Origin of the sequence: Geminisphaera colitermitum TAV2, from assembly GCF_000171235.2 — a bacterium.
Taxonomy (GTDB): Bacteria; Verrucomicrobiota; Verrucomicrobiia; order Opitutales; family Opitutaceae; genus Geminisphaera; species Geminisphaera colitermitum.
In genome coordinates, this window is the sequence record NZ_ABEA03000085.1 from 1 (window position 1) to 57671 (window position 57671).

Genomic DNA, 57671 nt, shown 5'->3' on the forward strand with positions numbered 1-57671 from the left:
CCCCCCCCCCCCCCCCCCGTCTCACCCGTGCGCCGGCCCCATCGGCGGGCGCGCGCCAAACAACGCCGTGCCCACCCGCACACACGTGCTGCCCGCCGCGATTGCCGCCTCCAGGTCCCCGCTCATCCCCATTGAAAGCTCGCGCAATGGCATGCCCGAGCGCGCCACCAGCGAATCCCGCAGCCCCCGCAGCGTGTCAAACGTCCGCCGAGCCACATCCGGGTCTTCGCTCAACGGCGCAATTGTCATTAAACCATCAATACGCAAATGAGGCATGGTCAGCGCCACATCAAGCAGACGCGGCGCGGCCTCCAGTTCCACTCCGAATTTCGCCTCGTCGCGCCCCGCATTGACCTGCAACAACACCGCCAGCGTCCGCCCCAGCGCCTCCGCCACGCGGTCCAGTTGCACCAGCAGCTTCTCGCTATCCACACTTTGGATACGCTCAAAATGCGCCGCCGCGAGCCGCGCCTTGTTCGACTGCAAGTGCCCGATCAGCTCCCAGCGAACCGGCGCCGTCGAATGCGCCCGTTTCTCAACCCCCTCCTGTACCCGATTTTCACCTACCGATCGCAGGCCGTAGCGAGCCGCGTATTCCACCGCCTCGACCGGATGCGTCTTGGTCACCGCCAGCAACTCCACTTCGGACGCATGGCGTCCCGCGCGGGCGCAAGCCGCCGCTATCTGGGCCTTCACCTGATCCGCTTGAGAAACAAATTGTTCGTAGGAAATCATCGAGGCTGATGTTGTCCGGCGAACCCGGCATGAAAAGCCCCGGCGATGTTTTTTTATTCGTCATCCTCTTAAGCCTCCACCTCGAAGAACCATGTCATACTGATAATCAATAGGTTACGAACCCAGAATCTATCTGATCAAATAATGCATCCTTCGTCTCGCAAATGCAGGCAACTTGAATGAAGTAGAGTTCATCATGCGTATTTAACATTTTGCTACTTAATAAGCGTGTGTTATAGTCCGCGTCCGATTCTTTCTAACACCAATGCAAATCGAGAATTTCAAAATCTTCGCCGATCTCGTCGAAACCAAGAGCTTTTCCAAGGCGGCCAAGATTAACAACATCACGCAATCCGCCGTCAGCCAGCAGGCACGCGCGATGGAACGTCACTTCAAAGCACTGCTTATCGATCGCAGTCAGAAACAATTCCAGCTCACCCGTGAGGGGCAGTGCGTTTACGACTCAGCCAAGGAACTCCTCCACTGCTACGACCGCCTCTCCTCCGACCTCCAAGAGCTCAAACGCGTCATCAGCGGCACCATCCGCATCTCCACCATTTACTCGATCGGACTCCACGAACTGCCTCCCTTCATCAAACGCTTCCTGCACGACTACCCCGCCGTTAATATCCGCGTGGAGTACCGTCGCTCCAATCTCGTTTACGACGACATCCTGCACAACTCGGTGGACTTCGGCCTCGTCGCCTTCCCGCAAAAACAGCGCGCCATCGAAATCATCCCCTTCCGCAACGACCGCCTCGTCCTCATCACCCACCCCAACCACCCGCTCGCCGGCACGGGAGAAGTTGAAGTGAAGGAACTGGCCACGCAGCGATTCATCGGCTTCGACCCCGACATCCCCACACGCAAGGCCATCGACACCATCTTCCGCGACCATCGGGTGGACATCGAACCCGTGATGGAATTCGACAACATTGAGACCGTGAAACGGGCCGTCGAAATTGACCACGGAGTTGCCATCGTGCCCCTCGCCACCGTCACTCAGGAAGCCCGCCAGGGCACGCTCGCCACGCTCGACATCAAGGGCAAAGAATTCTCCCGCCCCCTCGCCATTCTCCACCGAAAAGGCCGCGTGCTCACGCCTGCGATGAAAAAATTTGTCGAAACCCTCGGAATGGATCTCAGCACCACCCCTGAACAAGCATAAGCACACGAGCGCTCACCCACTGACCGGTCCCGCACCAAAAATACGGAGAGGAAGCTAATCCCACGCCAGGCCGCCTCTCAATCAGCACCAGCAAATTTCGATTCACCGAATTCCGTTCACTGGCAGCTCCCTCTCCCGCTCAAAAATACAGACATGAGCGCGATAGAACCAGTCGCTCCGCATGAAAGAAATTTTCCTCGTTGTCTATGCCTGCACCCTCGGCGGGCTCCTGTTTTTCGCGCTGCATCGGATAAAAATGCTCTGGCTTTACGCTCGATACAGCCGCCGCCAGACACCGCCGCCTCCCCTCAACGGACCTCTTCCGCGAGTGTGCATCCAGCTTCCACTCTACAACGAGTCACTCGTTGTTGAAGCTCTGCTGGACAAAGTCAGCGCCATCCGCTGGGGCAACGGTGGCGACGAGACGCTCGAAATTCAGATTCTCGATGATTCCACGGACGAAACCACCGCCATCATCGAACGCTGGATGGCCGCCAACCCGGTGCGCGTTGCCACCGCCCATATCAGCCACATCCGCCGCCCCAATCGCCACGGCTACAAGGCCGGCGCCCTGTCCTACGGCATGACGCTCACGGAGGCGGAGTTTTTCGCCATCTTCGATGCCGATTTCCGGCCCGAACCCGATTTTTTGGAGCAACTCATGCCTCACTTTGCCGACACGAAAATCGGCGTGGTCCAGGCGCGCTGGGAATTCGCCAACCGTAAATCCAGCCTGCTCACCCGATTCCAAGGCGTGTTTCTTGACGCTCATTTCGTCGTCGAACAAGAGGCGCGTTACGCCGCCGGCCTGTTTTTTAACTTCAACGGCACTGCGGGCATCTGGCGCCGTCGTGCCCTCGATGAAGCGGGCGGCTGGACGGATGACACCGTCACCGAAGACCTCGACGTCAGCTATCGCGCGCAGTTGCGCGGCTGGAAATTCATTTACCGGGCCGATTATGCCGTGCCCTCTGAACTTCCCGAAAGCATGACCGCCTTCAAATCGCAACAACGCCGCTGGACCAAGGGCGGGATGCAAGTCATGCGAAAACAAATCGCCACCATCGCGTGCAGCGGTGCGCCGTCGCGCAGCAAGCAGGAGGCGATTCTCCACCTGCTGGTCGGGTTTGTGCATCCACTGCTCGTGCTGTTCGCCATCAGCTTCGTTCCTTATCTGATTCTGGCCGGGCAGCGTCCCACGGGACTCTGGGTGTTTTTCAGCCCAGTAATGGCGCTCCTCATTGGCGCGGGCAGCGTGGCATTTTACATTACCGCGCAGTATTTCCGCCATCGTGAATGGCGGGAAGGCGTGCTGTGGTTGCTCACCTCGCCGATTTTCATGGCCTTCGGCCTGGCGATGAGCGTCACCGGCACGGTGGCTGTAATCGAGGGCCTTTGTCAGCGTGGCGGCGAATTCGTCCGCACGCCCAAGGGCGGTCGCGCCGTCAACCTCGGCAGCATCGTCGGAAAAATGCGCACGCGCACTCTCTTCTTCGCAATTACCCTCATGGAACTCGCACTCGGCTCCCTGATGATTTTCGGCGCGTGGTATTTTGAGAACATCGACCGCGATATGCTGGCTGTGTTGCTCTGTGTAAAAGCCACCGGCTTTTTTGGCCTGGCCTTCTTCACCGCCCGCGACGTCTTCCCGCGTTTGCACGCCGCCCCCGCCAAATAAATCCCAACAAAAAGTTGAAGGGGGGGAGGGGGGGGGACCCCACGAAACACACGAAAAAGCACGAAAGGGGAATCATCATGACTACTACAAATTACATTCTCTGTCTTTGCCGATTCTCTGTGTCTTCGTGTCTCTGTAGTTAATTTTAATTCTTCTTCGTTCCCTTCGTTGCCCTCTGTTCAACGTTAACTCAGTCAATTCCGTTTCGGCGCTCGCCGTGTTCACGGAAACCCGTTTGTTCATTCCCCTTTGAACCCGTGAACCTGACCCGACCAGCCGAATGGATGAGTGTCTTCAAGGTCACCACGCGCGAGCGCTGGGACTGGTGGACCCCCTGCGCCCTCATCCTGCTCAGCGCCATCGGCGTCGCCTTCATCTACAGCGCCCAGTTCTCCACCTCCTTGCACGACTGGAAGAAACAACTCGTGTGGCTCGCCGCCGGTGCCGTTACCTACACCGCCGTGTCGCTCATCGACTACCGGTTCTGGATGAATATCGCCCACCTCTTCTACATCGCGTGCATGATCCCCCTCGTGATCGTGCTATTCGCCGGAGAAGAACGCTTTGGCGCACAACGCTGGCTCGACTTCGGCTTCTTCGCCTTCCAGCCCTCCGAAACCGCCAAGGCCGGCACCCTCCTCATCACCGCCAGCATCCTCGCCCGTTCGCAAATCGGCACGCTGCGCGAATCTTTGCGCACACTGGGCAAGTTGGCACTTGCGGTCGGTTTGCCCATATTCCTTATCCTACAACAACCCGACCTCAAATCCGCCATCGTCCTGCCGCCCATGGTATTCTCCATGCTCTACATCGCCCAACTTTCCACCCGCTTCTTCATGGCGGTGCTGGGAGCATTCGCGGTCGTCGTCGGCATCGTGGCGTGGGACGCGCACGGCTACATGAAGTTCATGGACGACAACCAGTTGTCCTACGTAAACCTCAAAGCCAACCCCCTCTCCTACGAATCGCGCACCTGGTTCCCCCTGCACGATTACCAGCGCAACCGCATCGTCGCCTTCATCGCCCCCGAAAAAATCGACCCCCAAGGCACCGGCGTCAGTTGGAACCAGCGCCAAGCCCTCATCTCCGCCGGCTCGGGAGGACTCACCGGTACCGGCTGGACCCAGGGCACCCAAGCCCAACTCGGTTACCTCCCGCGCGCCGTCGCGCACAACGACTTTATCGCCTCGGTCATCGCCGAGGAAAAAGGATTTCTGGGAAGCCTCACGGTTCTCGGCCTGTTTGCAGTGGTGTTGTTCAACGGCATACGCATCGCCGTCCTCGCAAGGGACCGCATGGGATCACTCATCGCCATCGGCGTGACGGTCCTGTTCGCGGTGCATGTGTTTGTGAACATCGCCATGACCATCGGGCTGGTGCCCATCACGGGCATACCACTTCCCTACATCAGCTACGGTGGTTCCTTTGTGCTCAGTTGCTGTTTGCTGCAAGGACTGGTCCAGAGCGTCTATCGATTCAGAAAGGACTTTGCGTGAAACCAAACCTCTCCGAATCCATCCACGACCTCTCGACCGGAATTTCCTGCGCCACAACCTCCGCGCATTGGGACCGCTCCAACCCACAGGACAACACCCAACATGAGCGACCAACCACAACGCACGCCTGACCGCGAGCCCTACGACAACGACGACGACACACCACCGGCCAACACCGATCCCCAAGCCGCCCTCGACGAACAACTCACCCACCCGCCCTCCCCCGAGGAAGAAATCCCCGTGGACCGTGGCGAACTCAAAGCCAGCGCGCAGGAACGCTCCAAACAGCGCCCCCTGCTCCAGAAAATCCTCTCGGTTTTCAAAAAGGAGAAAACCTCCTACCGCGAACTCATCATCAACTCCGAACCCCTCGAAAAACGCGTCGCCCTCCTCATCGACGGCGTCCTCGACAAATTCGAAATCGAACGCGCCAACGCCGACCGCATGGTAGGCGGCATTTACAAAGGCCGCATCAAAAACCTCGATCCCGGCCTCAAAGCCGCCTTCGTGGACATCGGCTATTCCAAAAACGCCTTCCTCCACTACTGGGACATGCTCCCCGCCGCCACCGACTCCTCCATCGAAGTCGTGCGCGTGAACAAAAAGAAAGGCGCCGCCCCCCGACCTGCCGAACCTACCGTCAAAGACATACCGACCCTTTATCCGCCCGGCTCCGACATCGTCATCCAGGTAACCAAAGGCCCCATCGGCACCAAGGGCCCGCGCACCACGACCAACCTCTCCCTCCCCGGCCGCTACCTCGTGCTCATGCCCTTTAGCGACCAATGCGGCATCTCGCGCAAAATCGAGGACAACAAAGAACGCCACCGCCTCAAACAACTCGTCAACGAACTCACCATCCCCGAAGGCATGGGCGTCATCGTGCGCACCGCTGGCGAAGGCAAAAAAGCCCGCTACTTCGTACGCGACCTCCACCTCCTCCTCAAGACCTGGGCCGAAATCCAGCGCAAGATGCAGGACGTCCGCTCCCCCGCCTGCCTCTATCAAGAGCCCGACATCGTCGAACGCACCGTGCGCGACTTCCTCACCGAAGAAGTGGACCGCGTCCTCATCGACAACACCGAGGATCACGCCCGTTGCCAGGCCGCCGTGGCGCAAATCTCCTCCCGCTCCAAAAACAAGATCGCGCTCTACAAGGACAATATCCCCATCTTCGAACGCTTCAACATCGAGCGCCAGATCGAGCAGACCTTTCAGCGCAAAGTCTCGCTCCCCAGCGGCGGCGAAATCATCATCGACGAAACCGAGGCCCTCATCGCCATCGACGTCAACACCGGTTCCCACAAGAACAAAGGCGGCGACGAGAAAAACGTCATCTACTCCGTCAACTTGGAGGCTGCCGTTGAGATCGCCCGCCAGATCCGCCTCCGCAACCTCGGCGGCCTCATCATCTGCGACTTCATCGACATGAAGGAACGCCGCCACCGCAACGGCGTTTACGAGAAACTCTGCGAATCCATGTCGCAGGACCGTGCTAAAACGCACATCCTGCCCATCTCGCAACTCGGCATCCTGCAAATGACCCGCCAGCGCCAGCAGGAATCGCTCACGAGCAACATGTATGTGGATTGTCCCTACTGCCGGGGCCGTGGTATCGTAAAAAGCGCTACAACGATGAGCGTCGAACTCCAGCGCAAGCTCTCGTCGATCGTGCGCCGTCTCATTGCCCGCAACGACGGCAAGACCTACTCGCTGCGCGTGCTCGTGCATCCCGGCATTCTCGACCGCCTCCGCAGCGAGGACGCCGAGTTGCTTGTCCGCATGGAACGCGAATACGGCGTCAAACTCGCCTTCCGCGCCGACCCGAGCTATCACGTCGAAAACTTCAAGATCATCAACACCAGCACTGGCGAAGAATACCGCTGACCTTGATTGTCTTCTCTTCTCTGGAGGGCGGGTCTCCCGACCCGCCGGCGGCGCTTTGCGCCGCCCATCCGGAATGAGACGCAGAGAAAACCATTGGGGGGGGGGACATTTCGGGGGATTGGCCGTTGTTCTATTTCCAATCCCAAACCCAATCTCGAATGGTGGCCAATGAACGCGTTTCGAGCGAAAGCAGGATTTCCCGCCACGCTCGCCACGCCCGCAACCATTCATTGCCTCTCCGCGTGGCGCGGGCGTCTCGCCCGCTTCGGCTGGAGGTGCCTCTCACCCTTGTCTTAGAGCATTTAGAGTTGAGATGTAGCCGTTGTCTTAACGGTAGGGAGGCCTCTCCGAGGCCTCCGAAACCACGCTCCATCTACCTATGAATTTCGCATCCTCACACTACGCACGGCGGAGGCCTCGGAGAGGCCTCCCTACCAGGTATCAAATGGCTACAGCTTAAATGAAATTGCTCTAGGGCGGCGCTCCGCGCCGTCTGCGGGCGTTTGGCAGAAAAAGCCCGCGACACTTCCCAAAAAACCGTTGCGGATGTTCCCTCCCCCGCCTCTCTGCCTTCGCGCCTTCGTAACTTTGCGTTTCAATTCCAAAAACAAACCAAGGTTTTTCTCTCTGCGTCTCCGCATCTCTGCGTGAGACAATATCATCAAAATATGCACTAGCCGCACACACTACGGCGTGATGCGTGTATAAATAGCCGCCTCAACCACGGGCTGGCAAAGGTCAAAACCGAGACGGATTCCCACAGGCGGACGGCTGGAGTCGATACCGTAAATGGGCTCCTCTGTTTGAGTAAGGCCCGTATCTGCATCGGTGTTGAGAGCGACCTGCACCGATTGGTCGCCGTGGTAAACGCGCAGAGTGACGACATTCGCCGAACCAGCGTCGGCGGCAGGGGCGACGGACGTGTGGTGTTTTTGACGGGGTCGGAGAATGATCGCGGTGCCGAAGGTTTGCGGGGTGGTGAACGTAGCGCGATCAATAATCTCCAAGATACCGCCGGGAGCCCGGGCATCGGAGCGCGTGAAGACAAACGTGCGGGTGATGCGCTTGAGTTCGGGAACGTCGGGAGCGTAGGCGCTGGTGAGGTCGATTTTCCAAAGATCGCGCGTATCGGAAAATTCGCTACGCAGGGTGACGGCGCGCGCATCGGGGCCGGTGCGCTGGAGCTTGCCGGCGACACGGGGCACGGGATGGCCAAACGAATTCATGAGGCCGGCAGTGTAGCGTTTGGGTCCAAATGAGTCCTTGGTGTAACGCTCCATGCCGAGGTCCGCGAGAGCGAGACCGCCGTTATACACGAGCGTGTAGGAGCCGAGATCGTTGTGGTTGTGGGGCTGCCCGTTGTGCCCGCCCTTGAACGCGGCGGCGAGGCCGGTGGCGGCGGGAGCGTTGCGCACGACCAGGGCGCCGCCATCGGGAAACCAGTCGCGCAAAGGCAGCGTCGCGGCTGATTCAGGACGAGCGGACGCGGAAGGCGGCGGGCGGGACAAAGCGAGGTCGAATGGCGTTTTGTAAAGCTGCGCGCCGAGCGGGTGAAGATGCGAAAAGGACGCCGCCCCTGCGTCGCTTCCGCTTTCGCCGGCGAGCCGATAACGTTGCGCGGCAAAATCGCGGAGCAAACGCGGCGTTTTTTGATTGATGCCGGAATCGCCAAACGCGGCGTAAATGCCGCCGGTGATTTCCCAGCGTTGCGAGAAAGCGGCAATGCGCGCGACCTTGGGCGCGGCAAGCAGATCGGTGGCTCCGCCAGTGGCGATGCGAATCAGCTCCGCGCCCAGCACGTAGTGGCCAAATCCATACGACCAATAGCCGAGCCCCTCCTGGCAAAAACCGTCGTCGGTGTAGCCGTCGATGAAGAAGCGGGTGGAGTTTTCAAATGCCGCGATGAAGGTGGCGCGTTCGCCGGGGTCGTCCGAAAGCGCGAGGACGGAGCCGAGGACGCCGGCGTTGCAAATGGCGTTCCAGTTGTTGTCGGCGTTCATCCAACCGAAGGGCGTTTTTCCGTTGGGGCGGAGGCGGGCGAGAATGGGGTCCATCACGCGGGCGCGCACTTCGGCGCGGATGCGGGCGCGAGTGGCGGGGGCGAGCCGGCCGCCGAGAAGATAATCGGCGGTGGCAATGCTCCAGGCGCGGGCGGCGGCGGCGAGTTCGACGTTGTCGCGGGCGGCATTCCAAGTCTTGCGACCGTGGGCGTGCGCGGGGACGGACCATGCGGGTTCATCGAGGAGGGCGGCGAGTTCGCGCTCGATCACGGGGAGGAGGCGTCCGTCGTCGCGCAGTCCTTCCGCGTAGAGGAACACGCCAAGGCGTTCGGTGCGGGCGGCAAAGGGTTTCTCAAAACCGGTCCGCTGGCCAGTGCGTTGAAACTGGTTGTAAAGTTCCTCTGTCAGTTCGGGGACGGGTTGCGCGGCGCATTCGTCCGCCATTGGAGAGAAGCGCGGTGGCGGCCTGTGCGGTGGCGGACGGGACACGGGTGGAATCCGTCCAGCGGTCGAGGTGCCAGAAGGCGCGATCAGAAAACGGCGGAGAAAAATGCACCGGATGTCCGGTGTCGATCGTAGTCAATTCGGCGATACGAGCGGGATCGAGTGGTGGGAGCGTGGGCGACGGTTTGGCGGCGGCAAACATGACCCACGGAAAAATCAGCAGGACGAGGGCAGACGTTCTCAACATGGAGCGGGGCATGGTATGATATGGCATCGGGGACGGGGACGGGGATGGAAGCGGAAGCGCGGAGGAAGGGGGGGGAGGGATCACTTCACCGCCGCACGCGCCACATGATAGTCGTAGTAGAGTTCGTTGCGATGGCTGCCGTGAACAGGCTTTTCGGGCATCGGGTCCGTGCGGCTGGAACGTTTCTTGTCCAACTCCGAGAGCATCCAAGTCTGGGAGCGTGGGCAGTCCGTGAATTCAGAGGCGCGATGCGGTGGTTTGGGGCCATTGGCATCGCCAAAGGGCTGTTTACTGTTGCTCCATTTGGTGACGCCATCCGGGTATTTTGGGTCGAGATTGATTACGTAAGGATATTCGGCATCACTGACGTTTTTCATGACGAGTTCCCAAGAGGGGCAGATGAAAACGGGGACTTTTCGTTTGTTGCCAGGAACGACGTGTGAGGAGAGGTAGGGACTGAGGCGGCGCGAGAGGTTGATGAAACCGGTGCCGTCTGGATCGCCCGTGAAATAGAAACTCTGGACTGTGTAAAGCGGGCCGGGATAGGTGTCGCGGTGCTCGTCGAGGTAGAGTTGCAAGGAGGTTCCGATCTGGCGGAGGTTGGAGATGCACTGCGCGTTGCGCGCGGATTCGCGCACGCGACTTGTAACGGGTAACAGGATACCGGCCAGCACGCCGATAATGGCGATGACGGTGAGCAATTCGATCAGCGTGAAGGCGGAATGGATTCTCGTTTTCATTTGGGGAATGGGATGGGGGGGGGGGGGGGGGACAGGCTGGCGTTGAAGATGTGACGCCGTTACTGCCGGGCACGCAAGCGCCGGAACGCCACCACACCCGTGATGGCAACGAGGCCAAGAATGACGGCGGTGGTCGCGGGTTCGGGAACAGCGCCCGTGGTCGCGGTGATATTGATGTTGTCCACGCCAAGCCAGATGCCATCGGCGGCGCCGCCGGCGCTCTTTTGTGGGTCGTAAGTGTAGATGCGGAAATAGCCGGCGCTGATGTCCTTAACTTTGGCTTGGAGGTCGGTCGATGTCAGTGAGATGGAAACAGGCGTGCCGTTTGTTTTTTGATAGCCGTCGCTGCTCCACACCGTCACGTAGTCGGTATTAAAATCGGCCCCGGATTTGGTGCTGAAACGCACTTCGATCTTCGCGTATTCCGCAGCCCGGAAGCGCATGGGGGTAAAGGTGAAATTAGTCAGGGTAAAGGACTCGGTTGCGTTGGTGATGCTGACCTGAAAATAGCGTCCAGTGTTGAGGCTGACCGGATGCGTTTGCCACTGGATGTAATTGGTGGCGTCAGCGGTTTTATCGGTGTAGCCAGCCAGGCTGATTGAGGAAGCGAAACCGGTGGCGACAACGGAAGGCGTGGCCGCGCCGACGCTGGCCGGATTGTTGTTGAAATCGTAAGTCACCGTCTGCGCGACGAGAGGCGAAAACAGCAAGGGCGAGAACAGCGAAACAAGGAGAGCAAGAGCGGGTATGAGTTTTGTGGTTTTCATAGTAAATAAGAGAGTGCGCTCGAACAGAGATTGCGCCAAGCGGGGCGATGCGCACATTGGTGCGCATTCATGAGTGACCCCGCGCCAACCACGCCCGCCCTGTCTGAGTCTGCAACCCCTGCCGTCCCCAAGTCTTCCACGTTGCGCGACATCGCGGCGACGGCGGGGGTGCATCACTCGACGTTGTCGCGGGCCTTGCGCGGGCATCCGCGGATTTCGGCGGCGCGGACAGCGGAGTTGCGCGCGCTGGCCAAGCGGATGGGCTACGTGCCCGATCCGATTCTGGGGGCCTTGATGGCGTATCGCACGAGCCGGAGGCCGGCGGCGTTTCACGCCACGATCGCGTGGCTCAATCCGAGCCGGAAACGGGCGGACTGGCGCGTGTATCGGGCTTACAATGACTACTTCGAGGGGGCATCAGCGCGGGCGCGTCAGTTGGGGTTTCAACTTGAGGAGATCATTTTGCCGACAACCACGGCAAGCGGGCGGACGAATGAGTCGCCACAGGTGAGGCAGGACCGGGTCACGTCAATGCTGGAGGCGCGCAATATCCATGCGATCATCGTGGGGCCGGCGCCGATGGCAGGGGAGACGCTCGACCTGATCGACTGGCCGCGATTTTCGGCGATTCGCATTGGGTATTCGCTGGCGTCGCCGCGCCTGCACATTGTCACGGCAAACCATTCGCGGGCGATGACAACCTTGATGCGGGAGTTGCACGCGCGGGGTTACCGGCGTCCGGGATTGTTCATCACGGCGGAGTTGGACGAGCGCATCGGACGCCAGTGGTCGGGGGCGTTTTTGCGCGAGCAATTTGATCTGCCGCGCGAAGACCGGCTGGAACCGTGTTTTCACGAAACTCTCACGGAGCGGGTGTTGATGGATTGGATGAAGTCGCAGCGTCCCGATGTGATTGTTGGCATGGGAGACGAGCGCGTTGTGGCGATTCTGCACCGGAACGGGTGGCGCATTCCCGAGGACATCGGGCTGGTGGTTCTTGCCCAGCCAAACAAGGGTGTGGCAATAACAGGCATCGTCGAACACAACGAGGAGGTGGGGACGACGGCGGTGGACATGGTGGTGGCAATGGTCAACCGGCAGGAGCGTGGCATGCCCGTTACGCCGCAAACCGTGCTCATCGAGAATGGCTGGCGGGAGGGCGGAACATTGCGCCTCAAGCACGGTTGACAGGGGGAAGGGGGGGGGGGGGGGGGCGCGCCCTCCGTCGGTTCCATTACGGAGCAAGGCTGTCGCGCAGGCGGGCGAGCATGAGTTCCTGGTCGAGAACGGCCTCGAAAATCACATCGACTCCGGAAAGGGTGACGGCGGTCTCGGCGTCGGAGGAGGCGGGCTGGCTGTTTGCGAAAATGGCGCGGGTGTCGGCGGTGCGGACGTTGCGCAGACGCGCACGTTGCACATGCTCCAGATCGCGCTGGATGGCGGGCGTCCAGCGGGCGTTGACGGCTTCGATGAAGGGGGTGATGCCGCGCCGGGCATCGTCGCCGGCAAGCGGGCGGGCGTCGAGGAAGTGGAGGTTTTGGTTGAATACGAGGGTGGAGTTGCTGCCGATCCGCAGGCTGATGCTCGGACCGCCAAACAGTCCGCCGGGGGCGGGGCGAACCGCGTCGAGATCGGCGGGCGCAGGCACATCGACCACGGCGGATATGCGGCGGCTGAGCGCGGAAAATTTCACGGCCATCGGATAACTGGTGAGCCAGCGCAGGAAATCGACGGCGAGTTCCGGATGGGGCGAGTCGCGCGAGATGCCCATGATGGCCTCAAGGCCGGCTTCGACTTCGGAGGGGACGCCAAGCGTGAATTCGCCATAGCGGCCTTCGCCGGGACGGGGCAGGGGGATGCGCATGACGCCGACGGGGAAACGGGCTTGTTGCGTGATGCCGGAGTAGTCCCAACTGCCGGCATAGAGGAAAAGGGCGCTGCCGGTGACAAAGGTGAAATGGGCATCCTCACGCTGGAGCTGGGCGTAGCCGGGCTGGGCGAGGGCGGCGATTTCGGACCATAGTTCGAGGACGCGGCGGATGTCGGGCGTATCCAGTTTCCAGTTACCGGCAAGGTGGTCGGCGGCGAAACGCGCGGGGTCGTTGCGGAGGGTGCGGGCGGGGTCGTCGAGGACGTGGCGCTGGGTGAGCGCGCCGGATATCTGGTCGAGGAGTCCTTCGGCGTAGGGACCGCAGACGGAGAGGGGCACAATGGGACGGGCGGTGCGGGTGGCGTATTCGCGGGCGGCGCGGCCGAGTTCGAGGAATTCGTCGAGGGTGAGGCCGTCGAGGGTGTCGCGTCCGGTGATGGCGCGGAGGAGGTGGCGGTTGTAGAAGAAGCGGACGGTGTTGATTTGCGCCGGGATGCCGAAAATTTCGCCGAGTGCGGCGTTGTAGGTCATGCCGCTGGCGAGGCCGTCAACAAAGGTCTCGCGCCAGGGGACGCCTGCGAGCGGCGTGCCGGCGTTGTAGGGGTTGGGGGCGTCGATCCGGGAGGAGAGGGGGAGGTAGTAGCGGCCAAGCTCGGCGTCGGTGGTGCCTTTGCCGAGTTGCATGATGTCGGGCGTGGTGCCGCCGGTCCACTGGGCGCGTTGCCAGGCAAACCATGTCTTGAGGGGAACGGCGTTTTGCTCGACGCGCACGCCGGGATGGGCGCGTTCGTAATCGGCGATGATTTCGGCAAAGGCCTCGCGCATTCCGTCGTGAATGAGCCAGTGGCCGATGCGAATGACTTTGGTGCCCGGGTCGCGGTGGCTCGAGGCGCGGGTGAAAACTTTGAAGAGCGCGATGGAAAACGCGACGGCGAGAAGGGCGAATCCAACAAGGGGGAGCAGGCGTTTCATGGGGAGGGTCGACGGATTGGGATTGGGATTGGGATTGGGATTGGGATTGGGATTGGGGATTGAAATCAAAGTTCCAGCGCGGCGAGGCGCTGGCGGATGTAGTCAGTGCGGGAGTCGCGGGTGGTGAGATTGAGGAATTTCCGATAGCAATCGATGGCAAGTGCGGTGTCGCCGGTTTCCTCGCCGAGCCGGCCAAGGGTAACAAGGAGGGAGATTTGCCGGGGGTGTTGGGTAAAGCCGATTGCGCAGGCGGCGCGCAGGTGTTCGCGGGCGCGGGGGAGTTCGAGCTGCCATTCGAGGAGGGTGCGGCCGATGAGATAATGCAGGTCGCGGACGAGGGGGGGATGGGTGGCAAACGGCAGGAGCGCTTCGGCGGAGGCGAGACGTTCGTTGCGGGAGAGCGCAGGGATCTCGTAAAGGCGAATGAGGGCAAGGGGCACGAGGGCGCGCCGTGTCAGCGGGTCGTCAGCGAAACCGGGTTGGGCGGCGAGTTGTTCGTAGATCGCGGCGGCAGCCTGCGGCCGGCGGGGGTCGGTGTGTTCGTGGAGGATGCGGGCCTCAATGAACCGGGCTTCGGGAAGGTCGATGGAGCGGGCGATGGCGAGTGCTTCATCAATGCGCGCGGCGGTTCGCGGCTGGGCGTTGAGGAGCGCGGCGGCGTAGAGTATGCGGTCGGAAGACGCGGAGGAGGGGAGGTGCGCGCCGGCGCCGCGGAGCCGGATGAGCGCGGTGTTGAAATCGAACCGCGCAACGGCGGCGAGAGGGGTGTCGGACGGGGAAGAAACCGACCCGGCGGCAAAGGCAATGGCGGGGCCGGCGACGGATAGAAACCATGCAAGGCCGATGCGTGCGAGGATAACGACGGGGATCGAGACGGCGCGTGACATTAGGGCCGGAACGTGAACAGCTCGCGTCGTGATGTAAAGCGCACGCACTGTTTGCACCTGTTTTGGGGACGACGTTGAGCCGCCTTCATGGCAGATGGCGGCACGCACATACCCGACAGCGGCTCAACCGCCGTAAAGGGCGCGGTCGGCCTTGATGTTTTCGCCAAGTTGCCAGGCGCGGACGCTCGTCCAAGGCTCGTCGGGTGCGGACCAGAATGCATCCGACGCAGGGAGGCCGAGCGGCAAAAACGCCGTGGTGCACATATAGAGACTGCCCGTGCTGATGTAGGCTTCGCCAAGCGCGGGTTGGTGTCCGGCCAGGCCGATGCGCAACCAGCCGGCATCGTCAAACGTGCCGGGCGCTTCCAGCGTGCGACGGATGACCGCCGTGAGCGCGCCGCGCACCTGGGCGGGCGGAAGATTGGCGGGGAGTTTTTTTTGCAACGCCATCTGCGCAAGGTGCTGAAATGCGCCGCAGCGATACACGATTGAGCGTCCAATGACCGGGAAACTGCCGTCTGGCGCGACAAGGCGCTCCTGCACGGCGGCGTAACGTGTAGCGCGGACGCGGATACGGCGGAGCAAATCGCGCCACACCGCCTTGGCGCGGGGATGCGGAGCGGCGATCTCCGCGACATCGACCAGCATGGGCTGAATGACGTAGCTGTTGTAAAAATCCCAATGAAACTCGGCGCCATCGCCATAGATGCCGTCACCTTTGTACCATTGCTCATGCTGGCGAATGGCGTAGTCGATGCGCATGAAATCCGCGTCGCCAGTGAGTTGGAGCAGGGCGGCTTCGATCATGGCGGAGAACAGCAGCCAGTTGTTGTTGCCGGGTGTGATGGCGCGAGTGGAACGCAATGCGTCGGCGAGGCGTTCTCGCGTGGTGGCATCGAGTTCGTGCCAGAGTTGGCGCGGAGCGCGAAGGAGGGCGTGCGCGAGAAAGGCGGCGTCAACCAGAGGCTGGCCGCCCTTGGTGAAATTGAGCCGGTCGGGAGACGCGGGATCGACGGCGTTGGCGAGAGCGGCGCGGGCGAGTTGGCGGAGACGTTGTTGCGCGGCGGCTTCGTTGGCGGAGGCAGGTGAGGCGGCGGGGATGTCCGCAAGCTCCAGCCAGGGAGCGAGTCCGGCAAGCGTGCGCCCAAGGGCTTCGAGATAGGTCACGCCCAGACGTTCGTCACGTCCTGACTGGCGTTCGACGGGCATCGTCGCGCGCAGTTTGCCTGCTGCGAGGGCCTCGAGCGGAGGCGTGGACACGCGGACGAGCAAATCAACCCAGCGGGCGCGCGTGGCGAGAGAATCACTCGGCTGGGAAGCGGCAGAGACAGATGCGGATATAGCAGCAGCAGCGGCGGGAGGGGGGGGAGGAGACGTATCCGTTAAAGCGGTACGAAGCAGGAAGCCGCAGAGGTAGAGATTTTGCTGGTCAAAGATAGCCGGGTTTTTGGGCGTGTGTCCGCGTTTTTTCAGGATCGCGATTTTGTCGATGGGTTCGATGGCGGGGTCGAGCAGTTCTACGCGCAGGGTATGCGAACCGGGTTTCAACTCCTTTGGAAACCACCACGTGGCGAGGCGGTAGTGGCCTTCCACGCTAAAATCGTCGAAGAACGTCCCGGTGACAGGCGGCAAATCGTCCACCGTCACGCGAAAGCGGCCATTGTCGGGGCCCTTCATACCAAGCAGTCCGACGGTGACGCCTTCAAATGTCATCGTTGCCGACGCTCCGGCTTCTGTCGCCATCCAGAGCGGAGGCGTGAGGCTGGCTGGTTGCCAAGCGACGCGCTTGTCGCCCGCGGGGATTTTTTCCCATGCTCCGGAACGTGCGGCGGAGGCCACCGGCGCAATGCCAGCGTATTCCCACGGCGCGGTCGCCAGCGGCGCGGGCAACGTATGCGACGGCGCGGGGACGGCGGCGATAGTGTCGGCCAGCATCTGTTTCAGCGCCGGGCCGATGATGGAAAAATACAGCCGGTATCCGGCGGCCAGCGGATGAACGCCATCGGAGGTAAACACGAGGCGTCCTTGCGGGTCGCGTCCCTCGGCGTCGAGGCCTTGCGAGGAAGCTCGCGTCACCAGTTGTCCGGCAGTGGCGAGTCGCGCGACTTCGACGCCGAGGTGAATCGAGGGGATGCCGTAGTGCGCCGCGACTTCGTCCATCACGCGCGCGGTGCGCGAGGGGCGGCCTGCCTGATAGTCGGCAAGCTGGCCGTGGGTGGCGGTGTAGATGAAACAGATGTCAGTTTGGGGATTGGCGCGCCATGTCTGGCGGACAATGCCCTCCATCGCCTCGCGTATCCGATTTTCGGGCACACCGGTGTCGTTGACGGCAAACTCCACAAAGAGAAGGTCCGGGCGGTGCTTGATAATGTGGTCGCCCAGGCGGCAGGCTCCGAATGAGGAATCGGTACCGGGGATGGCGGCAAAAATCTCCCGAACGGTCGCCTTGGGAAACTCGTCTTTCAGAAACTGGGTTGTGAGTCCGCGCCAGCCGTTGGCCGCCGTGATGCTGCCGCCGAGATACGCCACACGCACGGTCTGGCCGGCGCCAGCTTTCGCGGCGAAGTTGGGCAGGCGGTCGCGCAGATTGACGCTTTCGACGGCTGCAACCGCCTTGCTCGTCATGGTCAGCATGCACGCGGCGAGAATGAGAGGAAGGAGAGGGAGGCGCAGGAGAGGTGGGAGGCTTGATTTCATTGTGGAGAGGTTCCGGGAAGGATGAAGGTGTCGGTAGTGGTTGTGCTGGTGGCTTTGTCGCCACCGACCGCGGTGAGGCGCAGTCGGAAGCGCGCATCGCTGTCGTGTGGAAATGGATACACGGTGATTTCGTATGGGAAACGGTCCACGAGGCGCGGCGCGGCGGCGGCAATGGTGCTGTCATCGAGGAGCAATTCGACTGTCGCGCCGGCGGCGGGACGACCGGTGAGGGCAATGTAGAGCGAATCTTTGCCGAAGGGGGAACGGATGCGCCACGCCTGTAATTTGCCCCATTCTTTGCTGAGATCGGCGGTGATCGGTTTGGCGGCGACAGGCGGGAGCGCGGGGGCGATGCCGGTGGTGGAAGCTGCCACGGGGGCATAACCCAGCGCGACGAGACCACGTGGAGGAACGGTCAGCGAGGGCGTCCATTGGGTCGGTGTGGCGTCCGCCGCGCCAGCGGCGGCGGTGCGGACGAGCACAGGGGTTTGCGAGGCAATATGGAGGGCGGTGGTGTCGAGCTTGATGCTGTTTGCCGGGCGGGGGTCGGAGGCGTCGTTCATAAGGACGATCCAGAAGTGCTCCGGCGTACGGGCGGCGATCCAGTTGAGGCCGGGATCGTCCACGGTGACGCCGCGCGGGAGGAGGGGGCGGGCATTGCGTTCGCCGAAAATTTCGCCGCCGAGCTGGCCGAAGACGCGGTTGTTAAACCACACGTATCCATCCTGTCGTGACCACGGAAAACGGATCGTGCCGCCCGAGCGGAGTTCGGCTTCGGCGAAAAGCCAGTCGAGCGTGAAGGCGAGTTGCGGGGGGATGTGGTGATAGTAGAGGCTGGTGACGTCGGGATCGTCGATCGGATATCGGGCGGACTGCGGCAGATCGGTGAAGCCGTTGATGTAGTAGCCGGGATAGTTGCCAAAGCGGCCCACGATGCCATTGCGGGCGAAATCGCGGAAGAATGTGTCTCCTGTTTTCGAATACAAGCGGAGGAGCGAGGGAGTCCAAGAGGACATCATGATATTCTGGAAGCCACCGGTGTCGTCGGCCTTGGTGCCGGAGAAGAAGGTGGAGGGTTGTTCGAGACCAAGTCCGACCGGGGAAACGACGCGGGCGGGCACGGTTTTTTCCCGCACGTCGCCGGCATGGCGCGGCAGGCCGAGGCGGTATTTTTCATCGCTGCGCCACCAGAGGTGCGTGTTGCCGGTGAAGCGGCCGTTTTGGTGGATGAGAACCGGCGTATCCGGGGAGGGGGGGGAGGGTTGCGAGCGGAGGCCGGCGATGGTCAGGGCGCCGGCCTTGCGGGCGGCGTCGAGCCAGCGGGCGTCGCCTGTGATGTCGTGCAGGTCGAGGAGATCATACCAGACGGGGATGAAATTGTGGTTGTAAAAGGGGCCGTAACCGAGGTCGCGGGTTTTGGGTGCGTCAAGTTCGGCGGCAACCCAGTCAGCGGCCTGACGGGTGGCGGTATCCAGAAGCTCAGGACGCAGGTCGAGTCGCCAGAGGGCGAGGGTTTGGGAGAAGCGCGTCACCCAGGTTTGCGCGGGGCGCGAGGCGGCGGAGCGGCGGACGAGATCGGCAATCCAAGGGTTGGCGCCCGGGCCGAGAAGGGCGTCGAGTCCCTGCCACCAGGATGTGCCGAAGTAGCGGTTGGGGCCGCCGAGGCGGATGGAGTTTTCGTTTACGTAGGAGGGGGTGACTTTGGGGTCGCGCAGGGCGAAGTGCGCGGCGGGACGGGTGAGCATGTATTCGATGGCGGGCAGGGCGCGAGTGGCGTAGAGGTCTTCGTCATCGGTGAGCACGGCGGCGGAAACGAGCGCGAGCGGCGCGGCATGTGTAACGGTGCCGGGGCTTTCGATGTTCCAGAATCCTTTGAGGCGGGCGTCCCAGCCGCCGGAATTGGAGTCGCGCACGAGGTCGATCATGTTGCGGACCGACTGGATGAGGGACTGGCTCACGGGATGGCGGTCGTCGGCGACGCCGAAAATGTTTTTGTCGGCGTAGGCGAGCGCGTCGTTCCATGAACCGGCGCGGGCAAACACACGCCAGCGCACGGTATGCGTTTCGCCTCGTTTCCATTGCGAATCGCCAAGGCCGAGCACGGGGCGGAAGACGGCGGGCTGGAGGAGTCCATCGGGGGACTGGAGCGAGAATCCGTAGCGGGCGTTGTGCACGGCGGGCCAGGCGAAGGGGATTTCGGAGGGAGCGGCGGCAACGCCAAGCGTGATGGAGGGGCGGGAGGCATCGGGCGTGGGCAAGAGTTCGATGAGGGCGAGCGGTTGCGGGGTGACGGTGTCGGTCAACAGGCGTGGGCCGGAGGGGAGACGCTGGAATTGGTAGAGCGGCGGGAGGAGGTTGAACGCGACGTCGGCGCGTTCGCGCGCGACGAAGGGTGTCGCGGCCAGCGAATAGTAGCCGTCCGCAGGCGCGGTCAGCGTGGTCGTGATTTCAAAGTCGTCGCCTCCGGGAGCGACGCGCCAGATCGAGGTGGCGGAGGTTTTGTCCTTTGAAAAAGTGCCAGAGGCATCGGTGAACGTGAGTTCGACGCCGCCATCCGGCAAGACGCGGGCAGAGCGGGCGGTGAGTGTAGTGGAGGGAGCAGCACGCCAGGGATCGGCCTCGGAGCCGGTGAAATAATCGTGTCCGCCGATGCGCACTCGGACGCGAAGGGCGTCACCGGAGTTGTTTTTCCAAAGCGGGTTGATGCGGGTGGCGTCGATGTTGTTTTCGGTGGAGTGGAGGAGTTGGAGGGTTTCGGAGACGTTGCCGGCGGGGACGGTGATCCAGACGTTGGCGGACTTAACTTCAGTCACGCGGTGCACGGCGCCGCCGCGGGCGAGGAAGCTCACGCGTGTGGTTTTTCCGGTAAGCGTGGCGATGGTGCGGTCGGGCGAGGAAGCGGCGGCGGCGGCGGTTGGGGATGCGGTGGCGACGGCGTCTGGTTCATCGTAGACAGGTTTGAGGACAAGCGGTTTGACGCGGAAAGAGAGGAGTGTGGCGCGTGGCAGCGCGTTGGGATCAAGTGTGGAGTCGGTGGTGAGGAGGATGGCGTCGCAACGGGCGAAGTGGCGGGCGGTGTCGATGATTTCAATGGCGGTGTCACCTGCGGAAATCGGAAGCGAGCCGATGCGTTCCCATCGCCAGCCGTTGGAGCCGTGGCGTCCGGCTTCGGCGGGCAGGCGTTGTCCGTTGACGGCAATGGCGAAGCGGCGCGTGCCGGGCTGCGTGGTTGCGTAGTCCACGGCGCGCGCCCATATGGTGTATTCACCGTTTAATGACACGTTGACGGCGGTAATAGCGTTGATCGACGAGCCTGTCGCGCGGAGGATGCCGTCGTGGCCTCCGAGCGAGCCGACGTTCGTCTCCTGCTGCCAGCCGCCCGGGAATTGGAAGTCGTCGGCAAAAACGACGAGGCTTGCCTGCGGGGTGGTCGCGGATGCAAGCGAAAGGGTGAGAGGCAGAAAAGCTGAAAGACTGAGGGAGATGGCCAGCAGGGGACGCAGGAGGGCGGAAATGGTGTTGGTGGCAGGCATGAGTGAATGATGGCAGAAGGTGAGCCTTCTGCTGGAAGCGAAGGCCATGGTGGAAACAGGGCGAATGCGAGAACCGGAGGGGAGGGATTACCAAGGCACTAAAGTTGTCGATCCAGAGTTGCCGATACCTCGCCAGAACATCGAATTGTTGTGATCGTAGGGCATCTGCTTGGAGCCGACCGGTGGAAAATTGACGCCTTGAACCGGAGGAAGGAGAGCATCCACATGTCCGTCCACAAATACGCAAAATACTTTGCCATCATTGCGATTATACTTGGTCACCTTGGCGGCTTCATATGCGAACAGGTTAATTGACTCGGGAGAATCCGCGATCATGGCGGTGCGGGAAGGATTGATGATTTGCTCAATGCGCAGCGGCGAGTGAGGCGGCGAAGGCTGCAACACGCGTAACATCGCATTGTAACCATACGAGCAACAGCCATCCCTTTTTTCCACCATGGGCGAATGAAAGACGGTACCTCCCCATTTTTTCAGGTAGTTATCATAGGTGTCGGAAGTGGAAAAATCAGGCGCGTCGCCGCGTCCTGAATAGAGAATTTTCCACAGTTGTTGTATCCAAAAATAATTATCGTTTAGCGCGGTTGCGGCCACCGGCAGGTTGCCCTTGTTGTCGGCGATGAAGATCTGGGCGGCGGCGCCGAGTTGGCGCAGGTTGCTGCGCGAGGTCGCCATATGGGCTTTTTTACGAACGCTGCCGACAACGGGAATAATGATGGCGGCGAGGATACCGATAATAGCGATGACGGTGAGAAGTTCGACCAGGGTAAAACCACGGCGGGCAATAGCGATGTGATTGGATGGACGGAAGGCAGATGTTTTCATGGGGAAGGGGGGGGGGAGGAGGATTACGGTGTGATCGTGACTGGTTGATTGTCCGCAGGGAGTTCAACGCGAATGAGTCCGGCGACAGAATGCCAGACGAAAACAGGGCCGGCCTCGGCTCCGGCCAGCGTGACGGCGGCTCCGTCGGGCGCGACTTCGAAGCGGGTGACGAAGGCGGGCGGCAGATATTTGTCCGGATTTCCAATGAGCGCCCATCTGTGGCTGATGGGTGAAAAAATCACGAAGGCATCAGTAAGCGGCGCGAGCGTGAAGTCGATAGAGGGCGCGTCGGACGTGAGGTGGCGGGCGGTGCGGGTGAGCGTGTCGTAGAGGAGGACGGATGCAGGCGGTGTGGCGCGGGCGTCCTGTCCGCTTCCGAAGCATGGCCACGTGATTTCCAAGCCTGCGGGCGGGACGCCCGCGCCACTTTGGGAGGGGAGCATCGCTGCGCGGTGTCGGAGGTCGTCCATGTGCCATGCGCCACGGACGGTTTTTTCGGGATGCGTGAGGTTGTAGGCGGCGAGGGCGGCGGTGCCGTGCGGGAGGGGAGCGATGACCCGGTAGGCGTCGTCGTCTTCGTAAGGATCTATGAATACACTTTCCGGCGTAGGCACAGCGGGCGCGAGCGGGCGCAGGATGCGGCCGTCGGTGAGATGCAGCGGGGTGATGAGTTCGCGGACAAAATGGTCGGGGTGGTCGGAGAGATAAACGGGGCCGCCGGAGATAGCTTTGCTGCGCGCCATGAGGGGTCCGGCAACACGATCACTACTGTGAAACATGTCGTGGTCACCCCAGACGGTCTGCCCCATCCAGAGCATGTTGCCGAATGAATTGTGCAGGTGGTGCTTGGCGCGCCAGGCGTCCTCTTTTTTGTAGTCCTCGCTGCATCGCATGACTTGCGACAGGGGTTGGTGGAGGATGCAAAGGTTGTTGTGCGCCATGCAGCCGATGACGCCGGAAAAGTGTGCGGCCACGGTATTCTCAAACGCATGACGACAACCGGCGGTGGCCGTCACGGCATTTTGCACATTGGTTGAGTCGGCGTATTTGCGGAGGTTGGCGGCCTGGTTGTCCACCTTGATGAAGTCGAATCCAGCTTCTTGCACGGGGCGCAAAAAGGCTTCGTAAAACACGTCTGCATCGCCGGGCGTTTCGCCGGGGAGTTTTGGAGAATCGGGTGTGTTTTTCAGGCGAATGAGATGACGGTCCACCTCGCTGCCGAGGGCGTGGTCGGCGAGGATGCCGCCCCAGTAGCCGTTGTAGTTGAGCCAAAGGCCGAGCCAGCGCAGACGCAGATCGGCATCGGCGGCGGCGCGGACGGGAGCCCAGCCGCGTGGAAATTTTTCTGGGTGCGGATGTGCGCTGTGCAGGCGGCGGGCGCTGGTGGCGGTGGAGACCTGGCCGGGCGCGCCTTCCTGGGTTTCTATCATGCGGTCGGTGGCGCGGCTGCCGTCGTCCACATGGCCGTCGTCGATCAAAACCCATCGCACGGGAACGGGCGAGGCGGCGAGGCGACGCATGACACCAGTGATGATTGGTTCGTCGATCGCCAGTTTGAATTCCTCGAACGAACACCAGCCGAGGTATTCAAAGACTTCGGGATAGGTTTTGTCGCGGCGGAGGCGTCCGGTGCCGCGCAGGGTCGGGTGCGCAAGGGCGAGTTCCCAAACGCGCGCGCTTGCCGCGCAGGGGCTGGCGGCGCGGGCACAGGCAAGGAGCGGGAGTTCGCCTTCAAACGGTGTGCCGGCAAAGTGCGCGGCTTCGAGTCGCAGGGATTGTCCGTCGCCGCGTAGTGATGCGACGGAGTGCATGCCGACGAGCGGAAGGAGCGCGAGGTAATCGCCGTCTTCGAGTTGAAACAGGGCAAACATGCCGCCGTGTTTCGCGTTGTGGAGTTCAGCGGTCGAGCGCAGTGGGAGCGGGTGGCACTGGTTGTATCCTTCGGGCCACAAATCGAGCGCCGGGTTGATGGCATGACGCTGAAAGGGCGCGTAATAACAGCATCGCCGCCAGCGTGGGAGCGCGAGCGGCGTGCTGTAAAACACGCCGCCGTCATCAGGAATGGCCGCGTGTAGTTGGGTAACAACTACGTCGTCGCGTGTTGATTCAAGCGACATTACCGCTTGATCAGCGGACGAAAATACGGGGGCGGGCGGCAAATCCAGAGCTGATGCAAGCGGTGTCATGCCAAGGGGGGGGGCAGTGGCGTTGTCAGCGTTTGCCGAAACGGCGGGCGATGAGCAGGAGCGCGGCAGCACCGCCAATGAAAGCCGCAGCCGTGGAAGGTTCGGGAATCGACGATGCAGCGGTGTAGGTGACGCTCAGTTCGCTGAATGAGAGCGAGCAGCTGGCGCCTGAGGTGGCGAAGAAAGAAACCGCATTGAAGCCGGTGTAAACATTGGTGGTGGTGACCGCACTGGATACGACAGAATCTCCGGCTGCATTCGCGAAATTTGAAGTTACCTGAACTTGATTTCCAGCAAGCAACTTGAGCATAAGCGTTCCGGAAACGGAGGTAAGGCTGGCACTATCGTAGGTGAACTTCGTGGAATCCTGCGTTCCAATCAATGGGCTGCCTGTCGTAGTGGTGGTAAAGAGATTTCCCCCCTCTGCATTTCTGATCCGGATACCATCTGCCGTGCTGTCTTTGGATGCGTAATCAACACGATAGCCGGTGGCTGATCCGAAATTGAGCTTCGATCCATCAGTCGCACTGCCGATATCAAAGAGGCCCAATCGGAAGGTCTGGCCGCTAGCGACGGAGATGCCTGCACCGGTCATCGTGAAATTCAGGGTAAGCGTGTCGCCCGGTTTCACCAACGTCACTTTGTCAAACTTGCCGATGAAGTAGCTGACGCCTGTGGTGGCGGGAGTAAAAACCAATTCTGATGATGATCCGGTAGAGAAGCTTCCTCCCACCGCTGAGCCTCCTGAGCCGACAGCCCATGTGTTTTGCCCCGTTGCAGCGGTTTTGGCCGTTGCAAGATCGTAAACAGTGTTGGCGGTGGCCGTGAGCGGAAGGATGGCAAAAGCTCCCAGTGAGAGCGTAAGAAGCAGCGAACGTGTAGTGTGCATGATGATGAGCGAGGTTGGGTGGTTCGTGTGATTGATGAGGTGAAATGGGGAAACTTCCCCAATAATTAGGAAACGTTTTCGAGAATGTTTCCTTCCGCGCAAGAAAGAAAACGTTTCCGAATTATATTTCGTTGATAAATAGAATGTTAAATTTCCAACAACGAACTTGCCTTCGTCCGGTGGATGCGATGTATTGGCAGGCATCGTGATTCGCCGCTCCCGCCGTATTTCCCGCACTCCCGCACTCATCGGCCCCGCTGCAAACGGCGCGGCGGGGAACAGATCAACTGACAACGGACGCGTGACGGGCATCCGCGAACTGGCGGCGGCACTCGGACTGAGCGTGAGCACGGTGTCGCGGGCAATGAACAACCGCTATGGCGTCGATGCCGAAACACGCGAGCGCGTGGTGGCCGCGGCACGCGAGATCGGTTACGTGCCCGACGCGGCGGCGCGGCGACTCAAGTCGCATCCGCGTCTGCGCGTGGAGGTGCTTTTCTCGCCGTATCACGGTCCCAATGACGAAATCAACCCGGCGGCGCTGGCGACGTTGCAGGCGTTGCGCGAGCGGGCGGCGGCACGCAGCATCGCGCTCGCGGTGCGCGAGCTTACGGATACGCAACCACCGGCGGAGGTCGCGGCGGACCTGGCGACGCATGTGGCGGAGCAAGCCTTTGACGTGGCGATCACGTATGGACATTTTCATGACGAAACGCTCGCCGTGTTGCGCGACAGCCACCTGCCTGTCGTGTGCCTGCAAAGCCAAGCGCGCAGCCTGCGCCAGATCGGCGTGACGGTGGATACGGCCACCGCCGCGTATCAGGCAACCCAATACCTCGCCGCGCTCGGTCACATGCGCGTGGCGCTGGTGGCGGGCGCTGTCGCATCGCTCCACCACCGCGGCTACCACGAGGGTTTCGCGGCGGCGGCGGCGGAGTTCGGGCTGGTGTCGCCGGAGGCGTGGCGTTTGTCGCTGCCACCGGCGGAACTCAACGAGGCGGGGGCCACGGCGGCGCTCGCACCGCTTCTCGCGGCGAAGGCATCCGCGCGCCCGACCGCCATCGTGTTTGCCTCGGACTGGCTGGCGATGGGCGGGTTGCGCGCGGCGCAAACGGCCGGGCTGACTGTGCCGGGAGAGGTAAGCTTGATCGGTTTTGACAATGTCGCCGCCGCCGCCGCGCTCACGCCGCCGTTGACAACATTTGATGTTCACCATGACGCAATGGCCGATGCGGTGCTGGATGCGGCGACCGAATTGCTCGAAAATCCGAACGCCCCCGCCACGCCGGAGCAGGCGGCGCGCATGGTCCGGGCGGATTTGGTGAAACGTGCTTCGTGCGCACGGTGGGGGCGCTGATCGGTTGCTACATCTATCCGACTACAAGGTGCACCAGACCGTCGGTTCCGGCAGTGGCGCGAAGGCGGCGGGGGGCTCCGTCGGACACGACTTTGCCCGCGAGGACGCCGAGGTGAAAGTTTGATTTCGATCCCAGTCCGGTTTCGGACGGCAGTTCGATTTCAGCCGGGACGCCGGCAGGAAGGACAATGCGCAATTCAAAAGTTCCCTTCCCTCGCCTGCCCTGCTCCGCCGCGTCACTAAATTTCCACGACACCTCCACCACTCCGCTCGGCGTTGGCACGCGGCCTCTTGCCCAGCGCAGTCCGCCGGGTTGCGGGGCGATGCGCACCGTTGCATAGCCGGGCTCGGCAGGCTGCACGCCGAGAACGTATCCACTGAGAAAATACGTCGGCGCGGCGGACCAGCCGTGGCAATGGCTGCGCGTCATGCGGGGACGGTCGGCATGGTACATTTCCCAAAAGGCGGTGGCCCCGGCCTCAACCTGTTTGCCCCAATAGTCGCGAATGAGCCGCACCATGTCCCCGCCACGGCCTTCGCGGGCAAGGCCTTCGAGCACGAAAAACATGAAGAACGGACTGCCCGCCGATACAAAGCCCTCGGGCGCAGCCCCCATGATCTCGCGTGTGCGCTTGAGATGCGACGGCGTCGGGACGCCCGCGATATAGGCGGCGGTGTGTGTTTGCTGACTGAATACGGAAGAGCGCGTACCGTCAGGACGGATACAATCGATGTAAGCGCGGCGTTTCGCGTCCCAGAGGTGCGCGTTGACCGCGGCGGCGAGGCGGTCGGCAAGGGCGGTCCAGCGGCGGGCCTGCGGGGCGGCTTCGCGGCCAAGGGCGCGGGCAAGGCCGGCGCACTGGCGCAAACCGAGAACGGCGAGGCAGTTGATGTGCGTAATCTCGCCGCCGGGCGGGGTGTCCATTGCGGCCCAGTCAAACATGTTCCATGCGCGGATTTTTATGAGACCGCGCGGACTGAGGAATTTTTCGATGCCGTCCACGTTGCGGTCGAAGGCACGAATCGCTTCGCGGGCAAACGCACGGTCGCCGGTGAGACGGTAGTGTTCCTCGCCCCAGCGCATCCACAAAAAGCTCCAGGCGGGGAGGATGTTCTCCCAAGCGCTGGGCACCTGGCTTTCGGCGAGTGGGGAACGGTCGAGGCTCTGCGCGACGATGCGCCAGGCATGCGCGCTGAGGCGCGGGTCGCCGTTGGCCACAAGATCGACGAGCGCCTCGTTGCGCGCATCGCCAACCCAGAAGGTTTGTTCGTAGCTGGGGCAGTCGGTGTAGGTGTCCTCGGAGCAACAACGCACGGAATGCGCGCCGGTTTCCCAGATGCGGTCGAGCCAGGCGTCGGAACAGGCGAAGGAGCCCTGACGCTCCTGCGGATACGTGCTGAGCAACACGCGGATGTGGCGGATGCGCACGGGCCTTTGAAAATTGCGCAGGCTGAACCACGAATACTGAAAGCCGCGGCGCACGAGAGTGCGGTAACGCTGCGCACCTTCGCGGCAAATGTACCGGAAGGTGTTGTTCATGCTCTCGGCGAGGTTGTGGCGTCCGTCGGGCTGGATAAACTCGAAGTTGTGATTGTCGATGATCGTGCCGGCAGGGGCGTCGATTTCGAACTCGTGGTAACCGATCACCTCGCGGCCGAAGTCGAGCAACAGGCGCACGCTGGCGGGCACGGCGTCGCGGGCGTTTTTGGCGGCAGGGGGGGGGGGGGGGAGGGGGTGAATAATCGTCCAGTCGGCGGTGTCGTGCTGGAGGGCGGACAAGTTTTGCACACGAACCCGCGGTGTAATGTCAGGGAGGATACGCTCGGAGGCGCATTGGGCGTAAACGTCGGTGTCCGCAACCATGTCACGCGTGAGCGGGCGGACGTAGGCGGCGGCAAATTCGTCGTCACGCAACGCGCCGCGCGCACGGATCGCCTCGAATTGCGCAAGGGTTGCCCCGGCGGGGATTGTGGTGGCGTCGATCATGTGCTGCTCGCTGCCGACGAGCGCGGGCGGCGTGGGATCGTCGGGATTGCCGAAGGGGCCGATGGCGAGCCATGCGGTGGCAGCGGTGGCGGCAGTGTGTGTGGGGGGGGGGGGGGGGAGGGGGGGAGGTTGCGCGGCCCATTGGACGGGTTGCGCGGTCCAGGCGCTGATGACGACCCACCAGTAATGGTCATGAGGCGGCAGGGTACACATGAGGGTGTTCCAGCCAGCCTTGAGGCGGGCCTGGGCAACACCGGTGTCGGTGCGTTGCAACGAGTGATCGTCAAAGGCGAGCGGTTTGCCGTTGAGCGTCCAAGGGACGAAGGGGCGGTGGTGCGGCTGATGAAACTCCACGGCCTGCGCGCGCTCGCTGTGGATGTGCGTGAAGAGAAGCATCGCGCCGCGCGGGACGTTGGCGGTGGCGTCATGGGAATTCAGATACGCGCGCGGATTGAGATTCCACGAATAGCGCGCGGGGCGCACGGCTTCGACGGCGCGGACGCGCACGGGATCGACGGGCTCACGGGTGAGTTGCGGGATGTCGCGCAGGACGAGTTGCGCGTGGCTCCCCTCGCCTGCTTTACGCACGGCGACGGCGGCGGGCCAGGCGGCGAGACTGGCGGCGGTGGCCGGGGCGGGATCGGACGCGGCCCAATCGTGCGGGAAGGCGCGCGCATCATATTGCTCCTCCCAAGGCTGCATGCAACTGATGCGCGGCACGGGCCAGAGATGCCCGGCGTGGGGACTGGCGCGCCAGTCGCCGGAGTCATCGGTAACGAGAGTGTGGATACCGCCGGAGTCCCGCCATGTGAGCTGCGCCAGCAAACCCGGCTCGGCGTGGAGATACTGGAAGGTGCCGATGCCAAAGTGTTGCACAAGCACCGCGAGGACGTTGCGCCCGGGGCGAAGCACGTCGCGCAGATCGTAGGGATCGATGGGCCAGGGAGAGGGCCAGGAGCGCGCCGGACCGTGGCCGAGCCACACGCCATTGACGTAAACTTCGTAACGCGAATCCGCCGTGATGAGCAGCGTGGGCGCGCCGGCCTCGCCGGGGTTGGCGGCGGCGGCGATGACGTCGCCGGCAATTTCAAATTCCCGGCGGAAACAAACGACGTTGTGATAAGCGCGACTGGCTTCGGCGGACCAAATCCAGTGCGCGTTGGCGGCTAGGAAAACCGTATCAGGCCGGGAGGCGGATTTTGTGGTGGGCATGATGAGAAGTGCGTTGGCGAAACAGGATGTGAAATGGGTGGCGAACAGGCTGAGACAAACAAAGCCTGTCATCCTAGCAACCACTCCCGGACACACGCCTTCATTTGCAGCCCGTTCCTAGCAGGATCGGGTCAAATTGGAGCGGCGGGAACGCGGTCACTCCCGGACCTTTTGTTCACTCCGCGTTCGCGGCGATTTGGCCGCGTTTGGCGTGCCAGGCTTTGAGGATCGCCCCGGCAACGGGCGCGGCATAACGACCGCCTCCCGTGTCCTCGCCGGGCGTGTCGCCCTCAAGCATCACGGCAATGGCAATGCGCGGGGACTCGATCGGCGCGAAGCCCACAAACCAGGCGAAATTCAAGGTGCCCTGCGAGGTGCGCTTTTGCGCGGTGCCGGTTTTGCCTGCAATGCGCAAGTCGGGGATTTTGAAGAGAGGGGTGTTCAAGATGCGTCCGGTGCCGGTCAGGGGCACGGCTTCCATGCCGGCGAGCAGCGCGGCGTGCTCGGCAAAGGGCAGATCGAGCGGCGCGGAACGCTGCCGCGGGCGTTGCGGATCGTGCAGGAGCGTGGGGTGGGTCTGCGTCTCGCCGCGGGCAAGCGAGGCAACAAAGGTGGCCATGCCAAGCGGCGTCACGGCGAGGTAACCCTGGCCAATGGACATGTTGGCCGTGTCTCCGGGAAACCATGACAAGCCGATCTCGCGCTTTTTCCAGGCGGGATCGGGAACGATCATGTTGCGAATTTCGCCGGGGAGTTCGATGCCGGTGCGCTGGTCGAGACCGAAACGCCGGGCTTCGGCGGCGATGGCGTCCGGGCCGGTCTGAATGCCGTAGGTGTAGAAGAAGGTGTTGCAGCTTTTCTCGATGGCCTGGGGAAAGGTGACGGGGCCGCGGTCCCGGTGGTTGTTGCAGACAAAGGTGACTTTCCCAACCTGATAATAACCGGTGCACTCGACCTCGCTGCCAGCGGTGATGTGCCCGGAGCGAATGCCGGCCAGCGCGGTGATGAGCTTGAAGGTGGAGCCGGGCGCGTAGAGTCCCTGAATGGCGCGGTTCATCCAGGCGCCTTGTTCGTTGATGCGGGCCGACTCGGCATGGGTCAGGCGGGGAACAAATTCGTTGAGGTCGTAACCAGGCATGCTCGCCAGCACGAGGACTTCGCCGGTGGTGGGATCAATGGCAACGGTGGCGCCTTTGAATCCTGTTTCGCGCATGGCTTTCTCGGCGGCGATTTGCAGGTCGATGTCGAGGCTCGTGATGAGATCGCCACCCTGCACGGGTTGACGGCGTTCGAGCGCGGGCTCCACGCGGTAACCAGCCGGGTCCACGAGGTGAATGGTGCCGCCGGTCTGGCCTTGCAGGCGGTCGTCAAACTGGCGCTCCAAACCGTCGCGCCCGATGGTGCCTTTCATCGCAAAGGTGGTGAGGTCGGAGCCGGGAAAATCCCGGTCAACATTGAGGTCATCGTTGGCCAGCACGTAACCGAGCACGTGCGCCGCCGCGCGTCCATAGGGGTAATGGCGCACGCTCGATGTGTAGAGTTGCAGGGGCGAGGAGACGGGGACGTTTTCGATGATGCGCGCGGCTTCCTCGCGCGTGAGATCCTCGACAAGAATGTAGGGCAGGATGCGCTGGTGGTCGTAGTGGCGGTGGAGGTCGCGGGCATCGACGCGGTCGGCGCGCCCGAGGAGGGCGTTGACCTTGTCGAGATAACGCTGGACGACGGAATAGCGGGCGATGAGCGCGAGTTCCGACGAGGTGGGCATGTTTTGTTTCCGACCCCGATCCCGACCCCGATCCCGCTCCCGAGCTTTGTCCCCCCCCCCCCCCCTGCCCTCTTCGTCCTCGGCGTCGGCGTCGCGATAGTTTTTGCCGATGCGCAGGTATTCGGCGCGAAACTCCGTGCGCAACTCGTCGAGGTAAAGCGTGACGGCAAAGCGCGGACGGTTGCCCACGAGCAGGCGGCCTTCGCGGTCGTAGATGTTGCCGCGCGGTCCGGGCACAAGGATGCGGCGCTGGTTCTGCACCTTGGCCTGCTCGCTGTATTCGCCGGCACGGATGAGCTGCCGGTAGGCGAGGCCGCCAACGAGTATGAGAATCATCGCGGCAATGACGTAATTGAAAAACAGGATACGCGGATTGAAGCTGCGAAACGATTCAACGAGTCCTCCTGATCCCGGGCGTTTTTCGGTCGGCGTGGCCATATGGGAAAAAGGATGTCAGCGGAGGCCGCGCGGCTGTTCGCGCCAGCAGGCGTCGAAGAATTCCAGCGTATGAAGCTGGAAGGAAAAATACCAGGGCGTGACGAGCACGATCACGAGTTGCGACAGAATCAGGTCCGTGAACCAGCGAAGCCAGCCCGCCGCCGGGTCCGGCCAGTCGCCCGTGTGCGCGATGCCGAGCATGAGCATGAAGGCGAGATTGGCAAACAGCGCCGCCGCCACGCCGACCAGCAATTCCGCGCAGGGCAGTCGCTGTCGCAGGTGGAAGATGAGGGTGTGCACCACGGCAAACATCGCCGCGTGCATCCCAAACGGCACCGGGGCCACGGCGTCAAAACACAAGCCGGCCACAAACGCGAAGGCCAGCCCCTCCCGCAATCCGGCGCGCAATGCCGGGAACGCCACCACCAGTCCGCCCAGCCAAATCCCGATGCCAAAGCGCGTGAGCATCTGGTTCGCCTGCGCCCCCAGCCACATCAGCAGCAGCGCGCTGAAGGCGAGGACAAGGAAGCGGCGTAATCCGGCGGGCATGGTGGAAAAAGCTAAAAGGCTAAAAAGCTGAAGGCTGAAATGCTGAAAGCTGAAATGGAGGAGGTTGTTGTAGTGAAAAAAAAGTGACAGCCATGTCGGGCGAAGATTTTTCCGGAGGTTTTAATTTTAGCTTTTTTGTTTTTTAGTTTTTAGCTTTTTCGCCCAGCGGCACCAGCACGGTGACTTCGGCGAGCTGGTTAAGGCGCGGGTCGAGCCGCACACGACCCGTCTTGAACAAGCCGTCAACGCCCGGATCGACGGACGTCACCTCGCCGACAAACAGGCCGGGCGGATACACGCCTCCGATGCCAGAGGTGAGCAGGCGCTGCGGCGCGGACGCCGTGGCAAACACATCCAGCGGCACAAATTCGATCACCCCCCCGGGCGCGGAAAACGAACGGTTGATTCCGCCCTGATAACTCACGGGCCTCGTGTCACCCTCGAACGTCGCCGCGATGCGCACGCCGGGGCTGCTGATCATCTCCACGACCGATGTGTAGGCATGCACCTCCGCGACGCGGCCCACTACACCGCCGCCATAGATGACAGGCGCGCCAACGGTGATCCCGTAATTGGAACCCTTCCTGATGACAAGCCGCTGCCACCACGCCGTAAAATCCCGCAGCACCACGCGGGCCGGTTCCAGACGGTATTCGGGAAACGAGGGCAGCCGCAACAGAGCCTCCAGACGGGCGCGCTCGGCGCGCAGCGCGACGTTTTCCTGAAGCATCACCTCATAGGCGGAGTTGAGCCGCGCCAAGTCGCGCCCCGCCTCGATCAGTTCGTTTTTGGAATGCGTTTTCAGCGACCAGAATTCCTGCAAATCGCTGACGAACGAAGCCGCTGCCTCCGCCGGAGCCTGCAACTCGTAAAAACTCACCCGCCCCATGCGCTTGAAAACCGCCGGCAGCAGCAGCCACGCGAGCAGCACGACGATCAGCGTGAAATACGGGCGGGCTTGGTCGAGGCGTTTTTTCCTCAGGGGCATCAGACGTTTTGCAGCACCCAGTTCAGGTTGGCGAGGACGGCGCCGGTGCCGTTGGCCACGGCGGAGAGCGGATCCTCGGCCACGATCACGGGCAGGCCGGTGCGTTCGCTGAGCAGACGGTCGATGCCGCGGATGAGCGCGCCGCCGCCCGCCATCACGAAGCCACGGTCAACGAGGTCCGCCGAAAGTTCGGGCGGGCAGCGTTCGAGCGTGGAACGCACGGCGTCCACGATCGACGAAATAGGGTCGCTGAGCGCCTCGCGGATTTCCTGCGAGGTGATGTGAATCGTCTTGGGCAGGCCGGCCACCGAGTCGCGGCCCTTGACCTCCATGGTCAGCTCCTCGTCGAGCGGGCAGGCGGAGCCGACGCGCACCTTGATCTCCTCGGCGGTGCGCTCGCCGATGAGCAGGTTGTAGGCCCGCTTCATGTAGTTGACGATGGCGGCGTCGAGTTCGTCGCCGGCCACGCGTATCGACTTTGAGAATACAATGCCGGCGAGCGAGATGATGGCGATCTCCGTGGTGCCGCCGCCGATGTCCACGATCATGTTGGCCGCCGGTTCGTCGATGGGCAGGCCCACGCCGATGGCCGCCGCCATGGGCTCGGGGATCGTGATCACGTCGCGCGCGCCGGCGTGGGTGGCGGAGTCCTTGACGGCGCGTTTCTCCACCTCGGTGATGCCGGAGGGGATGGCGATGACGACACGCGGAGCGACACGCAGGGCGTTGTTGTGCACCTTGCGGATGAAGTAACGGAGCATCGCCTCGGTGACATCGAAATCGGCAATGACGCCGTCCTTCATCGGCCGGATGGCGGTGATGTTGCCGGGAGTGCGACCGAGCATACGCTTGGCCTCGTCACCGACGGCGCGGACTTTGCGGGTGGTGGTGTCGAGGGCGACCACACTGGGCTCGCGCATGACGATGCCCTTGTCCTTCACATAAACGAGTGTGTTGGCCGTGCCGAGGTCGATGCCGATGTCGTTGGAAAAGTAGCCGAGAATGGACGCTGCCATGGTGCTGTTGTAAATGGGTGAATATCGTGCGGTTGAACGATGTGTTTTCCTGCGAGGTGCAAAGAACGGGCGTCACGCCCGACTGTCAAAGGGGAAAACGGCAAGCGGGGAAACCCGGAGGCGGCAGAAAACCCAGAGAGAGCTGCCCAAACTGTGGCATAGAAGAAGACGAAGGGAACAAAGGCCCGGCCTCCTGTAGCCATTTGCTACTTGGTAGGGAGGCCTTTGTGCCCTCTGCCGAGGGCAGCCCTTCGGGCCATCGCCGTCGGCGATGCCATCTGCGCGCTGCTGCGCTCCGTCCGAGGCCTCCGCCGTGCGTAGTGTGAGAATGCGAAATTCATAGGTAGATGGAGCGTGGTTTCGGAGGCCTCGGAGAGGCCTCCCTACCGTTAAGACGACGGCTAAAGCTCAACTTAAAATGCGCTAGACAAGCTGTATATCAATGACTTATATTCGCCAATCGGGTAATGGCTTCGTGCTCTTGGTTGCTTCTGTGCAATCTCTGCATGAGTTGGTCAACCCAGTTGCCACTGCCACCGTCGGGCAACCAATTATAAATTTTTCGATTATAGGAACATCAGGCTTTTACCCGATGAAATATATGTTTTCATTCGATGCAGACTGATTTCGACAAGACTTCTTCCACTTCCGGTCTCGCTGGTTGATTCAAGCTAAGATCCGATGAGCCCGGGCAGCGCTCATGCCCCTTGTTCTCTGGCGTGGGCGCTGTTTTTTTTGAAATGAAACGGCGGCCACGCCACCACTCCCGGCACCCGACTCCCGGCATCACGCGGCCGACAGACAGCGCACCGCCATGTCGCGCAACACATCTTCCTGCTCGTTGGGTCGCTGGATGACTTCCTCGAAGGCGCGGATGAATTCCTGCTGGTTGTCGATCAACCGGCGCAGCGGAGGCAGGGCCTTGCCGCCACCAGCCAGCTTGCCCACATACCAAGGGTTTTGCGTGAACACGTTGTAGGAACTCTTCTCGGTTACGCCGATGAAATGCGCGCCGTAGGTCTTCGCCGCGGCGGGCAGGCCGTCCAGTCCGCGTCCCCCCGCCCGGACATCGCCCGCATCCATCAAGGCGCGCACTTGGATGAGGATGCGGTTGCGATTTTGCAACGCCGACAAAACGGGACGCGAATGCCCGCCCGCGTAAAAATGCCGGTGCAGCGCCTCAAGCGTCCATTTCAAGTTGCCTGCGAAAAACGCCTCCGCCGTCTCGAAAAAATCCCCCTCCGCCACATTGGGCGTGATCTCCTCCACATGCGCCTCCTCGATCACCACGGGCCTGCGCGCGGAGCCGTCGCCAAAACCCCCGCCCGCGTCCGTGACGACGCCACCCATCCCCCCCCCCCCCCCGGCTGTAGTTGTTTCCCCACTACTGGAGGCGTAGGTGGCGAGCTTGCGCACCTCCTCGATCAGCAGGCGCGTGTTGGAGCCGATGCGGGCGACCAGCATTTGCAGGGCGCCCTCGCCAAACGTCGCGCCCAGCGCCTGGGCCTCCGTGAGCACCACGCCCGCCAGCGCATCCGACGCGCCTTCGCCCTCGCCTCCGATCAACGTGAAATCGGCCGTCTTCTCGCACCACTTGGGGAACGCCCTCCGCCGGTCCACGGGCGCCGCCGACACCACGACGGAGACCTCCGCCGGATTGAGCGAACCGAGGATTTGTTGCAAATCCTCGACCAGACGCAGCGTGCCCTCGGCGCGACCGGTCACGGAATCGGCGAGGAAATTGACGTCCTTGAACCACACCACGCGCCGCCCGCCGAACATCGAGATCGTCTGCACACTCTCTCGAAACCGGTTGATCGCATCCGAGACCTCGCCGCCATTGTTGGCAAAACCGCTGATGACCTCGCGTGAAAACTCGTCATCCACGCCCTTCGCCAATTCCTCATAACGGGCCTTGCCGGCCCGGCTGACGAGGAAGTCATCGGACCCGCAGACAAAAACAAACGGCTTCGCGGATTGGGAGTCGGACATGGGTTGGATCGGGGACAAAAACTGAAAACCTGAAAAGCGGAAAGCTGAAACATCCCGTATTGGGGAGACCGCCCTCCGGTGTTCGTTGCGCCAACTCCACGCTTGCCCGCCACCTCTGCCGCCGGGTTGATTGGCGGGATGCCAGTTTCATTCCACGTCGCCACCGCACTCGAAGCCGCCCTCAAAACCGCCGCCTCCGCCGCCGGGCTGGACGCCGCCGCGTTTTCGCCCGACGTGCGCACCGCCGATCCCAAGCACGGCGACTATCAAGCCAATGGCGTCCTAGGCTACGCCAAACGCGAAAAACAAAACCCGCGCGCCCTCGCCGAGAAACTCACCGCCGCCCTCCCCCCCCCCCTCCGCGCCGACTTCGACATCACCATCGCCGGCCCCGGTTTCATCAACTTCACCCTCCGCCCCTCCGCCGCCCAAGCCTGGCTCAACGCCTACGGCACCCGCCAAAAACTCGGGGCCGGGGCCGCCGCCGCCTGCGCCGGGCAAACCTGGGTCGTCGATTACAGCTCGCCCAACACCGCCAAGCAAATGCACGTCGGCCACCTGCGCTCCGCCGTCATCGGCGAGGCCATCTGCCGCCTGCTCGCCTTTGCCGGTGCGCGCGTCATCCGCGACAACCACCTCGGCGACTGGGGCACGCAATTCGGCAAACTCATCTACGGCTACAAGCGCTGGGTGAATCCGGAAAAACTCGCCTCCGAGCCCATCGAGGAACTCGAACGCCTCTACAAACTCGGCAACAACGCCACTCCCGAAGGCTCGCCCGAACTCGAAGAGGCCCGCCAGGAACTCGTGAAACTCCAGACCGGCGACCCGGCCAATGTCGCTCTCTGGAAAAAATTCAGCGACATCAGCCTCGCCGCCTTCCAGCAAATCTACGACCGGCTCGGTATCCGCTTTGACCATACACTCGGCGAGAGCTTTTACAACGACAAGGTGGACCACGTGTATTCGGAACTCACCGACACCACCCTCCCCGGCGGCGCGCTCGCCGTGGAAAGCCAGGGAGCGCTCGTCGTCTTTCATCCCGAACACCCGCGCTTCAAAACCCAGCCCTTCATCATCCGCAAGACCGACGGCGCGAGCAACTACGCCACCACCGACCTTGCCACCGCGCTCTACCGCATCGAGGAGTTCCACGCCGACGGCATTGCCTACGTCACCGACTTCCGTCAGGGCGACCACTTCGAGCAGCTTTTCCTGACCGTCAAAAAGTGGTTCGAGAAGACCGGCCGCCGCGCCCCGCGCCTGGAGCACGTCAGCTTTGGCGCCGTGACCGGCGAGGACGGCAAGGCACTCAAAACGCGCGACGGCGAAACCGTGAAACTCAAGTCCCTGCTCAACGAAGCCGAGGACCGCGCCTTCGCCCTTGTCACGGCCAAGAATGCCGAGCGTCCCGAAGGCGAGCGTTTCACCGAGGCCGAGTGCCGGGAGATCGCCCGCGCCGTCGGCGTCGGCTCCGTGCAATACGCCGATCTTTCGCAAAACCGCAGCAGCAACTACGTCTTTTCGTGGGACAAAATGCTGGCGCTCGACGGCAACACCGCGCCCTACCTGCTCTACGCCGTGGCACGCATCCGCTCCATCTTCCGCAAGCTCGGCCTCCCGCCGCCGGATCAGGAGTCAGGAGACGAAGGTCAGCGGGCGGAGGACTACGCGGCCGCCGCCAGTCAAATCGAGACGCCCGCCGAGATGTCCCTCGCGCGCAAGCTCGTAAAGCTCCCCGACACCCTCGCGCTGGCGACCGGACAGTTGCGCCCGCATTTCCTCTGTCTGTATCTCTACGAACTGGCGGGCGAATTCAGCGCCTTTTACGCCGCCGAGAAAGTTGCCGTGGACGACCCTGCCGTGCGCGCCCGCCGCCTGCTCCTCTGCGCGCGCACGCTCCTCGTATTGGAAACAGGACTACATCTTCTCGGCCTGCGCACGCTCGAACGCATGTGATCTTGCCCGGTAGGGAGGCCTCTCCGAGGCCTCCGTGAGCGTAGTGCGAGGAAGCGAAACTGATAGGTAGTTGGAGCGTGGTTTCGGAGGCCTCGGAGAGGCCTCCCTACCGGGCAAGACAACGGCTACAGTTTTGAATAAAATGCCCTGACAGGACGTAGCTCGGAGCCTTAGCCCGAGCTACGACATGCACGGGATCACTTCGCCGGCTTCTTCGCAACCTTGCCGCCTTTGGTTTTCTTCGCGTTGCCCGCTTTCGCGCCGGTTGCTCCGCGCTTCACCTTGAGCGCGGCGGTGATGAAGGCCGCGAAAAGCGGGTGCGGCTTGTTGGGCTTGGACTGAAACTCGGGATGGAATTGCACCGCGACAAACCAAGGATGGCGGTCTTTGCCGATCTCGATGATCTCAACGAGATTGCGGCGCGGATTGATGCCGCTGACCACGAGGCCCCCGCGCTGGAGCTGGCCGACGTAGGCATTGTTGACCTCGAAACGGTGCCGGTGCCGCTCGCGGATGCTCGGCACTTTGTAGGCACGCGCGGCGAGCGTGCCGGGCGTGAGCGAACATTCGTAGCTGCCTAGGCGCATGGTCGCGCCCTTGTCGATAATCTGCTTCTGCTCCTCCATCATGTTGATGACGGGATGCTCGGCGGCGGGATCGAACTCGACAGAGTTGGCCCCCTTGAGCTTGAGCACGTTGCGGGCGTACTCGATGACGGCGATCTGGAGGCCGAGACAGAGGCCGTAGTAGGGAATCTTGTTTTCGCGGGCGTAGCGGGCGGCGGCGATTTTGCCCTCCGTGCCGCGATCGCCGAAACCGCCGGGCACGAGGATGCCGTCGAGTCCCTTGAGGAGCGCGAGGCCGTTTTTCTTTTCCAGTTCCTCGGCGTCGATGCGGCGGATGTGAACCTTGCAGTTGTTGGCAATGCCGCCGTGGGCGACGGATTCGTAAACGGATTTGTAGGCGTCCTGAAGCTCGATGTACTTGCCGACGACGCCGATCGTGACCTCGTGCGCGGGGCTTTTTACGCGGCGCACGATTTCCTCCCAGATGTTTTTCGGCGGAAGCGGTTTTTGGAGTTCAAAGATGTCCACCACGAGCTGGTCCATGCCTTCTTTCTGGAGGGCGAGCGGGAGTTCGTAGATGGAGCCGACGTCACGGCATTCGATGACGGCTTTGACCGGGACGTTGCAGAAAAGGGAGATTTTGTCGCGCAGGCCGTGGTCAAGCGGCTGTTCGCAGCGGCACACCAGGATGTCGGGCTGGATGCCGATCTCGCGCAGTTTGGCGACGGATTGCTGCGTGGGCTTGGTCTTCAATTCCCCCGCCGCCTGAAGAAACGGCACCAGTGTAACGTGAATAAAGATACAGTCCTTCTTGCCCACTTCGAGGGCGAACTGGCGCATCGCCTCGACGAAGGGCAGCCCCTCGATGTCGCCCGTGGTGCCGCCGATCTCGGTGATGAGCACATCCACGTCTTTGCCGCCCTGGTAGATGCGATCCTTGATTTCGTTGGTGACGTGCGGGATGACTTGCACGGTCTTGCCGAGATAAACGCCGCGGCGCTCCTTCTGGATGACGCTTTCGTAGATCTGGCCCGAACTAAGGCTGTTGACGCGGGAGAGCTTGCCGCTCGTGAAGCGCTCGTAATGGCCGAGGTCGAGGTCGGTTTCGGCCCCGTCCTCGAGCACATACACTTCGCCGTGCTGGAAGGGGCTCATGGTGCCCGGATCCACGTTGAGATAGGGATCGAACTTCTGGATGCGGACGGTGAGTCCGCGCATCTCCAGGAGAGCGCCCAATGCCGCCGCTGTCAGCCCCTTGCCCAGCGATGAAACCACGCCGCCAGTCACGAAAATGTATTTCATCGGAAAGGGATATGCGGGCAGCAAAAACCGTGACAAGAAAAACAAGAGAGCGATCAGGTCTGTTGCAGACTTTCGCCTTGAGCCCGTGCTGTCCCCATGCGCTGCGGCGTCGTTGCCCGCATAAGGAACTCAAAACGCATCCATTAGAACAGAGACAAGGTCAGTCTGACTATTGACCGAGGCTCGACGCTGTGTCCCGCCATCATCGGAATTCGCAACTCGTTTCCGAAACCAGAAACCCTGCGACCAAATGAACAAAACCACCCTGCGAACCGCCTGTGCGGCTCTGGCGTTGCTGACCACCGGCGCGCTCACTGCCCAGGCCCAAACCCAGCCCGACATGGAGCGCATCAACGCCTCCATGCAGAAGATGGAATCCACCATCAACCAACTCATGACTCGCATCGCCGAGCTTGAGAAGGAACGCGACGCCGCCCGCGCCGCCGCCGCTCCCGCGGCCTACGCCGCCACCGGCCAAGCCGGCGCCCCCTCCGCTGGCGCGCCCGCGGCCCAGCCCGCCGACCTGCTCGACAGCGATGGCTACATCACGCTGCCCCGCACCGGTCTCAAGGCCCGCCTCAACGTCAAGCCCCGCCTCGACATAACGATGGACAGCCGCAACTCGGGCAACGAAGACCGCTTCGTCACCGCCCAGATCCCCGTCAAGGGCAGCGCGGACTACGGAGGCGGCGAGCACTTCAACATGAACATGAAGGCCACCACCATCACGTTCGACGTTGTCTCCAACGACAGCGACAAATTCGCCTTCCACTACGACAACGACTTCTTCGGCCGCGGCGACAACGACTACAACTTCCGCGTCAACCAAATCTGGGTCCGCTACGGCAACCTCATCGTTGGCCAGGGCGTTCTCCCCTTTGAGGACTCCGACATCTGGGCCGACACCGTGGACTTCGAAGGCATCAACGCCCAGACCTACGCCCGCCAGCCCATGATCCGCTACAACTACTCCATCAACAACGAATGGAGCAGCGCCTTCGCTCTCTCCAAGCCCGTTGCCTACGTGGACAGCGGTACGCTCGATGCCGAGGACAATCCCATCGACGCCGACGTCACCAAACGCATGCCCGATTTCTCCGCCAACATCCGTTGGGAACGTGAAAGCTTCGGCCACATCCAGCTCAGCGGCATGGCCCGCGAAATCACCGCCGACAACGGCAACGGTCGCGGCAAGCAGGACGTCTTCGGCTGGGGCCTGAGCCTCAGCGGTGTGATCAAGATCACCGAAAACGACTCCGTCCAACTCATGGCCAACTACGGCCAGGGCACCTTCAGCTACATGAACGACGCCTTCATCAGCGGCGACGCCTCCTACAACAACGCTGGCGACCTCAAGGCCCTCACCTACAAAGGCTTCCTCGCCGCCTACTCGCACCGCTGGAACGAATCCTGGCGCTCCACCGCCACCTACGGCTGGCTGCAAATTGACAACGAAGGCGGTCAGACCGGCGACGCGTATCACCGCACCCAATACGCCAGCGTCAACGCCATCTGGACGGTCATGCCCCGCTGGGACATCGGCTTCGAAGTCCTCTACGGCTACAAGAAGGAAAATAGCGGCGCCAGCGGCGACGTCCTCCGCGCGCAAGTCGCCTTCATGTATTCCTTGTTCTAACACTCCCCCGCACCACGTGCGCCAAAAAGCCCGGGCTCCATGCCCGGGCTTTTTTTATGAAGCGAAATGACGCAACCAACCCAGGAGGGCGGGTCTCCCGACCCGCCAGACGCGGCGCAGCCGCGCCATCCGGAATTGCGGCGCTTCGCGCCGTCGGCGGGTCGGGAGACCCGCCCTCCTTAGTATTTTGCTCTACTTACCCCCGCACGCAGCGCCACACCGCGTGGCATTGGGTCAGCAGCGCCTGCAATTCATCGAGCGGCACCATATTGGGCCCGTCGGAAAGCGCATTGGCCGGGTCGGGATGCGTTTCCAAAAACAACCCGTCCGCCCCTGCCGCCAACGCGGCCAAGGCCAGCGGCGGCACGAACTCGCGCTGCCCGGAACTCTTCCCCCCCCCCCCCCCCGGAAGCTGCACGCTGTGCGTCGCGTCGAGAATCACCGGGTATCCATTGCGCGCCATGATCGGGAAGCTGCGCATGTCCACGACCAGATTTTGGTAGCCAAACGTCGTCCCCCGCTCCGTCTGCCAGATTTCGGCGGCGCGCCCTTCACGGAGTTTTCCAGTAACGTGAACCATGTCCTGCGGCGCGAGAAACTGGCCTTTCTTGACATTGACGACACGCCCCGTGGCAGCGGCGGCGAGCAGGATGTCCGTCTGACGGCAGAGAAAGGCGGGAATCTGCAACACATCGCACACCTCGGCGACGCGGGCGCACTGGTCGGCGTCGTGGATGTCGGTGAGGACGGGAAACCCGTAGTCGCGTTTCACCAAGGCGAGGAGTTTCAGCCCCTCGTCGATGCCGGTGCCGCGAGGCCCGGCGATGGAGGTGCGGTTGGCCTTGTCGAACGACCCCTTGAAGACGATCCGCAGTTCCGGCAGCGCCCGGGCGATCTCCGTCAGTCGCGAGGCGACCGCCCGGCAAACGGTTTCATTTTCGAGCGAGCAGGGACCGGCGATGACGAGAAGTTTTGTTGGATCGTAAAGCATTCCGACAAGCCCGCCGCGACACCGGGGAGAGGCAAGATTTTTCCGGACAGGAGCAGGGGGGGGATAGTCGGCGTAGATGGGGCCGTCTTGTTCAAATTCAACGATATGGCTGGCTTTGATTTGAAACACCGCCTTCAGCGAAGCGTCCGCGACGCCCTGGCCTTCGTGCGAGTCGCTTCCGGGACGACATCGGGATGAAACAACTTCCACATCTCGACACATCAACGCCTCGGCAACCGTTCGACTGTCGCCCCCCCCTTTTAACCGCTTATGAATCTGAAATTTTCAAGCCAATGGCCGCGCGGTGCACTGCGGGCGCGTGATCAGCCGCCCGATTTTCTCGTGCGTTTTCTCGCCTCCAGTCTGGCCATCACTTCGGAGGCCATCGTTTCATCGGTTCGGGCAATGGGCTTTGCACCGTTGGCACGCCAATGTTCCAGAACGGCAACCGCGTATTGCGCTCGCGACCAGCCAAGTGCCTCGGCCCGCGCATCTATCAACTCAACGAGTTCCTTGGGGGCGCTGGCACTGATGTAAGCCCTGTCTTTACCGATTTTTCCCACAAGGGAATGCGACTTCCGATTTTCCCGGTGGGCGACAAAAAGCTTGCCAAATGTGTTATACTAGCTAGTTCAACACATCTACCCGCAATTCCCCGCCTTCAGAACACCATCGTTATGAAACCCCATCGTTCGTCCCCGGTTCGTCCGCACAAGTTGCGCCCTCACCCTCATCGAGTCTCGATTCTCATGCGCCCTGCTTGGGAGGCATCAACTTTTCCCAAGGACAATTCAATGCGCGTTGAATCCGCAGCACCGTTGCCAGCAATGGGTTGATTTCCCCCGCTTCGATTCGTTGCAGCGTTCGGATGTCCATATCCGCCATTTCGGACAATTTCTCCTGGGTTATCGCCCGGGCAACTCGCTCACGCCGCACATTGGCACCGAAACGAACTGTTTCACGCTGGATTTCATTAGGAAGAGACACGTCTGCATTATGCTGAAAAGCCTTTCCGATCCTTACGGCATGGATGCCGTAATTTTTCTTGACGCTTACGGCACAGATGCCGTAAGCCATCGAGCAATGACAAGCTCCGTTCCTCACATCGCTACCGAGCCAGATTCCTCCGAACACACCCGAAAATTTCCCCGACCAACAATCCTTCCCCATTCCATGACTTCCTTCTTTCGCCCTCCCCTCTCTCGTGCCTTCACGCTCATCGAGCTGCTGGCCGTCATCGTGATCATCGGCCTTCTTGCCGCGATTATCATCCCGGTTGTCGGAGTGGTCAGAGCCACCGCGCACACCAGCGTTTGTTCGTCCAACCTCCGCCAACTCGCCATGGCGTGCAACCTCTACGCTCAGGACAACAACGGGAAATTTCCCTCCACTAGGCTTTACAACAGCGGCAACCGAAGCGACGGAAACTATGGAGTCCTTGAATACGTGGGGAACAGCAGACTGACCCCGGTGTATCGTTGTCCCTCACTCAAAAACTATCCATTCGGTCCAGAGCACATCCTGCCAGGAACCGAAACCGGCGGTTGCACCTACACCGCATCACTGACCACCAGCAACAACGCAAACGGAGGCGGCATCCCGCTTGTCTACGTCAGCCAAGTCGAAATTCCCAGCCGTACAGCGTGGATCATGGACGGCGTGTGGGAAGGAACCTATTTCTACTCGGTCATTGGCCGCAACGAACTCAAAAACCGGATCGCCCAACTCCAATTCCCGCACAAAGGACGCCAGAACGTTGTCTTTGTGGACATCCATGTGGAAGCCATTGCACGGGACAAATTCCCCGCCGACCCCACCGCCACTTTCTGGACCAGCCATTGATCCTCACACGACAACGCCAGCCAGATTATTCCCTCCGGCCAACCAACCGGCCCTGTTCAAACCCAACCCAAATCAACCAAACCCAACCAAAGAAAAACGCATGAAAACAACACGCCTCCTCACAATGCTCTCCCTAACCGCGCTCGTCGCACTGCCCCTGTCGGCGGTGACGATCACGCCGCAGCAATTCGGCTCCATCAACCCATCGCTGGTCAACCAAATCATCATCCAGCAAACCACCGAAACGGGACTTTACGGCATCCGCTATGAAGACGCCCAGTATCGGAGCGCGCTCCAAACATTCACGTGGGAAGGGACAGGCGACTTGACCGGACTCGGCATCAAACTCGCCGCCAACGGCAACAACCTGAATGGCACCGCGGCCTACTACCTCCGCATCTTCAAAGTGAGTGCCCTGACCGCAGGGCCGGACTCCAGCGTCACCTCGCCCGCGCTGAGGGAATACGAATTCAGCCTCACCGGAGACTACAGAACCATCACCGATTATCTCTACTTCGCATTGCCCGCCTCCCTGACGCTGGAAAACGGCGGCACTTACATGTTTCAAATCATCAACAAGGCGGAAGTGGTGAAACGCCTCTCCTTTGCCACCGCCGCAGGAGGCACCAGCACCTATGCGCACGGCGTTGGTTACACCCATTACAGCAGCACTCCCACAGCACCAACCACGATCAGTGACAACAGTGGTGGCGTGATAAAGGATTACGTCTTCTTCCTGACCGGCAGCCCGGCTATCCCCGAACCCCGCACGCTCGGACTGCTCATTGGCTGTATCGTCGGCATGGCTACACTTGGCTGGCGAAAAATCCATCGAACAACCCAGCCCTAAACCCCCCGGCGAACGTGAACTGCGACACGGTGGAAACAGAAAAAACAACCCAGTAAAACCAACCCGAAAAAACGCCCAAAGAACGCCAGCCATGATGAAACCCCTGTCACGCCTATTCCTGTTCTCCACCATCTGCGTAATTACACCGTGCCTGATGGCCTCCACACCGCCGAAGCCGGATGCCGACGACAACGCTGTCTGTGACCATGCCGCAAGCACGCGCATCGGATACGAACTCGAACTGGTTCCCGGTTACGAAGCATGCAGCATCTACCTCCATGGATGCAAAGCCCCCGCGACAAACCAGTTTCGGGGCGAAGTTTTCTTCCGTATCATGGAACCCGTTACACAAGGAATCAATAGCCTCCCCTCCTCCCCCCCCGGCGAATGGCGGCGCGCCTTTGACCTCGTTTACATGCCCGGCGAAAAAAGCGCGCGCGGCAGCCTGCTCCGACTCCCGGAAAACGCCGCGTGCCAGCTCCGCCTGAACATCGACGACAACGGCAAAAAACAAACCATCGAACGCGAATTTCGCACCCTCGCCAGCAAAGTCCCCATTGCCAAAACCATCGAACTCGGCCCCGGCACAAAACTCCCCCTCATCATCACCCAAACCCAAAGCGGTGCCCCCGGCGCCTACATCCGCTACACCTCCCCCCCCGGCCTCATTCTCGACAGCGGCAACCACTCCACGGATACAATCACCATCGACGGAGCCAGCCACATCATCCTCGACGGACTGACCCTCCGCGGCGGACGCATTAACGCGATCAACCTCAACAACGCTTCTCACATCCAGATCCTCAACTGCGACATTGCCGGCTTCGGTCGCGTCGGCGTCCGGAAACCCGAACGCGACGGCAAATTTTACGAAAGCGGACGCGCGCTCAACAACGACGCCGGCATCCGCATCTCCGGCGGGCAAAACATCCTCATCGAACGCTGTTACATCCACGACCCGCGCGGCACTGCCAATCCCTGGTTTTACTCGCACCCCGCCGGTCCGAATGCTGTTTTCGCCACCAAGGCCGCCCAGGTTGTGCTGCGCTACAACGATTTTATCGGCAGCGACCTAAAACGCTGGAACGACGCCATCGAAGGCGGAAGGAACGGCTTCCCCGACGGCGGCGTTTACCGCGACGCGGAGATTTACGGCAACTACTTCGCCTTCGGCAACGACGACGGCATGGAACTGGATGGCGGACAAATGAACACCCGCTTCCTGCACAACAAAGTCGAAGGCACGCTCTGCGGCGTCAGCACCGCCCCCTGCCTCTCCGGCCCCTCCTGGATCATCGGCAACCTCTTCAGCCAGCCCGGCGACGAATTCGGATTCACCGGTAACGCCATCAAAAACAACTACAGAGTCACCGGACAGGGCCGGATATTTTTCTTGCATAACACCATTGCCGGCGACTGGAACGGCCTCAGCGGATATGGAGGCCCCCGGACCGAACTCGAAAAAATGCACGGCATCGTCAAAGGATTCGCCCGCAACAACCTCATCGCCATCACCGCCAATCCGGTCTCGCCGGGGCTGTTCATCTTCGCAAACGATTTTGACCACGACCTGCTGTTCACCACTTCCGATGCGCACCGGCAAAACCTCGCCGTCCTGCAAAAAAAATCCGGGCAGGAACGCAACGGCATCAATGCGCGGCCAAAGTTTGTCGATGCGACGCACGGCGATTACAACCTCAGCCCGGATTCTCCCGGTTACGCCCAAGGGATCGTGCTTCCCGGCCTCCACCCCCCGCATGACGCGAGACCATCGCACGGCGCATTCCAGCCCGGCGGCATAACCGATTTACCCTACCGTCCCGTGCCATTTCACACCAACGTGGCGCGCCTCGATTTTTCGGCGGCCTCCGCTCACGAATGGACGACGCAACAAGTGACGGTGACGGTGGACGCCCCCGGTTTTCGTTCCGATTTCCAAGTGCTGCGCAATGAAGCCTCGCGTTTCATTCACGTAACACCGGAACGCGGCACTCTCGCACACGGACAACCGTTCACGTTGACCGTTGCAATTGATCCCGCGCACATCACCTCTGCGCGGATCAACGCCGGCGCGTTTCTCGTCCGCTTGCCGGATGGATTTTCCCGGGTGCTCACCATTTACGCCGACTCGACGCGCGACCTGAAACTGCTCGCGCGTGACCGTGCCGGGGCCATCCACGGTAAAGTTTTCCGACAAACGAATGAGCACGGCGAGACCATGCTGACAGTCGATATTCCTGTATCCGGAAAGTATTACATGTTCGTCAAAACAACGGAGCAGACCGGGGTAAAAGTGCCGGTCAATATTGATGGCGGCGAGTTCCACGAACTGATGCTCCGTGGCAAACCCGGCGCAGAGGAACGGTGGATGAATCTTGGCACGAACGCCTACGCTGACAGTCGCAATCCCAACCGCCCGCTTGAATTCACCACCGGCAAACACACGGTCCAGTTGCGCGACTTGAGGCAACAGGTCGCCGGTTTTGCGCTCGCAGAAAGGCCGGAGACATTCCTGCTTGCGCTCACCCAAGACCTGTAACCTACACCCATTTCTCTTCCCCGCGGTTGACTGCTCAACTCCGGTAGTCGGCGTTTTCGCTCACGTATTCGTGCGTGAGGTCGGCCCCGAAAACCGTGGCGGACGCGGTGCCGTTGCCCAAGTCCACATCGATCTCCACGCAACGCTCGTGCGGCGGATAATCCACCGGCGGCGCAAAGGTGCCGTCCGCCGCCGGGCGGCTTTCGTAAAGCTCAGCGGCCTTCAGGTGCGCGACCAGCGCGAGCTCCTTTTGCGGATCGAGTAAAAACGCGCCGTTCGCAAAAATCTCGATGCCGCCAATGCTCGCGCGCAACGCCGACAAGTCCGTGCCCGGCGCGTGCGCGCCCACGTGTTTGCCGATGGCCTGCACGAGACGGCCCACGTTGGGGTCGTTGCCCGCCACGGCGCACTTGAAAAGCGGCGCGTTGACGATCGCCTTGCCCAGCGCGCACGCGAGCGACTCGGTGGCGGCGTTTTGTATCCGCACACGAATGACATGTCGCACGCCCTCGCCATTGCGCACCACGTCCTCGGCGAGGTCGCGACACACTTGCGTCAGCGCAGCCTCGAATCCGGCAAGCGCGACAGCGGGGGGGGGGGGGGGGGACGCGGTGGCGGCGGCCTGGTCAAGCGTCACCACGCCCGACGATACGAGCACCACGGTGTCCGACGTGCTCGTGTCGCTGTCCACGCTCATGCGATTGAAGGAGACATTGACGGCGCGTTGCAGCATCGCGCGCAATTCGTCGCGCGGCACGGCGATGTCGGTCAAAATGTAAACCAGCATCGTTGCCATGTTGGGCTCGATCATGCCCGCGCCCTTGGCGATGCCAACGATCCGCCCCGCGCCTGCGCCCGTGCCCACGGTGGCGGAGCGAACTTTTGGATACAGGTCCGTGGTGACAATGCCCTCCGCCGCCGGCAGCACCGAGCCCGCACCACCCGCGCTGGCGTTGCCGCCCGCCGCATCCGCACCCGCCAGCGCCGCCACGGCCTTTGGCAGATTTTGCAGCATCGCCTCAACGGGCAGCGTCCAGCCAATGACGCCCGTCGAACTCGGCAGCACCGCCGACGCCGGCAGACCGAGCAGCCGGCCCGCCTCCGCGCAAATGCGTTCCGCCGTCTCCACGCCGCCGGGCGCGCAGACATTGGAGATTTTGTTGTTCACGATGATCGCGCCCAGTGCCGGCGACTCCGCCAGCCGTCTCCGCCCCACGATGACCGGAGCGCCGGGAAAAGCGTTTTTGGTGAACATCGCGGCAAACCCCGCCCCCGCCGCCAGCGGCTGGTCAAGCGCGATGAGCGTGAGCGCCATCTTCGCCGGCTTGGGCGCCTCGACGGGCGTAAAATCGAAGCGCGCCGTGCCTACGCGAAACCCGCGCGGCAGCGCGGCCTGGGAGGCGAGCCATGCGCGGTGTTCCGCGCGGGAGGAAAAGGTAAGATCGGTGCTGGGCACGCGCCTACAACTGGCCCGCCGTCCGGTGGAGTGAAGCGAAAAGAAAGGCCCGGCGTAACTCTCCCCCCCCCCCCCCTCGCGTCCGGCTCCGCAGCCTCATCCTCATCACCCCGCCGCCGGGTGCATCTCCAGATAACGCCTCACATAACTGCACGTCTCACGCCCCCGCAGCACCCGCATCCCCCGCGCGGTGGCCCAGTCCAGCCCCGCCCGCACCAGCACCGCAGCCGCGCCGCGCCCGCGCAACGCCTCCGGCACATGCGTATGCGTGAAAATCACCGCCGCACCCTCCCCCCCGCCCTCCGCAAACGCATACTCCAGCACCGCCTCGCCCTCTGGAAACGAGAGCGCGAAACAGAGTCGTTTTTCATCATGTATCGGTGTCGGCATCTGCATAGGCGTCATGGCGTGTTGAATGCGCAACCTATGAACTTTGCCTGCGACTGCTAATCCGCCGAATAACCAAAAGCGCATCATCGAGCCTGCCAGTGTGTTGCGCGCTTATTTAATTTCAGGGGAAACACCCGTCACACAGGAATTTCCTTGCATCCCCATTGGAAACCGTTCTCTTTGCCGCCCTTATTCGTTAGAGCACGTTAGATGACAGGAACTGGTGAGTCGTCAGATGGAGTTAGGCTTCAGGTGATGATTTCGAAACCCGATCCCCGGGAACGGACTGGCAGCAGACGGGATTCTACGACCCACATCACATGAGCAATTCCAAACTCTACGTCGGCAACATGTCCTTCAAAACGACCGAAGACGACCTCCGCTCCGCCTTCGGCCAATTCGGTTCCGTCACCGACGTTTACGTCGCCATGGACAAGATGACCGGCCGCCCCCGCGGTTTCGCGTTCGTCACCATGGGCACCCCCGAAGAAGCCAAGACCGCGGCTGAAAAACTCAACGGCGTCGATCTCGGCGGCCGCGCCCTCACCGTCAACGAAGCCCGTCCCAAGGAAGAAGGCGCCGGCCGTTCCTTCGGTGGTGGCGGCGGCGGTGGCCGTGGTTTCGGCGGCGGCGGCGGCCGTGACCGTGACCGCGGTGATCGCGGCGGCTTCGGCGGCGGTCGTGACCGTCGTTACTAAGCTGGTTTCCCGACCAACACTTTTGTTCTCAAAGACAAACTAATCCAAGGCGGGCGCCCCCAACACGGGGCGCCCGCTTTTTTTTTTGCGCTCCGCAGGATTGTTACGATTCGGAAACAGCCCCGCTTTACACTCGGCAGTCCGCGCCCTCCGGTTACGCTCTCCCCCCGACCACATCCGCCCGCTTCCGTCCATCACCCGCCGTCACACATGTCGGAAACCGCATCGCAACAACCACCGCCCGTAACGCCAGCGTCACAAAAAATCCTAGTCGTCGATGACGAGGCTGACGTCACCGAACTCCTCGCCTACCATCTCCAGGCCAAAGGCTTCACCGTCGAGACGCTCAACGACCCCAATCGCAGCCTCGGCCTCGCGCGCACCTTCCTGCCCGACCTCGTCATCCTCGACGTCATGATGCCCGACCTCAGCGGCATCCAACTCTGCCGCCTCATCCGCGCCGACCCCCAACTCGCCCAAGTCCCCGTCATCTTTCTCACCGCCAAGGCCGAGGAAGGCGACCGCATCCAAGGCTTGGAAACCGGAGCCGACGACTACATTTGCAAACCCTTTAGCATCAAGGAACTCATCCTGCGCGTGCAGACCATCCTTCGCCGCCTCGCCGCCCCCGGCGCTTCCAGCGGCCAGACCGCCGAGCCCCTCCGCCGCATCCTGCAAGCCGGACAGATCACGCTCGACACCGAAAGCCATGAAGCCGCCCTCGCCGGCACGCCCATCGACCTCACCGCGACCGAATTCAAACTCCTCCAAATCCTCATGGAACGCCGCGGTCGCGTGCAAACCCGCGAGCACCTCCTCATCAACGTATGGAACTACGAAACCGAGATCGAGACCCGCACCGTTGACACCCACGTACGCCGCCTCCGCGAAAAACTCGGCGACCACGCCGACCTCATCGAAACCATCCGCGGCGTCGGTTACCGGCTGGCCAAATAAACCCTCGCCACAGCCTCCTCCCCCCCCCACCCCCCTCCCCCATGCCACTCGCAACGCCATCATCACCCGGTCAACAAAACCGCATCAAAGAAACAGGTAATTTGCTCTCTTTCATCAGTGTCCATTAGTGTGCATTAGTGGTTTCGAAAAAACACCATGCTCTGGCTGGCCATCATACTGCTCACCTGCGCCCTGCTCGCCGTCCTCCTCCGACTGTTTGCGCACCACCGCGCCATCCGTTCCCTCAACGTCGCCCTCCTCCAACGCCAGCCCTTCCTTCAGGAAAACCACGCCATCGACCCCGCCTGGCGAGACCTCTGCACCACCGCCAACCACCTCGTCGAAGACATCAACCGCCTCGACAAACAACGCGCCGGCCAACTCGCCCAACTCGAAGCCACGCTCGGCAGCCTTCAAGAAGCCGTCCTCGTCGTGGACGCCGCCAACACCATCCTCCTCGCCAACAAAGCCCTCAGCGCCATCTTCCCCCGCACCGACGCCATCCTCCACCAGCGCCTCGAAACCATCGTGCGCAACGCCCCTTTTCTCCGCTACGTCGAAGCCGTCCGCCGCGACGGCGCGCGCCCGCAGCAAGAGATTGAATTTGAGGACAACAGCAACGCCACCTGGCTCGAAGTCACCGGCACCGTCATCCCCGCCCTCCACAACAGCCAGCCCCCCTGCGCCCTCTTCGTCCTCCACAACATCACCCGCCAGAAACGCCTCGAAGCCGTCCGCAAGGAATTCGTCGCCAACGTCTCCCACGAACTCCGCACCCCCCTCAGCGTCATCAAAGGCTACGCCGAGACGCTCATCGACGGCGGCCCCGACATGCCTCCCGCCCAGCGTGACCGCTTCCTCCACATCATCCGCCGCCACACCGACCGCCTCAACACCCTCCTCGAAGACCTCCTCACCCTCTCGCGTCTCGAATCCCCCAATACAGGACTCCGCCGCGAACCCGGCGACCTCGACCGCCTCGTAAAAACCCTCCTCGACGAATACCGCACCCGTCCCGCCGCCGCCCGCCACACCCTCCAGCTCACCCTCGGTGCCGCGCCCGGCCCCCTTAATTTCGACGCCCTCAAACTCACCCAGGTTTTTCACAACCTCCTCGACAACGCCCTCAAATACACCCCGCCCGGCTCCCGCATCGACATCGCCATCCGTCCCAAGGGATCCGAAATCGAAATCTGCGTCAGTGACAACGGCCCCGGCATCCCGGTCGCGGATCTGCCGCACATCTTCGAACGCTTTTATCGCGTGGACAAAGGCCGCTCGCGCGAGACCGGCGGCACTGGCCTCGGCCTCTCGATCGTGAAACACATTGTGCAACTCCACGGCGGCCGCGTCTGGGTGGAAAGCGAACCCGGCCGCGGCGCCTCATTCCACTTCACCCTCCCCGCCGCCCCCCGCCGCATGGACGTGACCGTGTGACCACGGCGCCTCCCCCCCCCCCCCCCTCCCTGCTCACACAGCCGGCTGCGCCCCCGGCAAATAAAAATCCTCCTCACGCAACGCATACCCGCGGATCTGCGCACGCGGATGCGCGTCGTCGATGATGTAGTTGACGATGTAAAGCTCGCCGTCGTCGAACTGCACCCAGCCGGAATACCCCGTATCCGCCACTGGACTACGATCGTAATCGAGCGGCATCACGCGCACCTTCGCCGCGTTGCGCACCGGATTAAGACATGACTCCACATCCGTCAGCGCCGCGAAAAAGTTCTGCGTCATCCAGCCCCAGCCGCCCGAACTGCCCTGCAAAAACCGATGCGTGATCATCACGCGCCCGCTCTGCAACATGCCCGCCACCGGACGGTGGCAGCCCGGCAACGCAAACTTACACAAACCCGACCACGTCGCCCCGCCATCATGACTAAACGCACGAAACGCATCGAGGCCGCTAAAAGAATTTTCGCGCATAAAACACACCAATCCGCCATCGCCCGGCAATTCCAGCACGCTGCCTTCGCAGAGTTTCAGCCCCGCGTCCTGCCCCACGACCACCGGCCCCGACCACGTCGCCCCCTGGTCATCGGAATACCACAGCCGCTGGCTCCACAGCCGGCGGTCCTCGCCAAGAAACGTGTGCGCCGAAGTCGTCCAGCGACCCGCATGCGGACCGTGTTTCAACTCCACGATCTGATCCGGCACGATGCCCGTGACAGGCGTTGCCACCGGTCCCTGCCACGTATCGCCATTGTCACTACTGAACCACAGCCAGTTGGTCTGCTCGCCGCCGTTGTCCGCGCCCTCGTGCGCGCCGGCCACGCGATCCACGATGACCGCCAGCCGGCCGTCGCGCAGCGCGGTGATGCGCGCGCAGTTCCAATGCGGGTCGCCCCGATCCTTCTTGTGCAACGGCGTCGTGATGGCCCGCTTTGCCGACCAGGTGCGCCCCCGGTCGTCCGAAGTGACACTTTGGATACACGTATAAGAGCGGTCGCCGTGGTGCGTGCATTCGCTAAAAACGCAGACCAGCCGCCCCGTGCGCGTAAGCGCGAGGTCAGGCCATGCCTGATAAATGGAGTCGTCACGGCTGACGGTGAATTTCTGGATCATGTTATTTCCGGGTTTCTTCAAAACTTGATATGTCGCACGTCTGGCCCAGACGTCACAGCGAATTAAATCGAGTTACGTCGATTTGCGTCGATTTAACTCGAAATCACCGGGCGGCTTTGATGGCGGCGAAATAGCCGATTTCGCCGAGTTCTTTTTCCAGCGCGGCGATTTCCGTCGCGGGCGGCATTTCGAGCGGGGCTCGCATGGGACCGCAGTCGATGCCGGCAAGAGCCAGCGTGGCCTTGATCGCGGGCAGACCGCCGTGGCGCACCATGATGTCGATGGCCTGCGTGCAAAACGCCTGCATGCGTTCCGCCTCCGCCGCGTTGCCTGCGGCATGGGCGCGGGCAACGGCCAGATAGAGCGGCGCGGCAAAATTATACGTGCTGCCCACCGCACCCGTTGCGCCGAGCTTGAGGGCGGAGAGGAGTTTCTCGTCGCGTCCGAAAAACACCTCGAAGTCCTTGCCCGTGGCCTTGGTTTGTGCGCGCGCCCAGGCGAGCGAAGCGGCGTAGTCGTCGAGGTCTTCGAAGGTAAATTTCACACCGCGAAAGTTCGGCACGGCGTCCGCCATCTGCGCGATCCAGCGGCGCACTGGCGCGTGCGCGCGACTCATCGACGGCATGTGATACGCATAGAACGGCAGTTCCGGAGCCGCCGCGGCAATCTGCCGGTTGACCGCAATCAACCCCGTGTCGGAAGTCGGCGCGAAGAACACCGGACCGATGGCCGCTGTACCGTCGGCGCCGATACGCGCCGCGTGTTCCGCGAGGTCGCGCGCGTCGGCCACGGAGCAATGCCCCACATGGACGATAAGCTTGAGCTTGCCGCGCACGGCGGAGCGCCACGTTTCGGCGACCTGTTTGCGTTCGGCATTGGAAAGCGACATCCCTTCGCCGGTGGTGCCGCAGATAAAAACGCCTGCGACGCCGGTGGCGTGCAGGTGTGCGGCGTAGGGTTCGATCACCTTGAGGTTGAGCGAGCCATCGGCGTTGAGCGGCGTGAAAGGAGCGGCAATGAGGTTCATGGTGCCACCCACACTGCCCCCTCGCCCCACATGCTGACAATCGCCCCCCACTGGTCATTCGTGTTAACCAGTCAGGAGAGAGAGAGAGAGAGAGAGAGAGGGGGAGGGGGGGGGAGGAAGGGAACAATGGGCGGTGTTCGCAAAAGCGATTGCGACTGTTCCGACATATTTTAATTCATTTCGCGGAGAACGTTCCCCATGGAAAAACACGCTCGCATTACGATCAAGGAAATGGCCGCCCAACTCGGGGTGTCGCACACCACGGTGTCACTCGCGCTGCGCAACCACGCTTCACTCCCAAAATCGACGAGAGACAGGATCAAGGATTTCGCGAAAAAAGTGGGCTACCATCCCGATCCAATGCTCGGCTCGCTGGTGGCCTACCGGCAGCGAAATCGTCCGCAGGGATTCAAGGGTGCGCTGGCATGGCTGACCAACTACACGACCCGCGATGGATGGAAACGGCCATCGACTCTGGGATATTTCGCCGGGGCCAGGCAGCGGGCCGCCGAACTGGGTTATCGTATTGATGAACTGTGGCTGCAAGAACCCGACATGGATGCCAGACGGATGTCACAGATTCTGGCTTCGCGTAACATCCGGGGAATCCTCTTCGCGCCCCAGCCAGCACCCAACACCCGGCTCTCGCTGGGCCTCGACGGGATTGCCGCCGTGACATTCGGGTATTCGCTGGTCGGATTTCATGTGCCGGTTATCATGAATCACCAGTTCCGCAACATGATGAATCTGGTCGGACAACTTGCAGCCCGGGGGTATCAGAAAATCGGTCTGGCGATGCCGATGGCCAACGACGAGCGGGTTCACCACAACTACGCCGCAGGATATTGGGCGGGGACTCATTTCGCGCGTCCAAAGATCAAAACACTACCGCTGCATTTGCCCAGGATACTGGAAGAGAAGGCACTGCTTGAATGGTTCGGAAAACATCGTCCCGAGGTCATTGTTGCGGAGGCGGGCTATGCGGATCGCATCCTCGAATTTCTGCGAAATGCGGGGATCGAGGTTCCCGCTGAGGTCAGCATCGCGCTGGTCAACATTCCCTACAAAAACACATTTTATGCCGGCATCGACGAGAACCATGAGTTGATCGGAGCCACCGCGATCGAGGAGGTCAGCGGAATGTTGTATCACAACGAAACCGGTGAACTGGCCCATCCCAGGCATGTCCTGATTGACGGTGCCTGGCGTGAGGGGAAAAGCGTGCGTTGATCCCCCCCCTCCCCCCCCCCCCCCCCCGCGCACGCTTATTTTGTCCGCCACAACGGCTGCCCCTTGGAGGTGGCTGCGACGCGTTCGGGAGTCGGAATCAGTTCGGGATAGTAACGCTCCGCAAAATCGCGGATGCGTTGTATCAAATTTCCGGGTACAGGCAGGGCGGGACGGCGGATCGGCCCGACACGCAGGAATCCGAGCGCGTCAATGACAGCCTTGTGCCTGGCCAGCGGGCTGTAGGCTTCCAAGGCTTCGAGTTCCGGCGGGAAAATGTGCGGGCGTCCAAGACCGAGTTTCATGCGCGCGGGAAATTCCGTGAAATCACGCTGCACCCGCTCGGCGGCGGCATAGTCGCCCGTCGCGCACAGGTCCAGGATTTCGCGCACGCGGTGGGGCATCCAGCAGATTTGCAAACTGCCGACACCGATGGCGCGCTGGCGGTGAAGTTCGACAAGCCAGCCCACGTCGGTCGAACTCATGTGCGCGAGGGGACTTTCACAGTGCATCGTGCGCCAGAGTTTGAAATCCCAATGCGCCTCCTTGCTGCCGATGAGATTGGGAATGGCGGCGAGTTGCCGGAATGTTTCCACGGTGTAGGGCTGTCGAATCCAGTCGTAGTGATAAACCACTACACCGGTGTCGGGACACGCCGCGCACACTTCCTGCCAGAATTGCATCAATTCCCGCTGGGTGAGCGGAGTGTGATACGGCGCGATGACGAGCAGGCCGTCGATGCCGGCATCCGCGATCAGGCGGGCGCGGCGGATTGTCTCGTCCGTGGAAAGCGAGATCGCGCCCATCAGACTGACGACTCCGGATTTGACGGTTTCCTCGCGCATGATGATGGCGATTCGACGCAGTTCTTCATCTGTCAGCGTGTAAAATTCACCTGACGTGCCTGCCATTGCGATCCCCTCCACGCCCAGGGCGATGAGCTTTTGGAGATTCTCGCGCAAGGCATCTTCGTCCAAGGCAAAATCCTTGGTGAAAGGAGTCGGGGGATAGGCAATGACACCGCGATAATTTTCTCGTGTTAGCATAAGGCGGGCACTTTCCCCCGCGGATTCCCTCCGTGGCAAACGAGGCGTTGCTTTCCCTATCAAGTGCACGACGGCCCGGACACGATGGACGGCGGCTTGATAGGGAAAGCGAGTGTCTTGTTTCAGCAAACGGGAAACGTGCCACGCTTTTCCGCTTCGTTGCGTATTCGTCCGTTTCCACAATTCCATGCGTATTCAAAACAATGTTACACAGGGCCGTCTTTATTTCATCCTGTTCCTTTCCTGTTTCTTCGGAGGCTCCGATTTTGTCGTCACC

The 57671-nt window shown here is 61.9% G+C and carries 44 protein-coding genes and 1 pseudogene (1 of these 45 running past the window's edge); 18 read left to right on the forward strand and 27 right to left on the reverse strand.

Going from position 1 to position 57671, the window contains the following annotated elements; all coding sequences use genetic code 11:
- Nucleotides 1-21: 21 nt before the first annotated feature.
- On the reverse strand, nt 22-735 hold the full coding sequence (locus tag OBACDRAFT_RS08705) for a YggS family pyridoxal phosphate-dependent enzyme (protein WP_043584755.1): 714 nt from the start codon (nt 733-735) through the stop codon (nt 22-24).
- A 265-nt stretch (nt 736-1000) separates the two neighbouring features.
- On the opposite strand from OBACDRAFT_RS08705, the gene OBACDRAFT_RS08710 reads away from it, so the two are divergent.
- The 5 genes from OBACDRAFT_RS08710 (at nt 1001) to OBACDRAFT_RS08725 (ending at nt 6964) form a co-directional block, all read left to right on the forward strand.
- Entirely contained in the window at nt 1001-1903 is a 903-nt protein-coding gene (locus OBACDRAFT_RS08710) for a LysR family transcriptional regulator (protein ID WP_043584756.1), read from the forward strand.
- Between the two features lie 181 nt (nt 1904-2084).
- Entirely contained in the window at nt 2085-3581 is a 1497-nt protein-coding gene (locus tag OBACDRAFT_RS08715; RefSeq protein ID WP_043584758.1) for a glycosyltransferase family 2 protein, read from the forward strand.
- Between the two features lie 257 nt (nt 3582-3838).
- Nucleotides 3839-5077 carry an FtsW/RodA/SpoVE family cell cycle protein gene (locus OBACDRAFT_RS08720; protein ID WP_232766899.1) on the forward strand — a complete coding sequence of 413 codons (1239 nt, stop codon included), beginning with the start codon at nt 3839-3841 and terminating at the stop codon, nt 5075-5077.
- Entirely contained in the window at nt 5074-5208 is a 135-nt protein-coding gene (locus OBACDRAFT_RS30650) for a hypothetical protein (protein WP_269799063.1), read from the forward strand. The genes OBACDRAFT_RS08720 and OBACDRAFT_RS30650 overlap by 4 nt, the downstream gene beginning before the upstream one ends.
- Nucleotides 5180-6964 (forward strand): Rne/Rng family ribonuclease, encoded by a 1785-nt coding sequence (locus OBACDRAFT_RS08725; protein ID WP_043584762.1) that lies wholly within the window; start codon nt 5180-5182, stop codon nt 6962-6964. The genes OBACDRAFT_RS30650 and OBACDRAFT_RS08725 overlap by 29 nt, the downstream gene beginning before the upstream one ends.
- Before the next feature lie 686 nt (nt 6965-7650).
- Here OBACDRAFT_RS08725 and OBACDRAFT_RS08730 read toward each other — a convergent pair.
- The 4 genes from OBACDRAFT_RS08730 to OBACDRAFT_RS08740 form a co-directional block, all read right to left on the reverse strand.
- The gene (locus OBACDRAFT_RS08730; protein WP_052361537.1) at nt 7651-9408 is read right to left on the reverse strand and encodes a heparinase II/III family protein; all 1758 of its coding nucleotides are present in this window, start codon (nt 9406-9408) and stop codon (nt 7651-7653) included.
- A complete protein-coding gene (locus tag OBACDRAFT_RS28860) occupies nt 9317-9667 on the reverse strand; it encodes a hypothetical protein (RefSeq protein WP_198529865.1) in 351 nt (116 codons plus the stop codon). The genes OBACDRAFT_RS08730 and OBACDRAFT_RS28860 overlap by 92 nt, the downstream gene beginning before the upstream one ends.
- Before the next feature lie 68 nt (nt 9668-9735).
- Complete coding sequence (locus OBACDRAFT_RS08735) at nt 9736-10395, reverse strand: DUF1559 family PulG-like putative transporter (RefSeq protein ID WP_043584764.1); 660 nt, start codon at nt 10393-10395, stop codon at nt 9736-9738.
- A gap of 59 nt (nt 10396-10454) precedes the next feature.
- On the reverse strand, nt 10455-11162 hold the full coding sequence (locus OBACDRAFT_RS08740) for a hypothetical protein (protein ID WP_043584766.1): 708 nt from the start codon (nt 11160-11162) through the stop codon (nt 10455-10457).
- 69 nt (nt 11163-11231) lie between these two features.
- On the opposite strand from OBACDRAFT_RS08740, the gene OBACDRAFT_RS08745 reads away from it, so the two are divergent.
- Nucleotides 11232-12350, forward strand: coding sequence for a substrate-binding domain-containing protein (locus OBACDRAFT_RS08745; protein ID WP_043584768.1), 1119 nt, complete (start codon nt 11232-11234; stop codon nt 12348-12350).
- Nucleotides 12351-12396: 46 nt separating this feature from the next.
- Here the strand turns inward: OBACDRAFT_RS08745 and OBACDRAFT_RS08750 are convergent, their stop codons facing one another.
- The 8 genes and pseudogenes from OBACDRAFT_RS08750 to OBACDRAFT_RS08785 all read right to left on the reverse strand — a co-directional run bounded on the left by OBACDRAFT_RS08750 (nt 12397) and on the right by OBACDRAFT_RS08785 (nt 25039).
- The gene (locus OBACDRAFT_RS08750) at nt 12397-14004 is read right to left on the reverse strand and encodes an ABC transporter substrate-binding protein (RefSeq protein WP_043584856.1); all 1608 of its coding nucleotides are present in this window, start codon (nt 14002-14004) and stop codon (nt 12397-12399) included.
- Nucleotides 14005-14069: 65 nt separating this feature from the next.
- Nucleotides 14070-14891, reverse strand: coding sequence for a tetratricopeptide repeat protein (locus OBACDRAFT_RS08755; protein ID WP_232766901.1), 822 nt, complete (start codon nt 14889-14891; stop codon nt 14070-14072).
- A gap of 123 nt (nt 14892-15014) precedes the next feature.
- Complete coding sequence (locus tag OBACDRAFT_RS31205; RefSeq protein ID WP_052361553.1) at nt 15015-16232, reverse strand: DUF2264 domain-containing protein; 1218 nt, start codon at nt 16230-16232, stop codon at nt 15015-15017.
- A 639-nt stretch (nt 16233-16871) separates the two neighbouring features.
- A pseudogene (locus tag OBACDRAFT_RS31210) lies at nt 16872-17588 on the reverse strand (SGNH/GDSL hydrolase family protein); the annotation flags it as partial.
- A complete protein-coding gene (locus tag OBACDRAFT_RS08770) occupies nt 17585-21121 on the reverse strand; it encodes a hypothetical protein (RefSeq protein ID WP_043584769.1) in 3537 nt (1178 codons plus the stop codon). The pseudogene OBACDRAFT_RS31210 and the gene OBACDRAFT_RS08770, both read right to left, overlap by 4 nt.
- Before the next feature lie 87 nt (nt 21122-21208).
- A complete protein-coding gene (locus tag OBACDRAFT_RS08775; RefSeq protein ID WP_043584770.1) occupies nt 21209-21964 on the reverse strand; it encodes a type II secretion system protein in 756 nt (251 codons plus the stop codon).
- Nucleotides 21965-21987: 23 nt separating this feature from the next.
- Entirely contained in the window at nt 21988-24081 is a 2094-nt protein-coding gene (locus tag OBACDRAFT_RS08780) for a Sip1-related alpha-galactosidase (RefSeq protein WP_052361538.1), read from the reverse strand.
- 94 nt (nt 24082-24175) lie between these two features.
- Entirely contained in the window at nt 24176-25039 is an 864-nt protein-coding gene (locus OBACDRAFT_RS08785; RefSeq protein WP_043584771.1) for a hypothetical protein, read from the reverse strand.
- Nucleotides 25040-25205: 166 nt separating this feature from the next.
- Here OBACDRAFT_RS08785 and OBACDRAFT_RS08790 point away from each other — a divergent pair, with 166 nt between their 5' ends.
- Nucleotides 25206-26396, forward strand: coding sequence for a LacI family DNA-binding transcriptional regulator (locus OBACDRAFT_RS08790; protein WP_052361540.1), 1191 nt, complete (start codon nt 25206-25208; stop codon nt 26394-26396).
- A 13-nt stretch (nt 26397-26409) separates the two neighbouring features.
- Here the strand turns inward: OBACDRAFT_RS08790 and OBACDRAFT_RS08795 are convergent, their stop codons facing one another.
- The 6 genes from OBACDRAFT_RS08795 to OBACDRAFT_RS08820 form a co-directional block, all read right to left on the reverse strand.
- Nucleotides 26410-29595, reverse strand: coding sequence for a family 78 glycoside hydrolase catalytic domain (locus OBACDRAFT_RS08795; RefSeq protein WP_052361554.1), 3186 nt, complete (start codon nt 29593-29595; stop codon nt 26410-26412).
- 175 nt (nt 29596-29770) lie between these two features.
- On the reverse strand, nt 29771-31798 hold the full coding sequence (locus OBACDRAFT_RS08800) for a penicillin-binding transpeptidase domain-containing protein (protein ID WP_043584773.1): 2028 nt from the start codon (nt 31796-31798) through the stop codon (nt 29771-29773).
- Between the two features lie 15 nt (nt 31799-31813).
- Nucleotides 31814-32347: a hypothetical protein gene (locus OBACDRAFT_RS08805; protein ID WP_043584775.1), complete on the reverse strand. Its 534-nt coding sequence runs from the start codon at nt 32345-32347 to the stop codon at nt 31814-31816.
- A gap of 142 nt (nt 32348-32489) precedes the next feature.
- Nucleotides 32490-33335, reverse strand: coding sequence for a rod shape-determining protein MreC (gene mreC / locus OBACDRAFT_RS08810; RefSeq protein WP_043584777.1), 846 nt, complete (start codon nt 33333-33335; stop codon nt 32490-32492).
- The gene (locus tag OBACDRAFT_RS08815) at nt 33335-34351 is read right to left on the reverse strand and encodes a rod shape-determining protein (protein ID WP_043584778.1); all 1017 of its coding nucleotides are present in this window, start codon (nt 34349-34351) and stop codon (nt 33335-33337) included. The genes mreC and OBACDRAFT_RS08815 overlap by 1 nt, the downstream gene beginning before the upstream one ends.
- A gap of 786 nt (nt 34352-35137) precedes the next feature.
- Complete coding sequence (locus tag OBACDRAFT_RS08820) at nt 35138-36343, reverse strand: DNA polymerase III subunit delta (protein ID WP_043584780.1); 1206 nt, start codon at nt 36341-36343, stop codon at nt 35138-35140.
- A 102-nt stretch (nt 36344-36445) separates the two neighbouring features.
- Between OBACDRAFT_RS08820 and argS the strand changes: the two genes are divergently transcribed.
- Nucleotides 36446-38302: an arginine--tRNA ligase gene (argS, locus tag OBACDRAFT_RS08825; RefSeq protein ID WP_232766905.1), complete on the forward strand. Its 1857-nt coding sequence runs from the start codon at nt 36446-36448 to the stop codon at nt 38300-38302.
- Between the two features lie 197 nt (nt 38303-38499).
- Here the strand turns inward: argS and pyrG are convergent, their stop codons facing one another.
- Nucleotides 38500-40170: a CTP synthase gene (gene pyrG / locus OBACDRAFT_RS08830; RefSeq protein WP_043584784.1), complete on the reverse strand. Its 1671-nt coding sequence runs from the start codon at nt 40168-40170 to the stop codon at nt 38500-38502.
- Nucleotides 40171-40420: 250 nt separating this feature from the next.
- On the opposite strand from pyrG, the gene OBACDRAFT_RS08835 reads away from it, so the two are divergent.
- Complete coding sequence (locus tag OBACDRAFT_RS08835; RefSeq protein ID WP_043584785.1) at nt 40421-41806, forward strand: DcaP family trimeric outer membrane transporter; 1386 nt, start codon at nt 40421-40423, stop codon at nt 41804-41806.
- Nucleotides 41807-42002: 196 nt separating this feature from the next.
- Here OBACDRAFT_RS08835 and kdsA read toward each other — a convergent pair whose 3' ends face one another.
- Complete coding sequence (kdsA, locus tag OBACDRAFT_RS08840; RefSeq protein WP_043584872.1) at nt 42003-42797, reverse strand: 3-deoxy-8-phosphooctulonate synthase; 795 nt, start codon at nt 42795-42797, stop codon at nt 42003-42005.
- 270 nt (nt 42798-43067) lie between these two features.
- On the opposite strand from kdsA, the gene OBACDRAFT_RS28015 reads away from it, so the two are divergent.
- A complete protein-coding gene (locus tag OBACDRAFT_RS28015) occupies nt 43068-43334 on the forward strand; it encodes a hypothetical protein (protein WP_157836967.1) in 267 nt (88 codons plus the stop codon).
- A gap of 210 nt (nt 43335-43544) precedes the next feature.
- Here the strand turns inward: OBACDRAFT_RS28015 and OBACDRAFT_RS26365 are convergent, their stop codons facing one another.
- Complete coding sequence (locus OBACDRAFT_RS26365; protein ID WP_232766909.1) at nt 43545-43874, reverse strand: helix-turn-helix transcriptional regulator; 330 nt, start codon at nt 43872-43874, stop codon at nt 43545-43547.
- Nucleotides 43875-43970: 96 nt separating this feature from the next.
- Between OBACDRAFT_RS26365 and OBACDRAFT_RS26370 the strand changes: the two genes are divergently transcribed.
- From OBACDRAFT_RS26370 to OBACDRAFT_RS08860, 3 genes are all read left to right on the forward strand, one after another.
- Complete coding sequence (locus OBACDRAFT_RS26370; RefSeq protein WP_081721908.1) at nt 43971-44639, forward strand: type II secretion system protein; 669 nt, start codon at nt 43971-43973, stop codon at nt 44637-44639.
- Between the two features lie 100 nt (nt 44640-44739).
- A complete protein-coding gene (locus OBACDRAFT_RS08855; RefSeq protein WP_043584789.1) occupies nt 44740-45489 on the forward strand; it encodes a hypothetical protein in 750 nt (249 codons plus the stop codon).
- Nucleotides 45490-45583: 94 nt separating this feature from the next.
- Complete coding sequence (locus OBACDRAFT_RS08860) at nt 45584-48028, forward strand: right-handed parallel beta-helix repeat-containing protein (RefSeq protein ID WP_157836968.1); 2445 nt, start codon at nt 45584-45586, stop codon at nt 48026-48028.
- Nucleotides 48029-48062: 34 nt separating this feature from the next.
- On the opposite strand, the gene OBACDRAFT_RS08865 is transcribed toward OBACDRAFT_RS08860, so the two are convergent.
- Entirely contained in the window at nt 48063-49484 is a 1422-nt protein-coding gene (locus tag OBACDRAFT_RS08865; protein ID WP_043584791.1) for a bifunctional ornithine acetyltransferase/N-acetylglutamate synthase, read from the reverse strand.
- Between the two features lie 105 nt (nt 49485-49589).
- On the reverse strand, nt 49590-49889 hold the full coding sequence (locus OBACDRAFT_RS08870) for a GNAT family N-acetyltransferase (RefSeq protein WP_198529866.1): 300 nt from the start codon (nt 49887-49889) through the stop codon (nt 49590-49592).
- A gap of 305 nt (nt 49890-50194) precedes the next feature.
- Here OBACDRAFT_RS08870 and OBACDRAFT_RS08875 point away from each other — a divergent pair, with 305 nt between their 5' ends.
- The 3 genes from OBACDRAFT_RS08875 to OBACDRAFT_RS08885 all read left to right on the forward strand — a co-directional run bounded on the left by OBACDRAFT_RS08875 (nt 50195) and on the right by OBACDRAFT_RS08885 (nt 52966).
- The gene (locus OBACDRAFT_RS08875; protein WP_043584793.1) at nt 50195-50572 is read left to right on the forward strand and encodes an RNA recognition motif domain-containing protein; all 378 of its coding nucleotides are present in this window, start codon (nt 50195-50197) and stop codon (nt 50570-50572) included.
- 210 nt (nt 50573-50782) lie between these two features.
- On the forward strand, nt 50783-51529 hold the full coding sequence (locus tag OBACDRAFT_RS08880; RefSeq protein WP_043584795.1) for a response regulator: 747 nt from the start codon (nt 50783-50785) through the stop codon (nt 51527-51529).
- Between the two features lie 156 nt (nt 51530-51685).
- Nucleotides 51686-52966, forward strand: a complete 1281-nt coding sequence (locus OBACDRAFT_RS08885) for a sensor histidine kinase (protein ID WP_043584797.1) — start codon at nt 51686-51688, stop codon at nt 52964-52966.
- 33 nt (nt 52967-52999) lie between these two features.
- On the opposite strand, the gene OBACDRAFT_RS08890 is transcribed toward OBACDRAFT_RS08885, so the two are convergent.
- Entirely contained in the window at nt 53000-54094 is a 1095-nt protein-coding gene (locus OBACDRAFT_RS08890) for a sialidase family protein (protein ID WP_043584799.1), read from the reverse strand.
- Between the two features lie 103 nt (nt 54095-54197).
- Nucleotides 54198-55121 (reverse strand): dihydrodipicolinate synthase family protein, encoded by a 924-nt coding sequence (locus OBACDRAFT_RS08895; RefSeq protein ID WP_043584879.1) that lies wholly within the window; start codon nt 55119-55121, stop codon nt 54198-54200.
- 198 nt (nt 55122-55319) lie between these two features.
- On the opposite strand from OBACDRAFT_RS08895, the gene OBACDRAFT_RS08900 reads away from it, so the two are divergent.
- Nucleotides 55320-56351: a LacI family DNA-binding transcriptional regulator gene (locus tag OBACDRAFT_RS08900; protein ID WP_043584800.1), complete on the forward strand. Its 1032-nt coding sequence runs from the start codon at nt 55320-55322 to the stop codon at nt 56349-56351.
- Nucleotides 56352-56386: 35 nt separating this feature from the next.
- Here the strand turns inward: OBACDRAFT_RS08900 and OBACDRAFT_RS08905 are convergent, their stop codons facing one another.
- Complete coding sequence (locus OBACDRAFT_RS08905) at nt 56387-57394, reverse strand: dihydrodipicolinate synthase family protein (RefSeq protein ID WP_043584802.1); 1008 nt, start codon at nt 57392-57394, stop codon at nt 56387-56389.
- Nucleotides 57395-57581: 187 nt separating this feature from the next.
- Here OBACDRAFT_RS08905 and OBACDRAFT_RS08910 point away from each other — a divergent pair, with 187 nt between their 5' ends.
- A protein-coding gene (locus OBACDRAFT_RS08910) for an EamA family transporter (RefSeq protein ID WP_043584804.1) crosses the window boundary here: on the forward strand, nt 57582-57671 show its start. It continues 867 nt past the right edge of the window; the window shows 90 of its 957 coding nt (coding positions 1-90); it begins with the start codon at nt 57582-57584; its stop codon lies beyond the right edge, outside the window.

Excerpts from the sequence above, each read along its gene's own strand:
- OBACDRAFT_RS08835 (WP_043584785.1), top strand. The coding sequence starts at position 40,421 with ATGAACAAAACCACCCTGCGAACCGCCTGTGCGGCTCTGGCGTTGCTG.
- OBACDRAFT_RS08710 (WP_043584756.1), top strand. The coding sequence starts at position 1,001 with ATGCAAATCGAGAATTTCAAAATCTTCGCCGATCTCGTCGAAACCAAG.
- kdsA (WP_043584872.1), bottom strand. The coding sequence starts at position 42,797 with ATGCTTTACGATCCAACAAAACTTCTCGTCATCGCCGGTCCCTGCTCG.
- OBACDRAFT_RS08900 (WP_043584800.1), top strand. The coding sequence starts at position 55,320 with ATGGAAAAACACGCTCGCATTACGATCAAGGAAATGGCCGCCCAACTC.
- OBACDRAFT_RS08895 (WP_043584879.1), bottom strand. The coding sequence starts at position 55,121 with ATGAACCTCATTGCCGCTCCTTTCACGCCGCTCAACGCCGATGGCTCG.
- OBACDRAFT_RS08745 (WP_043584768.1), top strand. The coding sequence starts at position 11,232 with ATGAGTGACCCCGCGCCAACCACGCCCGCCCTGTCTGAGTCTGCAACC.
- OBACDRAFT_RS08820 (WP_043584780.1), bottom strand. The coding sequence starts at position 36,343 with ATGTCCGACTCCCAATCCGCGAAGCCGTTTGTTTTTGTCTGCGGGTCC.
- OBACDRAFT_RS26365 (WP_232766909.1), bottom strand. The coding sequence starts at position 43,874 with ATGGCTTACGGCATCTGTGCCGTAAGCGTCAAGAAAAATTACGGCATC.
- OBACDRAFT_RS08875 (WP_043584793.1), top strand. The coding sequence starts at position 50,195 with ATGAGCAATTCCAAACTCTACGTCGGCAACATGTCCTTCAAAACGACC.
- OBACDRAFT_RS08855 (WP_043584789.1), top strand. The coding sequence starts at position 44,740 with ATGAAAACAACACGCCTCCTCACAATGCTCTCCCTAACCGCGCTCGTC.
- OBACDRAFT_RS08860 (WP_157836968.1), top strand. The coding sequence starts at position 45,584 with ATGAAACCCCTGTCACGCCTATTCCTGTTCTCCACCATCTGCGTAATT.
- OBACDRAFT_RS08705 (WP_043584755.1), bottom strand. The coding sequence starts at position 735 with ATGATTTCCTACGAACAATTTGTTTCTCAAGCGGATCAGGTGAAGGCC.
- OBACDRAFT_RS08785 (WP_043584771.1), bottom strand. The coding sequence starts at position 25,039 with ATGCACACTACACGTTCGCTGCTTCTTACGCTCTCACTGGGAGCTTTT.
- OBACDRAFT_RS08905 (WP_043584802.1), bottom strand. The coding sequence starts at position 57,394 with ATGCTAACACGAGAAAATTATCGCGGTGTCATTGCCTATCCCCCGACT.
- OBACDRAFT_RS08775 (WP_043584770.1), bottom strand. The coding sequence starts at position 21,964 with ATGAAAACATCTGCCTTCCGTCCATCCAATCACATCGCTATTGCCCGC.
- OBACDRAFT_RS08735 (WP_043584764.1), bottom strand. The coding sequence starts at position 10,395 with ATGAAAACGAGAATCCATTCCGCCTTCACGCTGATCGAATTGCTCACC.
- OBACDRAFT_RS08890 (WP_043584799.1), bottom strand. The coding sequence starts at position 54,094 with ATGATCCAGAAATTCACCGTCAGCCGTGACGACTCCATTTATCAGGCA.
- OBACDRAFT_RS28860 (WP_198529865.1), bottom strand. The coding sequence starts at position 9,667 with ATGCCCCGCTCCATGTTGAGAACGTCTGCCCTCGTCCTGCTGATTTTT.
- OBACDRAFT_RS08740 (WP_043584766.1), bottom strand. The coding sequence starts at position 11,162 with ATGAAAACCACAAAACTCATACCCGCTCTTGCTCTCCTTGTTTCGCTG.
- OBACDRAFT_RS28015 (WP_157836967.1), top strand. The coding sequence starts at position 43,068 with ATGAATCTGAAATTTTCAAGCCAATGGCCGCGCGGTGCACTGCGGGCG.
- OBACDRAFT_RS08885 (WP_043584797.1), top strand. The coding sequence starts at position 51,686 with ATGCTCTGGCTGGCCATCATACTGCTCACCTGCGCCCTGCTCGCCGTC.
- OBACDRAFT_RS08880 (WP_043584795.1), top strand. The coding sequence starts at position 50,783 with ATGTCGGAAACCGCATCGCAACAACCACCGCCCGTAACGCCAGCGTCA.
- OBACDRAFT_RS08800 (WP_043584773.1), bottom strand. The coding sequence starts at position 31,798 with ATGGCCACGCCGACCGAAAAACGCCCGGGATCAGGAGGACTCGTTGAA.
- OBACDRAFT_RS08780 (WP_052361538.1), bottom strand. The coding sequence starts at position 24,081 with ATGTCGCTTGAATCAACACGCGACGACGTAGTTGTTACCCAACTACAC.
- OBACDRAFT_RS08795 (WP_052361554.1), bottom strand. The coding sequence starts at position 29,595 with ATGCCCACCACAAAATCCGCCTCCCGGCCTGATACGGTTTTCCTAGCC.
- pyrG (WP_043584784.1), bottom strand. The coding sequence starts at position 40,170 with ATGAAATACATTTTCGTGACTGGCGGCGTGGTTTCATCGCTGGGCAAG.
- OBACDRAFT_RS08870 (WP_198529866.1), bottom strand. The coding sequence starts at position 49,889 with ATGACGCCTATGCAGATGCCGACACCGATACATGATGAAAAACGACTC.
- OBACDRAFT_RS08815 (WP_043584778.1), bottom strand. The coding sequence starts at position 34,351 with ATGGCAGCGTCCATTCTCGGCTACTTTTCCAACGACATCGGCATCGAC.
- OBACDRAFT_RS08755 (WP_232766901.1), bottom strand. The coding sequence starts at position 14,891 with ATGTCACGCGCCGTCTCGATCCCCGTCGTTATCCTCGCACGCATCGGC.
- OBACDRAFT_RS08805 (WP_043584775.1), bottom strand. The coding sequence starts at position 32,347 with ATGCCCGCCGGATTACGCCGCTTCCTTGTCCTCGCCTTCAGCGCGCTG.
- OBACDRAFT_RS08730 (WP_052361537.1), bottom strand. The coding sequence starts at position 9,408 with ATGGCGGACGAATGCGCCGCGCAACCCGTCCCCGAACTGACAGAGGAA.
- OBACDRAFT_RS26370 (WP_081721908.1), top strand. The coding sequence starts at position 43,971 with ATGACTTCCTTCTTTCGCCCTCCCCTCTCTCGTGCCTTCACGCTCATC.
- OBACDRAFT_RS08750 (WP_043584856.1), bottom strand. The coding sequence starts at position 14,004 with ATGAAACGCCTGCTCCCCCTTGTTGGATTCGCCCTTCTCGCCGTCGCG.
- OBACDRAFT_RS08770 (WP_043584769.1), bottom strand. The coding sequence starts at position 21,121 with ATGCCTGCCACCAACACCATTTCCGCCCTCCTGCGTCCCCTGCTGGCC.
- OBACDRAFT_RS08725 (WP_043584762.1), top strand. The coding sequence starts at position 5,180 with ATGAGCGACCAACCACAACGCACGCCTGACCGCGAGCCCTACGACAAC.
- OBACDRAFT_RS08715 (WP_043584758.1), top strand. The coding sequence starts at position 2,085 with ATGAAAGAAATTTTCCTCGTTGTCTATGCCTGCACCCTCGGCGGGCTC.
- mreC (WP_043584777.1), bottom strand. The coding sequence starts at position 33,335 with ATGCCCCTGAGGAAAAAACGCCTCGACCAAGCCCGCCCGTATTTCACG.